Raw genomic sequence first — 57,671 nt, 5'->3', positions numbered from 1 at the left:
ACGAGAACTAGACGCTTGCGTCGTCGTTCTGTTTCCTACATCATTTAGTTTTTCTTTTATTACTTCGACGAGCGAGGAAACGTCGTTTCCTTGTTTCCAACTTCAAACACTCCACTGGAGTATTTGAACTCACATTGCCGTACTAAAGTACTGCCTGCAGCTCGTTGCCTAGTACTAAAAGTAAACTAAAAGACTATATTTTGTCTGTGTCCGCTTAACGCCCTTTATATCTTATATTATGCTTAAAATTACTTTCCCAGATGGTGCTGTTCGTGAGTACCAGGCTGGTGTGACAACTTTTGAAATTGCGGAGAGCATCAGCAAGTCTTTGGCGAAAAAGGCGCTTGCTGGTAAGTTCAATGGTAAATTGATTGATACTACCCGTGCTATTGAAGTGGACGGTACGCTTGAAATTGTAACGCCTGACCACGAGGATGCCTTGGACATCTTGCGTCACTCAGCAGCTCACTTGTTTGCCCAAGCAGCTCGTCGTCTTTTCCCAGACATCAAGTTGGGGGTTGGTCCAGCTATTCAGGATGGTTTCTACTATGATACGGACAATGCTGCTGGTCAGATTTCAAATGAAGACCTGCCACGCATTCAGGAAGAAATGATGAAGATTGTCAAGGAAAACTTCCCTTCTGAACGCCGTGAGGTGACTAAGGAAGAAGCTCTTGAAATCTTCAAAAATGATCCATACAAGTTGGAATTGATTCATGAACATTCTGACGACGAAGGCGGTTTGACCATCTATACTCAGGGCGAATACGTTGACCTCTGCCGTGGCCCACACGTTCCGTCAACAGGTCGTATCCAGATTTTTGAATTGCTCAATGTGGCTGGTGCTTACTGGCGTGGTAAGAGCGAAAATCCAATGATGCAACGTGTCTATGGTACGGCTTGGTTTGACAAGAAAGACCTCAAGGCGTACCTTCAAATGCGTGAAGAGGCAAAAGAACGTGACCACCGTAAACTTGGTAAGGAATTGGATCTCTTCATGATCAGCCAAGAGGTTGGTCAAGGTTTGCCATTCTGGTTGCCAAATGGTGCAACTATCCGTCGTACCTTGGAGCGTTACATCACAGACAAGGAATTGGCTTCTGGTTACCAGCACGTTTATACGCCACCGTTGGCTTCTGTTGAACTCTATAAGACTTCGGGTCACTGGGAGCACTACTCAGAAGATATGTTCCCAACTATGGACATGGGTGACGGTGAGGAGTTTGTGCTTCGTCCAATGAACTGTCCGCACCACATTCAAGTTTACAAAAACCATGTGCGTTCTTACCGTGAATTGCCAGTGCGTATCGCCGAGCTTGGTATGATGCACCGCTATGAAAAATCTGGCGCATTGACTGGTTTGCAACGGGTGCGTGAGATGACCCTCAACGACGGTCATATCTTTGTCACACCTGAGCAAATTCAAGAAGAGTTTAAAAAAGCTCTCCAGTTGATTATCGATGTGTACGCAGATTTCAACCTAAACGACTACCGTTTCCGCCTGTCTTATCGTGATCCAGAGGACAAAGAGAAGTATTACGATAACGCTGAGATGTGGGAAAATGCCCAGCGTATGTTGAAGGGTGCCATGGATGAAATGGGCGTGGACTATTTTGAAGCAGAGGGTGAAGCGGCCTTCTACGGTCCGAAATTGGATATCCAAGTGAAAACTGCCCTTGGTAACGAGGAAACCCTGTCAACCATTCAGTTGGACTTCCTCTTGCCAGAACGCTTTGGTCTGACCTACATTGGTGCTGACGGTGAGGAGCACCGCCCAGTCATGATTCACCGTGGTGTTATCTCGACTATGGAACGCTTCACAGCCATCTTGATTGAAACCTACAAGGGTGCCTTCCCAACCTGGTTGGCTCCAACCCAAGTGACTATGATTCCGATCTCTGTGGAAGCTCACTTGGACTACGCTTGGAAGGTTGCTAAGGAATTGCAAGACCGTGGCGTTCGCGTACACGTGGATGAACGGAACGAGAAGATGCAATACAAGATCCGTCAGAGCCAGACCAGCAAGATTCCATATCAGCTCATCGTCGGTGACAAGGAAATGGAAGACAATGCTGTCAACGTTCGTCGTTACGGAAGCAAGGCAACACAAACTCAATCTGTTACAGAATTTGTAGATTATATCTTAGCAGATATTGCCCGCAAGTCACGACCAGCTGAAGCAGCTGAATAAATAAAGCAAGAAGTCCGAAAGGGCTTCTTTTTGCATGTAAAAAAACCTCCCAACCGACTGGCTGGGAGTGCTAGTATCACTTATTAGTTACTTTTCTTTTTAGGGTAGGAAATCACCTTCCCTTGAAATACTTTATCCAGTATAGGAATTCTTTTGACAATCATCAAGACTAGGGAATTGATGATAAGAAGTAATCCAAAACTTATGAGCAGCAGCAGAGGTGTAGAAAAATCTATAAAATATTTCTTTATGAAAAGAGTAATAATTGTCAGGATGTAGGTATGTACCAGATAGAAGTAAAGTGAATACTGGCCAAACCAAGCTATAATAGAGGGTAATCTTCTTTCCAGAGTGATTATGATAGAAACAATCAGGTAGGTCATAGCTAGTCCGTTTGCATATCGTAGGAAGGTATGAAATGGCAGGTGCTGACTTGGGTAGGTTTGGTAGGACTGTAAATAGATGAGATAGAAGACGGTGACCAGACCGGCTAAACTGTGAAAAACGGTCTGTCTAACCATTTTCTTGTGAATTTCTTTCTTGGCAAAATAAATACCTAAAAAATAAAATAGTGGTAAAGAAGTCAGGTGTTGTAACCCGATTGGTAAGTTGCTAATATTTAAGGGACCACCAAATAGTGTAGCGAATAGCGTAAAAAGACCAATGCAAATCAGTGAAACTGGTTCTGTTAGTTGCAACCGATGGAGAATATGAGTTGCGGAGGCCATAAGGATTAAAAACCAAATATACCACATAGATGTATCTGGCAGGAGAAAATTAGAAACGAGGTGACTAGGTTGTATTTTATCAACAGTGTAACTTGAAAAGAGGATTTTGCTAATTACAATACTACTGCCAAAGACTGCGTATATTTGCAACAGTCGATATATATATATATATATATAAGTATTATTTCTAGGTTTTGGTTTTAGGTAAAAATGATAGAAACTAAAGCCACTGACAAATACAAAAAATGGCATAAGGAAAGAGTGTAGCCAAGCTTCTAGTCGCCAAAGAGGGATATCGGTATATGGAAGAGCGTTTCGAATATAACCGACTGTATGCAGAAATAAGACAGCTAAAATTCCAAAACCTTTCAGCTGGTCAATATAGATGAGTCGTTTCATAAGTTTCTCCTTTATTTAACTCTAAACTATTTGGGAACAGAGGCATTTCCAAAATGGTTTGAGTACATTTTCTTTGATTATATCATAAAACCAGCTTTCTTGAGAAAACTGGTTCAGATTGTTTATTCTATACTGCTCGCCCAAGACTTAGCCACATAACGTGACAGGCTTGAGATGGCGAAGTTGATGCTAAAGTAAATCAAGGCAACCATGAGATAGAGAGCAAAAACTTGCTCCGCCTCAAAGTAGCGTCCCATGAGGATTTGACTCGAACCGAAGAGTTCTTGCAGGGCGATAACGGAGTAGAGGAAACTGGTATCCTTGATAACCGTCACAATCTGCGAGATAATGGCTGGTAGCATCTTACGAATGACCTGTGGCATGATGATATAGACCATGATTTGTACTGGGGTAAAACCCTGTGACAAGCCAGCTTCGGTCTGGCCCGGTCCGATGGCGTTTAGACCACCACGGATAATCTCGGCCATGGCTGCCGTGGTAAAAATAGTAAAAGCAGTAATACCAGCAGGCGTTGACTTCATTTGGAAGACCAAGAAAACGGTGAAAATCCAAAGTAGGTTTGGTACATTTCGCACAAATTCGATATAGATGGTTGCAATCCACTTGAAGAGTGGATTTTTTCCATTTCGCATGATGGCTAAAATCATTCCGAAGAGAACTGAAAGAACCACCGAAATGCTTGAGATATAAAGGGTTAATTTCAATCCGCTCCACAAGAGTTGGAAGGTTGAAGGTTTGAGTAATTCTAAAACATAATTCATCGTTCAACCTCCTTTTAGTGTGAAAAAGCAGACTTATTCTTTTCTTCAATGCGACGTCCCCAGCTTGCAACAGGGAAGCACATGATGAAGTAAAGAAAAGCAGCACCAGCAAAGGCTGGGATGTAGTTGGCATTCATAGCAGACCAAGATTTTGTCATAAACATAATATCAGCTCCAGAGATAATGGCAACAGTAGCCGTATTCTTAATTAAGTTTACTACTTGGTTGGTCAAAGGTGGAAGAATGGTCGGAATGGCCTGTGGTAAAATGATGATTCGCATGGTTTCAGACTGAGTAAATCCTTGTGAAAGTGCGGCTTCAGTTTGCCCAGTAGGCACAGCCTCAATCCCTGCACGAATGACCTCTGCGATATAAGCACCGTGATAGAGTCCGACGCAGATAACAGCTGTCCAGTAGATGGACGGCATGAGAACATAGTTTGAAATCAGTGGAAGTCCATAATAAACAATCATGAACTGAACCAACAGCGGCGTGTTCTGATAGTATTCAACATAGACACGTGCGATGATTTTTAAAACTTTATTTTTACTTGAAGAGAGACTACCAAAGACAATTCCTAAAAACATGGCCATGATAAAGGCACCGACAGAAATGGCTAAGGTAAAGAGAAAACCTTGGAAAAAGGTTGGAAAATCCTTGAAATAACTGACCCAATTCTCCCAAGTGTAAGGACTAGTTGTTAAAACTGTCATATTGTTTCACCTTTCTATTCGTCAGTTTCTGTTACTGGTTCTAGACCATTGGCATCATAGATGCTTTGTAGGCTACCATCGGCAGTCCATTTTTCTACGAGATTATTTAAGTAGTCGTTAAGGTCTTTGTTAGATAATTTAGTAACAATTCCATAGTCAGAAGCTGAGAAGCTAAAGTCCATGAGTTCAGATTTAGAGCTGATATACCCAGAAAGGATAGATTGGTCTACAGAAAATGCGTCTGTACGGTGAGCACGTAGCGAGACAGAGAGTTCTGGATAAGAACCAAGCTCTGCAAAATTGACAGAGATACCATATTTGTCTGCTAGTTCAGAGATGAGGGTGCGTGTAATGGAACCCTGAGCTACACCGATTGTCTTTCCATCCAGGTCGGTAAATGTCTTAATTCCACTATCCTTATTGACCAAGAAGCCAACGGCATCTGTATAGTAAGGAGTTGTGAAATTGTAGAGCAACTTGCGTTCTTCGGTTATGGTGAAGGTTGCGATGACCATATCCACTTGACCGTTATCAAGAAGTGGTCCGCGAGTTTGTGCCGTAACGGGAGTAAATTCGATATCCACCCCTAACTCGTCTGCAATTTTTCGAGCAATGTCAATTTCCATTCCCTCGAATTCACCAGTATCAGGGTTCTTGTAGCCAAAGTTTGGGACGTCCTGTTTCACTCCGACGCGGAGCACGCCTCTATCAATGATAGCTTGAACTTGATCGCTATTGGTAATGGATGCGGGTGTTTCTGTTTGAACTACTGGTTGTTTTGCGAAAACGAGAAGAATAAGTCCAAAGACCAATAATCTAATTGCAAAGAAAATGTTGATTTTTTTCTTATCCATAGACTTCCTCCTAGAGTTTTACTTTGTCAGATTCGTGGTTGATAATCTTACTGAGGAATTGTTGGGCACGAGGCTCTGTCGGATTGTCAAAGAAGCCATTCACATCTGTTGTATCAACTAAAACTTCTCCCTCAGCCATGAAGATGATGCGATCAGCTACTTCACGGGCAAAGCCCATTTCGTGTGTTACGACAATCATGTTCATCCCGTCACGTGCCAATTTTTGCATAACTGCAAGTACATCCCCGATCGTTTCAGGGTCCAAGGCAGATGTTGGTTCATCGAAGAGTAGAAGCTCAGGTTTCATAGCTAAGCCGCGAGCGATGGCGACACGTTGTTTTTGGCCTCCGGATAGCATAGCAGGGTAGGAATCCTTCCGATCCCAGAGGTTGACAAACTCGAGGTATTTTTGAGCGGTTTTTTCAGCCGTAGCCTTATCGATTCCCAAAACCTTAATCGGTGCCAAAGTAACATTTTCTAACACGGTTTTGTGTGGGTAAAGGTTAAAATGCTGGAAAACCATGCCAACTTCTTTGCGGAGTGATACGAGCTCTTTGATAGAAGTAGAGGAAATATCATGTCCATTGACGATGAGCGTTCCTTCATCAATTGCTTCTAAACCGTTAATCGTGCGAATGAGAGTAGATTTTCCGGATCCGGAAGGTCCAAGGAGAACGACAACCTGTCCAGGTTCGAATTCCAAGTTGATATTGCGTAGGGCGTGGTAGTCGCCATAGTATTTGTTGACATCTTTAAATTCTACTAAAGGCATAAAATTCTCCTTGCATAGTGTTTTTTAGGTATTCCCATCTTAGCATTGCCTATATACAATGTCAAGTAAATTCTGACAATTTAATGTATTTTATGTCATAAAATGTGACATAGCTGTGTCAGGTGGTTTTGAAATATGAATTTTTTAGGTAAGTCTGATATAATAGAAGAAATAAAACAAAGGTAAGATACTAATGAAAAAAATATTAATTGTAGATGATGAAAAACCAATCTCAGATATTATTAAGTTTAATATGACGCGCGAGGGATATGAAGTTGTGACAGCTTTCGATGGACGTGAAGCCTTGGAAGTCTTTGAGGCTGAGTTTCCTGACATTGTCATTTTGGACTTGATGCTGCCAGAATTGGACGGACTAGAAGTCGCTCGAACGATTCGTAAGACCAGCAATGTTCCAATCTTGATGTTATCTGCTAAAGATAGCGAATTTGATAAGGTTATCGGGCTTGAAATCGGGGCGGATGATTATGTGACCAAGCCCTTCTCTAATCGTGAATTGCAGGCGCGTGTTAAGGCTCTTCTTCGTCGTAGTGAATTGGCAGAGACGCAGACAAATATTGAGTCAACAGGGACTCCAGAGTTGGTGATTGGCGATTTGGTCATTCTGCCTGATGCGTTTGTCGCTAAGAAGCATGGCAAAGAGCTGGAGCTGACCCATCGTGAGTTTGAATTGCTCCACCATCTGGCCAAACACTTAGGTCAGGTTATGACTCGAGAACATCTATTGGAAACAGTTTGGGGTTATGATTACTTTGGTGATGTCCGCACGGTGGATGTAACGATTCGTCGTCTGCGTGAGAAAATTGAAGATACACCAAGCAGACCAGAATACATTCTTACTCGTCGCGGAGTGGGATATTTTATAAAAGGAAATGATTAATCAATTACGTTATTTAATGACCACGGCAGAATTTTGGTTTGTTGTCATTTTGATTGGCTTTCTAATTGCTCTGACGGTCCTTTTGATTGAAAACTATCGGGATAATAAGCAAATTAAACAACTCAATCAAAAAGTCAACGCCTTAATTGAGGGGAATTATGCAGATGTGTTAGACATGAGGGGAAGTCCTGAAATCACAGACATGGCGAATTCTCTTAATGATCTGTCCGAGGTCATCCGCTTAACTCATGATAATTTAGAACAAGAAAAGACGCGTCTGACTTCCATCTTGTCCTATATGAGTGACGGTGTTATTGCTACAGACCGTATCGGACGGATCATCATGATTAACGATATGGCCCAGAAACAGTTGGGGCTTTCTAGCCAAAAGCAGGAGCAGTATCACCTGCTCGAGGTTTTAGATTTATCAGATCGTTACACATTGAGAGATTTGTTGGCTCAGACACCTGAGATTGTGATTGATCACACCAATGAAAACGAAGAATTTCTGACTTTACGCGCTAATTTTGCCACGATTCGTAGTGAGAGTGGTCTGATTTCTGGCTTGGTTGTCGTCTTACATGATATGACCGAGCAGGCCAAGGAAGAACGGGAACGTAGGCTGTTTGTGTCAAATGTGAGTCATGAATTGCGTACGCCATTGACTTCCGTCAAATCCTATCTAGAGGCTCTGGATGAGGGAGCGCTAACGGAGTCTGTTGCACCGAGTTTTGTTAAGGTATCCTTAGATGAGACCAACCGCATGATGCGGATGATTACAGACCTCCTAAGTTTATCGCGCATTGATAATCAGGTTGGTCAGATAGATGTCGAACTGATAAACTTTACTGCTTTTGTGACCTTTATTCTTAACCGTTTTGACCAAATGAAAAATGCTGATTCTGATAAGGTCTATACGATTGTTCGTGACTATCAAATCAGTCCTATTTGGGTTGAGATTGATACAGATAAGATGACTCAGGTTTTGGATAATATCTTAAATAATGCCATTAAATATTCGCCAGACGGCGGGACAATTACCTTCAGCATGAAGACCACAGATAGTCAGTTGATTGTATCCGTCTCAGACGAAGGTCTGGGGATTCCGAAAGCAGATTTACCTAGAATTTTTGATCGATTCTATCGCGTGGACAAGGCACGATCTCGTGCTCAAGGCGGTACAGGTCTTGGTTTAGCTATTGCAAAAGAAATCGTGAAACAACATAAGGGCTTTATCTGGGCTAAAAGCGAATATGGTCATGGTTCAACGTTTACAATTGTCTTGCCGTACAGCAAGGACATCGCACTAGATGAGTGGGATGATTCAGATGAGGAAGAATAGGAGAATATGATCGGAAAAGGTTTTAATTATAGTATTTTAGCTTCGGGGTCCAGCGGGAATTGTTTTTACTTGGAAACAGATAAAAAGAAAATCTTAGTGGATGCTGGCTTATCAGGGAAAAAGATTACCAGTCTTTTGGCGGAAATTGACCGAAAGCCTGAGGATATTGATGCTATCCTGGTAACGCATGAACATAGTGATCACATCCATGGTATCGGTGTTTTAGCACGTAAGTATGGGATGGACATTTATGCCAATGAATTGACCTGGCAGGCTATGGAGAGCAAATTGGGCAAGATTGATGTGGCTCAAAAACATATCTTCGAATTGGGTGCTATGAAGACTTTTGGCGACCTAGACATTGAGTCCTTTGGAGTTAGTCACGATGCTGCATGTCCGCAATTTTACCGTTTTATGAAGGATGACAAATCCTTTGTTATATTGACGGATACAGGCTATGTCAGTGACCGCATGGTTGGAATTGTAGAAAATGCCGATGCTTATTTGATTGAATCGAACCATGATATTGAAATTTTGCGCTCGGGTTCTTATTCATGGAATTTGAAGCAACGGATTCTATCCGATAAGGGCCATCTTTGTAACGAAGATGGAGCTGACGCCATGATTCGCTCGTTGGGAAATCGGACCAAAAAGATTTACCTAGGGCATTTGTCAAAGGAAAACAATATCAAGGAATTGGCCCACATGACCATGGTTAATCAGTTGGCGCAGGCTGATTTAGGAGTTGGAGTGGATTTCCAAGTCTATGACACATCGCCAGACACAGCGACTCCCTTGACCAAGATTTGACAAATTCATTGAACTTGTTTAGAATAAATATATAAAATACGTGAGGTGAAGTTACATGAATAATTAAGATACTTATTAGTCGTTCTTAAAACTTGTTGAAAATCAATTATTTGATAATTTAGTCTTTTACTTTGCTTTTAGTACTTGCTCCAACAGTCTAGGAATAGACTGTTGGAGGTCGTAAATAGAGCGAATGATGTTCGCACCAAAAGTTGCAGGCTGCTTGTACAGTCGAGTGACTGTACAAGGTTGGAGATAGCACTTGCGAAGCAAGTTACTTCTACATAGTACGGCAAAGCGAGTTCAAACAATCTAGTGGAGTGTTTGAAGTTGGAAATAAGGAAACGATGTTTCCTCTTACGTCGAAGTAATAAAAGATAAACTAAATGACAACACAAGGGATAAGACTGCTCATAAGGGCTTACTATTCGTGTGACTTTTTCCATAGGGAAAGGTCATGTTTTGCATGGCTTTTTTCTTGTGTCATTTTTTGAAGAATAGAAGCCCTTTTTTGAAGAAAAGAGGTCTATATGGAAATGATAAAATGTATTCAATTAGAGAAGGAATTTGCGGGACGTAGTTTGTTTACAATCCAGCAGTTGAGCCTTCAAGCTGGTCAAAAGGTTGGTTTGGTTGGAAATAATGGTGTTGGTAAGTCTACTTTTTTGAAAATCTTACTGGGACTGGATAGGGATTTTGCTGGTCAGATTGAGGTAAAAGCAGACTGGGCCTATGTACCCCAGTTACAGGATAGGAGCTCGCTTTCAGGTGGGGAACAGGTTTGGAAGTCTATTCAAGAGGCTTTTGCACAAAGACCACAGTTGTTAATCATGGACGAACCGACTGCCAATTTGGATCAAGAACACCAGGAAAAGCTAATCAAACAAATCAAACGCTATCGAGGCAGTCTATTGGTTGTTAGTCATGATCGGCATTTTCTCAATCAAATTGCCAGTCACATTTGGCATTTAGAAGAAGGAAAGATTCAGGTTTATATAGGAAATTACGAGGCATTTGTAGAAAGTCGCCGGGCTAGGCGAGAAGGACAGCAGGAGGCCTATGAAGCCTATCAGAAAAAAGTCGCTCAACTAAAAAAAGCCCAACAAGAGCGTCAGGTCAAGGCTCAGAAGATGGGGAAGAGAAAGAAAGGTGTTTCATCGTCTGAGTGGAAGGTTAAAGCCATGATGGGTTCCTATGACAGTCAAGCCAAGTCTATGGCCAAGACTGCCAAGCATTTGGAAAAACGGATGGAGCGTTTGGAAAAGGTTGAACAACCTAGAAAGGAAACGTGGGTAAAGATGGAAGCGAAAGGTGCCTTGGATACTGGTCTTCACAGTCTCTTTCGCTTGCAGGATGGACAGCTGTGGATTGGGGAAAAGTATTTATTTGATTTTCCTCAGCTTGGTATGACTTTTGGGGATAAACTAGCTTTGGTTGGGTCAAATGGTTCTGGCAAAACAAGCTTTGTTCGGAAACTGATTTCAAAAGAATTAGAAGGCTATTACAATCCAAAATTAAAAATTGCTTATTTCTCCCAAGATTTGACAAGTCTCAATGAAGAAGAAACAGCCTTTGTGAATGCTAGCTCGACATCGCTTCAAGATAAGGTAACGGTTCTCAATTTATTGGGCATGTTGGGACTCTCTTACGATAAGGCTCAGCAGAAGGTGGCAAATCTGTCTGGTGGTGAACGTGTTCGGCTTTCCTTGGCCAAGGTCTTGTTATCGGATGCAAATCTTTTGATAGTAGATGAGCCAACAAACTATTTGGACCTTACAGCCATCGAAGCTCTGGAGAAATTTTTGCAGGAATACCAGGGAAGTGTCCTCCTGATTTCCCATGATCAGCGGTTTGTTGAGAGTGTTGTGCACAGAAAATGGCTGGTTGAGAATTGTCAGCTTGTTCAACGTTTATAGAGAAAATATTTTTTGAATCGACAGTTGGGTCTCAAAAATATTTTTCGCCTGTGGTATAATAAGAAGGATATTTCTAGAATGAGGTTTTGAATGAATAAACGAACGAATAAATCTATTGAGCATGATGGAAATTTTATTGCAATTCGACTAAACATTTTGTTTTCAATCGTCATTTTTTTATTTCTGATTCTTATTTTGCGTCTAGCTGATATGCAGATTGTTAATCATGATTTTTACCGCAATAAATTATCAACCGCCAGTCAAAAAATAATCAGTACGGGTTCAGTTCGTGGTCAGATTTATGATGCTAAAGGAACCCCCTTAGTTGAAAACCAAATTCAACAAGTAGTATCCTTTACACGGTCAAATAAAATGACGGCCCAGGAAATGAAGGAAGTAGCAAATAAATTATTGCAATGGGTCACTGTTTCGGATGTCAATATTACTCGTCGGGACAAGGCAGATTATTATTTGGCTGATACTGAAGTTTATCAACAGGTAGTCGAGAATTTGCCAAAAGATAAGCGATATGACTCAGACGGGAATTATTTAGAAGAGTCAACGATTTATTCGAACGCAGTAGACAGTCTCACAGATGATTTATTACAATATTCAGATGAAGAAAGTAAGGCCATCGAATTATTTAAGCAGATGAATGGAGCTACTTATTTTTCAACAGTAAATTTAGTAACGGATGCCTTATCTGCTGAACAAGTTGCTTATATTGTTGCCAATGAGGATCAACTCCCTGGGATTTCTACAACTAACAACTGGCAACGGACGATTTTACCAACTTCTCTCAGCTCTATTATTGGTACAGTAACGAGTGAACAGGCTGGTTTGCCTGCTGAAGATGCGGAATACTATCTCTCCAAGGGCTACTCATCAAATGACCGTGTGGGAACTGCCTACCTCGAGAAACAATATGAAGAAGTATTGCAAGGTCAACGTGAGAAAAAACAAATCAACCTTGATAGAAACGGAAATGTCGAAAGTATTGAGACAATCCAAGAAGGGCAGCAAGGAAATAATATTAAACTGACTATTGATTTAGCCTTTCAAGATGGGGTCAATGCTATTTTGAAAAAGCATTTTGAGAGTGAACTTAGTACAGGAAGCGCACTCTATTCAGATGGTGTATATGCTGTAGCTTTAGAACCGACTACTGGTGCAGTGCTGGCCATGTCGGGTTATAAACATGAAAAGGGGACAAGTAGTATTACCGAGGATGCTCTTGGAACTATCACAAGCGTCTTTACTCCAGGTTCCATCGTCAAAGGAGCGACAATCAGCTCTGGTTGGGAAAATGGAGTTATCAGTGGCAATCAAGTGCAGTTAGACGAACCAATCTATTTTGCAGGTTCAGCACCACTTACATCTTGGTGGGCCTATGGTAGTTTTAATATTGATGCGACAGAGGCTCTAGAATATTCTTCTAACGCCTACATGGTTAAGATTGCTTTGGGACTACTTGGTCAGACCTACTCAGCTAACATGTATTTGAATGATGGCGATACATTGACAAATGCCATGACTAAGCTTCGTTCGACTTTTGCAGAGTATGGTTTAGGTGCGTCAACAGGTATTGACCTTCCACTCGAATCTATAGGATTTTTACCGGAAGAGTACTCAACTGCAAACTTTATTATGAATGCATTTGGACAGTTTGATAACTATACACCGATGCAGATGGCTCAATATGTAGCGACAGTAGCAAATAATGGAAAAAGGATTTCTCCTCATCTTGTAGAAGGTATCTATGGAAATAATCCCCAAGGTGGATTGGGAGATTTGATTGAAACAGTTTCTGGTAAAGAGATGAATCAAGTCAATATTTCAGCTGATGAAATGGCTCTCCTTCGTCAAGGTTTCTACCAAGTTGTCAATGGTAGTGGGCGCTTTAATACAGGTAGTGCTATCGGTCGTGGTGCGGCCGTGACCATCAGTGCCAAGACTGGTAGAGCCGAAACCTATACAACGACAGCTTCTGGTGATGTGGTTACTGCGGTCAATACCAACGTTGTTGCTTATGCGCCTAGTGACAATCCTCAAATTGCAGTAGCAGTTATTTTTCCTGATTTGACAAACTTGAGTTCAACAACCACTAAGTCTATTACGAATGAAATAATAAATTTATACAATTCACTTTATCCAATGAATTAAGGAGGCTTATGCTCTACCCAACTCCCATAGCTAAATTGATTGACAGTTATTCAAAATTACCTGGTATTGGTATCAAAACAGCAACACGTTTAGCTTTTTATACCATCGGTATGGAAGATGACGTAGTCAACGAATTTGCTAAAAATCTCCTGGCTGCCAAGAGAGATTTGACCTATTGTTCCATTTGTGGCAACTTGACAGACCAGGACCCTTGTGGTATTTGTCAAGACACCAGTCGTGATCAGACCACCATTTTAATAGTCGAGGATAGTCGAGATGTGACAGCCTTGGAAAATATTCAAGAATATCACGGTCTCTACCATGTCTTGCATGGCTTGATTTCCCCGATGAATGGCATTGGACCAGACGATATTAACTTAAAGACCTTGTTAACTCGTCTAATGGAAAATGAAGTGACAGAAGTCATTGTAGCGACAAATGCAACAGCAGATGGTGAAGCGACATCCATGTACATCTCACGTGTCCTAAAGCCAGCGGGAATTAAGGTTACTCGCTTGGCGCGAGGATTGGCAGTCGGAAGTGACATTGAATACGCAGATGAAGTGACCCTGTTGAGGGCTATTGAAAATCGTACAGAGCTATAGCAGTTCTGTAGTTAGAGATGTTCCTAATTTTAAGATAGGATAGATATGATTTGTTAAATTATGCTATACTAAGAGTAATAGCGTTGGTACAGGAAGGAAAATACATGTCAAAAGAAACCTTGATTTTACTATATGGTGGGCGTTCTGCAGAGCGTGAGGTGTCTGTTCTGTCTGCCGAAAGCGTCATGCGTGCCATCAACTATGATAAATTTTTTGTCAAAACCTATTTCATCACGCAAACTGGTGACTTTGTAAAGACGCAAGAGTTTTCTCAAACACCGTCTGCCGATGAAAAACTCATGACAAACGCGACGATTGTTGAAGAGCAAAAAATCCGTCCGAGCGATATTTATGAAGAAAAGGCGGTTGTTTTCCCTGTTCTTCATGGCCCAATGGGAGAAGACGGATCTATTCAAGGCTTCTTGGAAGTGCTTCGTATGCCGTATGTTGGTACCAATATCTTGTCTTCCAGCGTTGCCATGGACAAAATCACTACCAAGCGTGTTCTTGAATCAGCAGGAATCTCCCAAGTACCTTATGTGGCAGTTATCGAGGGTGAAAATATCGACGATAAGATTGCAGAGATTGAAGAAAAATTGACTTATCCGGTCTTTGTAAAACCAGCTAATATGGGATCAAGTGTCGGTATCTCAAAAGCCGAGGATTTAGCTGGCTTGCGTAAGGCGCTTGATTTGGCCTTCAAGTATGACAGCCGTGTCCTCGTTGAGCAGGGGGTTAATGCGCGTGAGATTGAGGTTGGTCTTTTGGGAAATGCTGACGTGAAAACGACACTTCCTGGCGAAGTAGTCAAAGACGTTGCTTTTTATGACTACGATGCCAAATACATCGACAACAAAATCACCATGGAAATCCCAGCTAAGATTGATGAGTCTATCATGGACACCATGCGGGACAATGCTGCCAAGGCCTTCCGTGCTATCGGTGGTTGTGGCCTTTCTCGCTGTGATTTCTTCCTGGCTGAAGACGGAGACATCTTCCTCAATGAGCTCAACACCATGCCAGGCTTTACTCAGTGGTCTATGTATCCACTCCTTTGGGATAATATGGGCTTGGCTTACCCAGACTTGATTGAAGAGCTTGTTCGTTTGGCCAAGGAAATGTTTGAAAAACGTGAAAGTCACCTCATTTAATTATTATCAAGATTGGAATCATTCCAATCTTTTTTCTTGCAAAGGTTTGCAAAAAGGAATAAAATGGAACAAGTTCTGGAGGTGTTTATGTATCAAACGACAGTAAAAGGGGAAGGTCTGTTTCAGGCTCTTTCTCAAGGTTATGGCGAACCGGTTCGTACCTTTGGGGTAACGGAGAAGGGTGAGACTCCGGTTAGTCTAGTTAATATTGGCTTAGCTGCCTGTATCACCATGTGTGTGCAGGGCTACTATGCCAGCCAAGAAGGCAATAAAACCATGCCTGTTCAGGTGGAGAGTCGCTTGGACAATCAGCGTTTTGAGGTGTTGATTGGAATTGGTGAGTCGGTTTCGGAGCAGAAGCAGAAAGAGATTCTTGCTTATGTGGAAAAGAAATGTAAAGTCAAAGCTCTTTTGAGGGAAGACTTGCAGTTTGAGACAAGTTTTTATGTCTTAGAAAGTGTGGAGTAAGATGTTTTTAGCAATTGAAGAAATGCGACAAAATAAGCTGCGTTATGGCTTGATTTTAGGATTATTAATCCTGATTTCTTACTTGGTCTTTTTCCTGACTGGTTTGGCTTACGGACTCATGCAGGAAAATAGAACAGCAGTTGATAAATGGCAGGCAGATTATGTCTTGCTTAATTCAGAAAGCAATCGTTTGATTACAGCATCCAAAATTGATACAGCCTTGCTTGACCAAGTAGATGCTAGTGACAAGGCCTTGATTCGCCAACAAGCTGGAGTTGCCTATGTGGATGAAAATGCCACCTCAGGCGAAAAAGAAAAGGTAAACATCTTTGCTGTTGAATCAGATAGTTTTATCGTGCCGAATATTGTAGAAGGTCGTTTGTATGAAAAAACTGGAGAAGTCCTTGTAGACAAAACCTTGTCAGAGGTAGAAGGTTTTGGGCTAGGTGATGAAGTCTATCTGTCGGGTACTGACGAAAAAGTGACCATTGTAGGTTATACAGACAATGCTTATTTTGGTGTGGCACCTGTTGTATATATGGACTTTACGGCATTTGCAGAATTGATGCAGGCTGATAAACAACAAGCTGCAACGAGTAATCTTGCCAGTGCCATTGTCGTTCGTGGAGATGTCGCTTCTGTACCAGATGAGCTGGAAAAAGTTGCTATTGCAGACTTTATTGAAAATCTGCCAGGATATAAGGCACAAAATATGACCTTTGGCTTTATGATAGGATTCTTGATTGTCATCTCAGCCATTGTTATTGGTATTTTTATCTTTGTGTTGACAACACAGAAATCACCGATTTTTGGCCTGATGAAAATTCAAGGTCTTTCAAATGGCTATATTTCAGGCTCTGTATTGGCTCAAACCTTCCTACTGGCTGGTTTGGGAGCCGTCCTTGGATTGGCTGGAACTTATTTGTCATCCCTTGTCTTGCCAAGCGCTGTTCCATTTGAGAATAACTGGACCTTCTATATTGCAATCGGCCTAGCACTAGTTGTATTTGCCCTATTGGGTGCTAGTTTCTCTGTAGGTTCTATCTTTAAGGTAGATCCATTACGAAATCTATCTTAGGAGGTTGTTATGAAAACACTTATTTTTGAAAATATTAGTAAGACCTTCCAAGATGGCAGTCAAACCATTACGGCTCTTAAACCAACAAATTTTAGCATTGAAGAAGGCGAATTTGTTGCCATCATTGGACCATCTGGGTCTGGGAAGTCAACATTTTTGACCTTGGCAGGTGGTTTACAAACACCGACAACTGGTCGTGTTTTAATCAATCAATCGGACTATTCTGATTTACCTGAGAAAAAACGTGCCAAATTGCGCTATAAGGACATTGGTTTTGTCTTGCAGGCTTCCAATTTGATTCCATTTTTAACAGTCGAAAAACAATTAACCTTGGTTGATAAGGTCAATAAGAAAGCTGAACCGAGCAAGCGAAACGAACTCCTATCTGAATTGGGTGTGGACCATCTCAAAAACAAGTTCCCTAAGGATTTGTCAGGCGGAGAACGGCAGCGTGTAGCAATTGCACGTGCACTCTACAATGATCCAGCTTTGATTCTAGCTGATGAACCAACAGCCAGTCTAGACAGTAATCGCGCTTTTGAAGTGGTTGAGTTATTAGCTAAGGAAGCCAAAGAACGGAACAAATCCATCATCATGGTAACACATGACCAACGCATGATTGAAAAATGCGACAAGGTATATGAGATGAAAGATGGTGTCCTCACTCAAGTTCGATAAAAAGTGGTATAATAGAAAGAGCGAAAGCTCTTTTTTAGTTTATTGGAGAAAACAATGAAATTAACCCTACACGAAGTCGCTCAGGTCTTGGGCGCAAAAAATGATATTAGTCTTTATCCCGATAGAGCCCTTAACAAGGTGGAGTTCGACAGTCGCCTGATTACAGAAGGGGATCTTTTTGTTCCCCTCAAAGGTGCGCGTGATGGTCATGACTTCATTCCTGTTGCTTTTGAAAATGGCTGCGCAGTAACCCTGTCTGAAGTCAGCCTTGATGTTCCTCACATTCTAGTAAATGATTGCTTGGCTGCGCTTCAACAATTAGCGGCCTACTACCTAGAGAAAACAGGGGTAGAAGTCATTGCTGTGACGGGATCAAATGGTAAAACAACCACCAAGGATATGATTCACGATGTTCTGGCAACGACTTACAAGACTTACAAGACTCAGGGCAACTATAACAACGAAATCGGTCTGCCATACACCGTCCTCCACATGCCTGATGATACAGAAAAACTGGTCTTGGAAATGGGCCAAGACCACTTGGGAGACATTCATCTTCTATCCGAAATTGCCAAACCAAGTCTGTCAGTAATTACTCTATTTGGCGAAGCGCATCTGGAATTTTTCGGCTCACGAGCAGAGATTGCCAAAGGAAAATTACAAATTGCAGATGGAATGGAGCCAGGTAGTAAACTCTTGATTCCAGCAGATCCGATTGCGGATGGCTTTTTGCCAAGTCATGTAGAACTCATTCGCTTCGGTGAGCAGGCTGATTTGCAGGTGACCAGTCTGGTCGAGTCAAAAGATAGCCTGACCTTCACCGTCAATTTTATGGACGGCGACATTTTCCTCCCAGTAACGGGTAAGTACAATGCCACCAATGCCATGGTAGCAAGCTACGTAGGTAAGACCTTGGGTGTGCCTGATGAGGCCATCAAGTCAGCCCTAGCCAGTCTTAACTTGACCCGCAACCGCACCGAGTGGAAGAAGGCAGCAAACGGAGCAGATATTCTCAGCGATGTCTACAACGCCAACCCAACGGCCATGCGATTGATTTTAGAAACCTTCTCTAGCATTCCAGCCAATGAAGGTGGCAAGAAAATCGCCGTTTTGGCAGACATGAAAGAGCTGGGTAGCCAGTCCGTTGACCTCCATAATCAGATGATTCTGAGTCTGTCGCCTGATGTGCTAGACACCGTCATTTTCTACGGTCAGGATATTGAAGGTCTGGCCCAGTTGGCTAGTCAGATGTTCCCAATAGGAAAAGTCTATTTCTTTAGGAAAAATGCAGAGCAGGACCAATTTGAAGACTTAGTCAAACAAGTCAAGGAAGTTCTTGGCGGCCAAGACCAAATCCTCTTTAAAGGGTCTAATTCCATGAATCTTGGGAAAGTGGTGGAAGCAATAGAAAAGTAGAGAGGCAAGACCTCTCTTTTTTAGCAAGTCTTGTCAAAACATCGAAAAGTTGATATACTAACTTTTGGGGAAAGAGAGGAATTTAATAAGATGAGTGATTTTTTTAGCAATCAGATTTCTGAAGCACCGAACCTGAACGTATTGGAACACCTGTTTCTCATGATTATTTGGTTTTTCATGCTCTATCTTTGTTTTCGTTGTTATCAAAAAAGATGGTTTCATATTGTTTTTTGGTGGCTTCAATTTATACAGATTGTCTCCCTTTATACTTGGTATATCGTAGCTGATTTTCCTCTTTCTGAGAGTCTTCCTTTTTATCATTGTCGCTTGGCCATGCTCTTTATTCTTTGGGCGAAGCCTGGACCTTTGAAACGTTATTTTGCCTATCTGGGTCTTTTTGGATCGCTTGCGGCCTTTATTCATCCAGTATTTGACCCATTTGCATTTCCACATCTGACCTTCTTTACTTTTGTTATTGGTCACTACGCCTTGACGGTTAATTGTATGTTGTACCTGTTATCTGATTTAGAGGGGGAGATGTTGAAGGGGAAAGAGGTAGTGAAATATACGCTTATTATGAATATGCTGATTCTAGGAGTAGCTCTTTTAACTGGCGGAAATTATGGATTTTTGAGACAGACACCTTTAGTGAACAGTACCAATCTTCCTTTGAATTTCTTCTTGGTAACTTGCCTACTCTGCTTCTCTATTTTGAGTATACAAGCTATGTTAATTGCCTATTTGAAAAAAGAAAGCAAACAAATGAATTCGCAGATATTGAAAAAATAAGACTTGAAATTAGTTTTTCAAGTCTCAGATTGCAGACAAACATCGTTTTGGTGTTTGTCTTTTTACTGTTTTTAGAGAAAAATGGCTGTTTTAATGCTGAAACCACCCCATCTGGACAAAATAAAAAGGCCTTCTTGCCATCCTTTTAGCTAGTTTTTTGAGATTTAAGCACGCCAAAGTCAGTCCAATCTTATCCTCCATTTTGGACTTGCCTTTTTCTCTCGTGTAGCGCAGATTATGGTATTCCTTGGCTGTGCCAAATAGCCGTTCAATCGTCTCTTTCCGATGTTGATAGAGTTCCTTCATCCCTCTTTGATGACGAATATCCTCGCACTGTTCCAAATACTCCTTCCAAATATGCCGCGTGACAACTTTTTGATGGTTCTTACTGGTCGTACATACTGATAATAGGGGACAGTTGGCACAAATTGCTGGATCACTTTTGTATTCTTGGTAGCCTTCTCGGGTAGTCGTGCGATAGGTCAAGGCCTGATGTTCAGGACACAGGACACAATCGAAGTGTTCGTCATAGACAAAATCTTTAGGACGAAGTTGACCCTTCTTCCCACGGGGACGGGTGTAGGGAAGGACAGGAGTGATTTCCTTATCAATTAGAAACTTGGCAATACTGGGAGTTTTATAGCCCGAATCCGCAATGATATACTCTGGTTTCAAGGGTTCAAGCTTGGCAAAAAGTGCAGGAAAAGCCTGGCTGTCATGGATATTGCCAGCCTCAACACTATAAGCAAGTGCCCAGCCATACTTATCACAGGCAACTTGGGCAGAATAAGCGAAAACTTCCTTATGATCACCTTTATGGAACCAGCCACTTTCTGGGTCGGTTGTGGAGATTTTCTTAGCGATGGGCTCTGGCTCTTTGGCGGGCCCGAGCGGCTTTTTTCCGTGCTTTACCCGATCTTGATTAATTTCGATTTCCAGCTGTTCACTCATGAATTTGGCCTGCTTTTCCACCTCTTGGTTGATAAACTTACGATTATTAGCCGCAGCCTTAATATGAGTTCCGTCTATGAAAATCTCCGTCGGGTCAATTAGGCCTGCATTGATACACAGCCCAAGAATATGCGTGAAAATGGACTCAATCAACCCTTTCTCTTGAAAGCGACGGGAATAATTTTTGCCGTATGTCGTGAAGTGAGGCACCTTGTCATCTAGGGTTAAACCAAGAAACCAGCGATAGGCAGTATTCACTTCAATATCCTTGATGGTCTGACGCATGGAACGAATACCATAAAAGCACTGAATCAGAGGAATTTTAACTAACATGACAGGGTCAAGACTAGGACGACCATTATCAGACGAATAGGTATCTTCTACTAGATCATAAATGAAGTCGAAGTCAATCACAGCTTCCACTTGGCGCAGGAAATGATCTGCAGGCACAAGCTGGTCAAGGGTATAGAAACCGTACTGATTGCGGTTATAGTCAGGTTTTTCTTTGTGTAACATAGGAGAACCTCACAAGTCCTTTTTCTTATATTATACTCCTAAATACGAAGAAAAGCCCTTAGAAAATCAATTCTAAGGACTTTGTCTTCAGTCTGAGACTTGAAATTAGTTTTTCAAGTCTTATTTTTAGTTATGTGACTTTTAGTCCGTCACGCTCCGTAAGGTGCGTGACAAATAAACCACCCGCTATGCGGGTGCGCGACGAAGGTTATACCAAAAAAACTCCAAACGCGATACAATAAAGGTGTTCAAGCCTATTGTAAAGCGAAAGGAGAAAAATATGGCGCAAAAGGCACATAGTTTATCACATACAAAGTGGTTGTGTAAATACCACATTGTCTTCACCCCTAAGTATAGACGAAAAATTATCTATAATCAATATCGAAGTAGTCTTGGAGAGATATTTCGACGATTGTGTAGTTATAAAGGTGTTGAAATTATCGAAGGTCATCTGATGCCAGACCATGTTCACATGTTAGTCAATATTCCCCCGCGATTAAGTGTATCAAGCTTTATGGGCTATTTAAAAGGTAAGAGTGCTCTAATGATGTTTGATAAACACGCCAATCTCTCTATAAATTTGGTAATCGTCATTTCTGGGCAGAGAGCTTCAACAATTTGGGGAATTGTTGAAGAGTGTAAGTTGGACTTAATGAAGCCACAATTAAGAAATATATACAAGAATAAAGAAATTATCCAGTGGATGATTTCTTCACGAGCTTAAAATCTAGAAAGCGAGTTAAACATGATATAGCACTTGATAAGTTAAGTGTAAAAGAGTATGAAGATCCCTTTAGGGATAATGGCAAGTAGTACGAATGCCTCTTTAAGAGGCTAGTGACGAGTCAAAAGCAGTGAGGCTTGAACAAAGTGAAAGTCAGCGTCTTTAGGCGCTGGCTGGTGATGTGGGCTTATAGCCCCTGTTCAAACCACCCGTTTGACGGGTGGTCATGATTTTTAAATGCGCCTTGTTTGTAGCTAATCCAGAAAAAGACAGGGATAAAAATGAGCATTAATCCAGAATAGATTGGCAATGTGTGACTGTTTAGGGGGTGGATTTCAATCAGACCATGTAGGAAATGGGAGCTGATGAAGAAACCGAAAACGGAATAAATAATAAGAGCCAGTCGAGCTTTTGTCAGTGGCAAACAGGCACGAATGACAGCCAGTAGACCTGTTGAACCAAGAACATAATAAGAGAGGGTTTGCATGTCATGCAAGTTTAAGTATCCAAATACTTGCATTAAATGGAAAATAAGGACACTGAGAACAACCATGAGAGCATTTGGTAGGGCTAAGAGAAGAGATTTTCTGAGAAAATGTTTTTCTACAGGGCGGATATTTCGTTCAAAAGTTAGGATAAAAGGAGGAAAACCTTCGACAAATTGACCAATGAGGGTCATTTGTACTTGAATAAATGGGAAAACTAACAAATATTCTGCTTTACCTAGGGCAATACTAGCGATACAGATAAGGCCAAGTAAGAAAGAGTAGATTGTTTTGATAAGAAAGATGGGAGCAATGTGGGAGATGTTATTAACAACGCGTCGTCCCTCAAAGAGAATCTCAGGAATATCGCGAAATTCAGAATCTAGGAGGACTAGATTAGCGATTTGTCTGGTAGCGGGATCACCTTCTGCCATGACAATGGAACAATCAGCTTCGCGTAGTGCAAGAATATCATTGACCCCATCACCGGTCATTGCAGTAGTATGTCCCTGTGCTTTGAGGGTTTGGATGAGCAATTTTTTCTGATGTGGGGATACGCGACCGAAAATGGCGGTTGTTTCAGCTCTGGCAATTAGTTCTTCGTCGTCAACTTTGGAACAATCGATATAGCTATCGTAGTCAGCAAATCCAGCTTCCCTGGCAATGTGTGAGACCGTCACAGGATTGTCACCAGAGATTATTTTTAGAGTCACTTCTTGCGAGCGAAGATAGGCCAGTGTTTCTGCGGCGTCTTCTCGGATTGGGTCGGCAATTTCTAATAGAGCTAGAGGTTCAATATTCTTAGGTAGCTGATTTTGAAAAGAAGGAAGGGACTGTTGGCTAAGCGCAAGAATCAGGACACGGGAACCATGAGCCTGTGCCTCAGAAACAGAAGGAGGATTTTGTGTTAGTAACATTTCTGGTGCCCCTAGAAAAATGCGACCAATGTTTTCTATTGTCATTGCCCCCCATTTTCTATCACTAGAAAATGGGATGATGTGACTAGCTTTATAGTGGTGCTCTAAATCACCATATTCTTTTCGAATGGCCTGAGCTGTTGAATTAGTATCCTCACTTGTCTGGATATAGGTAGCGAGTATCTGTTGGATAGTGTCAAGTGAATAATGGTTGGTTAAGGGGAGCAGGTTTTCGACGGTCATTTTCCCCTGAGTAATCGTTCCGGTCTTATCCAAACAAAGAACATCAACTCGGGCAAGTGTTTCGACGGAATACATTTCTTGTACGAGGACATTTTTCATTCCCAGTTTGATAACGGCAGTTAAGAGAGAAGTGATGGTCAGCAGAGCGATTCCCTTTGGTAACATACCTAGTAGGGCAGTAGAGCTGGTAATAACTGAGTCTTTTAAGGGAAGAAGTTTGATGAAAAAGGCTTCTAGAAAAAGAGCAAGTCCGAATGGAATGATAATTTTTCCTGTAAATTTAGCAATTTTATCCATATTGTAAAGAATACGAGAGACGATAGGTTTGTGAGTTTTCGCCTCAAGCATGAGCTTATTGGCATAGTTTTCTGCGCCAACATGGATGACTTTTGCATAAATCTGTCCGCTAACTAGATAGCTACCAGACAATAATTCAGACCCAGTATTTTTCACAATCAAGTCGCTTTCACCGGTTAACATGGCCTCGTTTGCCTCGGCTATACCTTCTAAAACAATAGCATCACTAGGAACTTGTTCGCCAGCAGACAGCAAGAGAACATCATCTAAGACAATATCTTCTGGTGCAATAGAGATTGTCTCGCTGTCGCGAACAACTCGGATAAAATCCTTGTTCATCAGGTTGAGTTTGTCAATCATTCGTCGTGCTCGCCATTCTGTCAGCATTCCTGAAACAGCGTTGAGGACAATAACTCCGAAGAAGAAAAGGTTGGACCATGCCTGTACAGCTAGTAAGGCTAAGAAAATGGCAAAATTGAGTGCGTTAAAAGATGTAAACACATTTCGTCTGAAGATTTCCCAATTACTGGCACTGGTCTTTGTCTTAAAATGATTGGTTTGCTAGTTTTGAATACGTTCTTGTACTTCCTTGGTTGATAAACCTTTTATTTGTTTGTTCATTATTTTATCTTTCTTTTTCTAGTATATAGAATACATCTCATACTTATTGTAACATATTTATAATACAACAGTATAGGTCTGTAGACCTATTCTTCAATAGTTTGAAAAATTCCCTTATTTCCGATATAATAAGAGAGTTGTCTAGTAAAGAATAAGGATGAATCCAATGTAAATCGAATAGGATAAGAGCTCAGCTCTGCTATGAATCAAAATACAAAAAAATGAAAAGGAAACATTATGTCACTACAAGAAGAAATCAAGAAACGCCGCACCTTTGCGATTATCTCTCACCCGGACGCGGGTAAAACCACTATTACCGAGCAGTTGCTCTACTTTGGGGGTGAGATTCGTGAAGCAGGTACGGTCAAGGGGAAAAAGACTGGTAACTTTGCTAAGTCTGACTGGATGGATATTGAGAAACAACGTGGTATCTCTGTTACCTCATCTGTCATGCAGTTTGACTATGCAGGCAAGCGGGTCAATATCCTAGATACACCAGGACACGAGGACTTCTCAGAAGACACTTATCGGACCTTGATGGCGGTCGATGCGGCTGTCATGGTGGTGGACTCTGCCAAGGGTATCGAGGCCCAGACCAAAAAGCTCTTTGAGGTTGTTAAGCACCGCAACATCCCTGTTTTCACCTTTATCAACAAGTTGGACCGTGACGGTCGTGAGCCACTTGATTTGTTGCAGGAGTTGGAAGAAGTCTTGGGCATTGCCAGCTATCCGATGAACTGGCCAATCGGTATGGGGAAATCTTTCGAGGGTCTCTATGACCTCCATAACAAACGTTTAGAACTCTACCGTGGTGACGAGCGGTTTGCCAACTTGGACGAGGGTGACAAGCTCTTTGGTTCTAACCCCTTTTATGCACAAGTTCTGGATGATATTGAACTTCTGGCGGAAGCTGGGAATGAATTTTCAGAGCAGGCGATTTTGGACGGCGATTTGACACCTGTTTTCTTCGGCTCAGCCCTGACAAACTTTGGTGTGCAGACCTTCCTTGACACCTTCTTGGAATTTGCTCCAGAGCCACATGGTCACAAGACAACGACAGGTGATGTCATTGACCCGCTCAACAAAGATTTTTCAGGTTTTGTCTTTAAGATTCAGGCCAATATGGACCCTCGTCACCGTGACCGCATTGCCTTTGTGCGCGTGGTTTCGGGCGAATTTGAACGCGGGATGGCAGTCAACTTACCTCGTACAGGTAAGGGAGCCAAGTTGTCCAACGTGACGCAGTTTATGGCCGAGTCCCGTGAGAATGTGGAAAATGCAGTGGCGGGTGACATTATCGGGGTTTACGATACAGGAACCTATCAGGTAGGCGATACCTTGACCGTAGGCAAAAACAAGTTTGAATTCGAACCACTGCCGACCTTCACCCCTGAAATTTTCATGAAAGTTTCCGCTAAAAATGTTATGAAACAAAAATCCTTCCACAAGGGAATCGAGCAACTGGTACAAGAAGGGGCTATCCAGCTCTACAAGAACTACCAGACAGGCGAGTATATGCTGGGGGCCGTTGGTCAGCTCCAGTTTGAAGTCTTCAAACACCGCATGGAAGGCGAGTACAATGCTGAGGTAGTCATGACCCCAATGGGCAAAAAGACTGTCCGTTGGATCAAGCCAGAAGACCTGGATGAACGCATGTCATCAAGCCGCAACATCCTAGCCAAAGACCGCTTTGACCAACCTGTTTTCCTCTTTGAAAACGACTTCGCCCTCCGCTGGTTTGCGGACAAGTATCCGGATGTGGCGTTGGAAGAGAAGATGTAGCAAACATCTGGGAGATGTTTGCTATCGGGAGATGGGAACTGACGGTAGTCAGTTTACCAATGCCTAAGGTTCAGTGGAGTGAAACAGTTCGGGGAACTGTTTCAGCCTGAGCCTAGAGATGTCAAGCGAGGTGAAAGGTGGGAGATGGGAGCTGATGGTATCAGCTTACAGCTGTTCAGCTTTGAAAATCAAGCTAAAACTTCGTTAAGTTGCTTCGATGAACCTCTAGTTCAATCTTCAGCTCCTTGCCTAGTTTTATTCTTGAGTTTCTTTGCGTAAAGTCAGTAATCAGCTTTGAAAATCAAGCTAAAACTTCGTTAAGTTGCTTCGATGAACCTTAAGTTCAATCTTCATCTAACCCAATTAACTCTATAATAAGTCAGGCAAGTCCTGGCTTTTTTTAATTTTGTTATCATTGCAAAAAAAGTATTATTATAATATACTATAGTAGTATAAACGGAAACGCATTGGAGGTATGTCCCATGTTTTACTACCTTAGAAAGTGCAAGTCGGAGGTGCTGGCCTATGTCTTGGTATCTCTTGTCTATGCTCTGATTTTGGCAGCAACAGGTTTTGTCTATGCTAGGGTTTCAGAGGCGGCTCTGTCCGGTGACCAAAAGGCATTTGTGACCAGTTCACTCATAGCGGTGGGCTTTTTCATCTGCGATACCTACTTTGACTACCTGCCTCGTTATCTCAAGGCCAAGTTAGTAAATCGTATCATGGAAAGGACTCGCAATCAGCTGGTGGCTGTCTACGCAGCTGGCGATGATTCAGGAAATGATGACAAAAAGAGTGCTGACAAGATTCACATTTTGGTCAACCACATGGATGTCTTGGAAAATGGTTATCTAACACCGCTCTTGTCTATGTTGACCAGTCTTCTTGTCTTTACCTTTTCACTAATTGGTGCCCTTTATTTGCAAGGGACCATGACGCTGATTATGCTGGCTTTGTGCTTCATTCCTTTCCTAGCACCCCTGATCAATAATCGTATCCTTGCTCATGCCACTCAAGATACTCAGTCGGAGAAGAATGCCTACCTCAAGCTCTTTAGTGAGTTTGTTCATTCTCTGACCTTTATCCGAATCAGCACCATTACGCCGATTTTTGAAGAGAAACTCCAAGCATCCAGTCAGGAATATGCTAGGCGAGCCAACCATTTTTCCAAAAAACAATCTCAGACCTACGCCGTGTCCTATGGTTTGAGTAGTGTGGTTTATTCGGGTTCCTGGATTATTGGTGGTATCTTTGTCTTTCAAGGCCTGCTGAAGATTTCAGACTTGATTGCCATGACCACCCTCATGGGAACGGTGGCTGGCCCTATCCAAACCATGTCTGGACTGGTAACGGATTACCTGGCTAGTCGGACTGTTGTGGCAGATTTGACGACGATTTTGCAGGGGCAATTCCAGGAAAATGAAGCCAAGGAAGAACTGACTGAAACCATTGACAGCATCAGCTTGGAAACGATTACCTATGAGCAGAATAATCACCGACTCTTTGATAGGTTTTCCTATCGTTTTCTTGCTAATAGAAAATATGCCATTCTAGGAAAAAGCGGGAGTGGGAAGACGACCTTGCTCCGCCTCTTGCTGGGGATTCAGAAGCCAGAAGCTGGAAGAGTCCTGGTCAACCAGAGGAATCTGGCGGACCTAGAACAGACCTCGTTTTTTGGAAAAATCTATTATCTTCCTCAAAAAACGGCTATTTTCTCAGCTAGTATTGGGGAAAATCTGAGCCTGTTTGGTCCCTTGGATCAGAGAAAGGCTCTGACTTGCTTGAGCAGGGTTGGTCTGCTAGACTGGTTTGAACGACAGGAAAATGGTTTCGCTACCCTGCTATCCTCTGCCCAGCAATTATCGGGAGGGGAGGAGCGGCGGTTTGATATAGCTAGAGCCCTCTATCGTGATGCGGAAGTCTTGTTATTTGATGAGCCAACGACGGGCTTAGATACTAGAAATGAAAGTTTAATTGCGGAAACCTTGTCCAAGATTGAGGATAAGTTGGTCACCGTCGTCACCCATTCGCAGAATGAAGAATTTCTAGGCTTGTTTGACGAGAGGCTTGTATTATAGGCTGGTTTTTACTTTGTTTCCTGTAAGTTTTTCGGTAAAATATGGAAAAGTAAAAAAGGAGTAAACACATGGGTTTGTTTTCAGGTTTGATGGGCAATGCCTCGCAGATGAATAATGACAAGGTAGAGCAGGAGCTAGGGAATATTTTATTGGCTAATGAACAAGTAGAGATGGCCTTTAGTTTGGTCCGCGACCTGATTGTCTTTACCGAGTATCGCTTGATTTTAGTGGATAAGCAAGGGATTTCTGGTAAGAAGGTAGCCTATAAGTCTATTCCTTACCAGTCCATTTCACGTTTTACGGTCGAAACTTCTGGTCATTTTGATTTAGATGCTGAGCTCAAGATTTGGATTTCTTCTGCGGCAGAGCCTGCTGAAACCCTCCAATTCAAGAGTGACAAGAGTGTTATTGCTATCCAAAAAGCTCTGGCTGCGGCTGTTTTGGGAAAATAAATTGTTAGAAAGAATGTTGGAATCTTATCCAGCATTCTTTTTTTATCTAGCAAATGCGATAGCTTGCCAGATATAGTTATTTAGTTTTTTATTTAATATATAATAAAATAGACTTATGACTTACGGAATTGATTTTAGAAAACGCGTTATTGCCTATGTCCAATCAGGACACACAAAAAAGGAAACCTGTGACCTATTTGGTATTGGAACCGATACCTTGTACCGTTGGGAGACACAGCTGAAAAATGAAGGACATCTGAATCGTAAACCACGCTCTCGTAGTCCTCGCAAACTTCCGCTTGACCGCTTGGAAGCCTATGTCAAGGAACATCCAGATGCTTTCCTGAAAGAAATTGCAGAGCATTTTAACTGTAGTATTCCTTCTGTTTGGGCAGCACTCAAAAAAGTGAATATTACTTTAAAAAAAGACAACAACCTATAAAGAACAAGATAGCGAAAAAGTGAGACGCTATCTTGATGTTTTAGCCTGCTTTCCTGACACACCGATTGTTTATATTGATGAGACGGGCATTGATACTTATCTTTATCGTCACAAAGCTAGAGCACCTCGAGGAGAGAAAGTATACGACAAGGTAAGTGGACGCAGATTCGAAAGAATTTCGGTAGTAGCTGGTCAAACTGGTTCTAAAATTATAGCCCCCTTGCTTTATCATGGAACGATGACAGCGGAATTATTTATCAAGTGGTATCAGGAGCAGCTATTGCCATCCTTGACAGAACCCCATGTCATCATTATGGATAATGCAGCTTTTCATCCCAAGAAACAACTAGATGAGCTTGCAGTGGCTAAGGGACACTATTTTCTTCCGCTTCCACCTTATTCCCCTGAACTTAACCCAATTGAACGATTCTGGGCTGGATTGAAAAGAAAAGTGGTTGAGTTATTGAGGAGATTTCAATCGGTTGAGTATTGTTTGGAATGCTATTTTAAAGCTAAATAATTATATTTTAGTTTACTTTTAGTACTGGCTCCAACTATCTGGGAGAGTGAAACAGTTCGGGGAACTGTTTCAGCCCGATCCTAGATACAAAAAAGCGAGAAAAAAGATGCTGGAAATAGGGCGAACCGCATTCGCCTCAAAAGCTGTAGGCAGCTTGTACAGTCTAGCAGACTGTACAAGGCTGGAAATGAGACTTGCGAAAGCAAGTCACTTACGCAAAGTACGGCAAAGCGAGTTAACGAAGTAATTAAAGATAGACTAAATGTCTATAACAGCCTAATGATGCATTTTTTTATTGTTGCTCTCAATGCTTCACTGTGCTATCCTTAGTTCACAACTCCTATAGAATTTTTCATGTCACAATCAATCACTTTTATTTTTCGTGAAAGAAGTAATTTTTTGTTATTGATGATATAGTCTGCTTATCGAAAATTTAGTGGTTGACTATTTTTGACTTGAAACGACAATTAAGATATAAAAAACGAGGAGTCCCCCGTTGGGAATTTCCTCGCTAGTCAGTTGAATATTTTTATGTTGATGGTAAAAGGAATTGGAAGGTTAGGGTGAGAATTAGGTATGTATTGTACGAGATGTTATTTATAGAACAGTATTTTAGCTTAAATACTAAACATGCAAAAATATAGAACGATTAACGGTAATTGCATTGTATAACTTCATTGATAAGACGTTCACCGGGGAAATCTGAAATGATGATTCCTGGTCTACGAATTTGATTGTTTCGTAGATAGTCCGCAACAAGAGTATTGGTTCCTTCAAAGGAAATTGTTGCAAATACACCGAGACGTGCTGTGCGTGGGAAGTCAGGGTAGCGATGCCTAAAACCGGGTTCCGTCAATCCAGTAGAGAGTCGGGAAGCATCAGTTGCTGGACGAACATGTCCACTTGCTACAAAATAAGGGAAAGAACCACCAGAACCACTGAGATAATTCATGAAAATAAAATCAATGCTAGATGTATTTGCCTGATTGATATGGTTCTTTATAGCTTCCCATTTTTTATATAAATCCCAATTTGTATTGAGATGGTATTGATCTTGAGTAATAACAAAACGATAATTTATTCCGTGTTCGATAGACAAGACATCAGGTAAAAGCACAATCTGACCACGAATTTCGCCTAGTGTAGGATTGTATCCGTTTGACGAAGTCATAGGATTCCAGAAAAGAGAGGAATATCGTTGATAATAGGACTCAAAAAGGGTAAACATTTCAGGATCAGAGGCATGAGTATGCTCTTGTTTAATCCGCATTAAGATGGTTTCACTTGGATAACTTATCAAGTAATTTTGAATAGTTGTAAGAACCTCTTCAAATTGGTAGCCCAAGGCGATTGAGCCATGGTAGAGAGCAAAGTGATCTCCCATATATGCGAGACGAATATCTAAATATCGGATTCCAGACTCCAATTGTTGCTGCAAATTCATTGTTTGCGTACGGACAATATCACGAAAAGGAAGATGGTTACTGTGAGCCATGCTATCATGAGTTCCCGGAATGGCAAGCTCTCCTAGAAAACGATTATCAGGAATTGTGGACATCCAGTCTGTATATTGTTCAATATGCGGTGTGGTCACTTGTTCTTCATACCAAAAGGCGCGGTCATAATGAGCGTGGGTAGAAGTAGGGAAGAGCAAAAAAAGACCTAGACAAGCGGTCAGGGCAAAGGATATCTTCTTTTTTGTATTCATATCTATACCTCCTCGTATGTTAATCCTCAATCAGCGCTTGGATAACATAATATAATTAGTGAAATGGTTGGTAATATAATTATAGTAAAAAAACGTTGTTAGTTTCCATCGTGGTTTTTTGATATTGGGACACCAGCGATTAGCTGTGAGAAGTCATCACCTTAATTATATCATAGGGTAAAAATAAAAGCGAAGAGGATAGTCACTAGTCTTGAGAAAGATAGCATTTGTTTACGAAAGCTATTGTTTTGAGTTACCTTTACCTTTATTATTTATATGTCTGAATACAATACCGCATTGGTTGTTCAAACTATGATTCAAATAGTCTTAATTTCTCACTTTCTCACCTTCAAATATTTTTAAGTTTTTTTTGAAAACGTATTATTTTTATTTTCAAGGCAAAAGCCAACCTTTATGCTTAGAATGTGTTATACTAGGTAAGTTGCAAGTCTGATACTGGTTTACTCTGCGAAAATCAAAGCCATCCGTTGTCAACTCGTCTTGGTGAGTGAAAAGCACCAGTGGAGTTTTTCAGCCTGTTACCTACAAACAAGGAAGTAACAGTATTCTACTTCGACTAATTGACACGAACTTAGTTCGTAGGATTTCCCACCTCCAACAGTCTATTCCTAGACTGTTGAAGCTAGGGCTAATTTTGATTTTCATTGAGTAGTAGTTCGCTGCCAGTGGAAATAGTTGTTACAAAAAAAGTGAGATAAGGTAGCTTCGCACTGCCTTGTAAAAGAAAGGAAATGCGTTAGGAAACTAGTTCGGGAAGAGCATTCGAACCCGTGTTAAAAACTTCGTGAAAAAGATAGGGAGTGGGACAGAACTAGAAAGCGATGGAGTTCGTCTTCCCACCCCCGCACAGTTGATTCGGTCAGATTTGGAGTATGTAATACGAACAAATCTGCCAATCAACCACTGCGCTGAGATGTTGACCTATAATAAGAATAGTGCTGTTATTCTTTTCCACTGCGTCAGTCTCCTATTTTCACCTTGTTTTCTTAACGCACTTGGTATCATAATTGAAATTTACTGAATTAAATCTATCAGAAGATATTTTGCTTGCCGTTGAGAAGGCAGGTTTTGAAACGCCGTCACCTATCCAGGAGCAAACAATTCCGCTTGCTCTGGAAGGAAAAGATGTGATTGGTCAAGCCCAAACGGGTACAGGGAAAACAGCAGCCTTTGGTCTGCCAACTCTCAACAAAATTGACACCAACAATCAAGCTGTACAAGCCCTGATTATTGCCCCAACGCGTGAGTTGGCGGTGCAGAGTCAGGAAGAGCTTTTCAAATTTGGTCGTGAAAAGGGTGTGAAAGTCCGCTCTGTTTACGGTGGCTCAAGCATTGAAAAACAAATCAAGGCCCTTCGCTCAGGTGCCCACATCGTTGTTGGTACGCCAGGGCGTTTGTTGGATTTAATCAAACGCAAGGCCCTCAAACTTGACGGCGTTGAAACCCTCATTCTTGACGAGGCTGATGAAATGCTCAACATGGGCTTCTTGGACGACATTGAAGCGATTATTGAGCGTGTGCCAGAAAGTCGCCAGACTCTCCTATTTTCTGCGACCATGCCAGAGCCAATCAAGCGTATTGGTGTCAAATTTATGAAAGAGCCTGAACACGTTAAGATTGCGGCTAAGGAATTGACCAATGTGAACGTGGACCAATACTATGTCCGTGTCAAAGAACATGAAAAATTTGACACCATGACACGCCTCATGGACGTTGACCAGCCTGAATTGTCTATCGTCTTCGGTCGTACTAAGCGCCGTGTCGATGAATTGACTCGTGGTTTGAAACTGCGTGGCTTCCGTGCAGAAGGTATCCACGGAGATTTGGACCAGAACAAACGTCTACGTGTTATTCGTGACTTTAAAAACGATCAGATTGATGTCCTTGTTGCGACGGACGTTGCGGCGCGTGGATTGGATATTTCAGGTGTAACGCATGTCTATAACTACGATATTCCACAGGACCCAGAAAGCTATGTTCACCGTATCGGTCGTACAGGTCGTGCGGGTCAATCAGGTCAGTCTATTACCTTTGTTTCGCCAAACGAGATGGGCTACTTGGCAATCATCGAAGATTTGACCAAGAAACGTATGAAAGGTCTCAAACCAGCAACTGCTCAGGAAGCATTCGAAGCTAAGAAGAAAGTTGCCTTGAAAAAGATTGAGCGTGAAATGGCGGATGAGACCATCCGTAGCAATTTTGATAAATTCAAGAAAGATGCTATTCAGTTAGCAGCTGAATTTACGCCTGAAGAGCTTGCTCTCTACGTACTTAGTCTGACCGTACAGGATCCAGATAGTTTGCCAGAAGTGGAAATCGCACGTGAAAAACCACTGCCATTCAAGTTTGCACCTGGTCAAGCCAAGGGCAAGGGTGGACGTGGTGGCCGTCGTGACGGTGACCGCAACCGAGACCGTGGAGGACGCCGTGGCGACCGCAATGACCGAAACCGTCGCGATGACAAGTTCAAACGTGACAACCGCCGTCAGGACAACAAAAAACCGCATCAACGCACATCAAGTGAAAAGAAAACAGGCTTTGTGATTCGCAATAAGGGTGAGAGATAAGCCGTATTTGACAGACCATAAAGAGTGGTCTGTTTTTTTGAAATCTATTTAGAAAATAATCGAAATAGTTCTTGACAAATAATGAAAACAGAGTATAATTCTATTTAGAAATATTTCTAAATAGATGGACAAGGAGGCTTATTATGGGATTGTCTGAAACCTTGAAGGCAATTTCTGCTCCTATTCGTAGGCAAATTCTAGATAGTCTTAAGTCGGGGCCGAAGTCTGCTGGGGAAATTGTAGAACAATTTCAATTAACAGGAGCAACAGTTTCTCATCATTTATCCACTTTGAAAAAAGCTGGATTAATTTTGGAGGAAAAGCAGAAAAATTTTATTTATTATCGTCTAAACTATACGGTCTTTGAAGAAGTCTTGGTTTGGATTGCAAGTTTTGGAGGGCAACAAGATGAAGAAAATTGACATAAAAACATTATTAGCAACTTCTAGTATATTTCTACTAATAGCTGTATTGATGATTTATTACTATAAAGCATTGCCAGACACCATGGTGACACATTTTGGCGTAAATGGTGAGCCAAATGGCTCTATGGCCAAGTATATGATGATTTTGACACCGCTATCATTCTTTTGTGTTCACCTATTCATTAGTGTACTTTATGATGTGAAAGGGATAGGGAAAACACCAGTCATTCGAGTGGTCAAATGGTTTTTTCCGCTACTGGCTCTCATCATTCAAGTTTCTTTACTCTGGTATAATTTAGGAGGAGAATTGGATTACCGTAGGCTTGTCATTGGACTGCTGTCTGTCTATTATATGGTGATAGGAAATTATTTACCCAAGGAGGAATTGGACAGCAAGACCAATGAAATAGAACGAAAAGGAAGAAAGTATGTTGGCTATTTCTTGATGATTGGTGGGGTGTTGCAGTTAGTAAGTTTGTTGGGTTCACCAACCCTATCTATCCTTGTGATGATTTTGGTTGGTATTTCTGTTGTAAGTCTTAGCATCTACTATGCTTATCTGCATTTTAAAACCGCTTCATAATTGGAGCGGTTTTTGTTATACTAGAAGTAGCAAAACAGGAGGTAAGACTATGGGCATTTTGACAATGGATAAAGCCTTTGTATTCTAAAAAACAATACAAAGGAGAAAGACATGATTACTTACAAACATAATCCTCAACTTGATTTTCAAGCTGTCCTTGACCTCTATGATTCTGTGGACTGGACAGGATATACTAGCCGTCCAGAAATGCTAGAGAAGGCCTTGGAACATAGTCTGCTCGTTCTTGCTGCCTTTGACGGTGACCGTCTAGTGGGTCTTTTGCGGGCAGTTGGCGACGGGCATTCAATCGTTTTTATTCAGGACATCTTGGTCCTGCCACCCTATCAGCGACAAGGGATTGGGCGTCATCTTTTGGAGCAGGCCGTTACCCACTTTCCGGGTATTTATCAGCTTCATCTCTTGACGGACAATACTGAGAAAACACGGTCTTTTTATGAGGAACTTGGCTTTACAGCTGTTGAAAGCTTGGACTGTGTTGCTTATACTTATTTAAAATAAGGAACAATTTAGAAATGGAGAGGCTGGGAGACCAGCCTCTTGCTTTGAGCAGATGATTTGAATTATAAATCAAAAATAGTATAATACAACTATCAATAACTAGTGATAAAAGGAGCAAAACAATGGAAACTGTATTAATTGTAAAGGCTCACCCCCTCGACGCACAAAAGTCCTACGCCTTGCGGGCCTTGGAAGAGTTTCAAACTCGTTACGCCAGTTTGCACCCAGAGGATAAGATAGAAGTAGTGGATGTCTTTGAAGACCAGATTCCAGCTTTGGATAAGCCTTTGTTAGAATCTATGGGAGCGGTTAAAAAAGGTATAGAAATCAGTCCTGAACAAGCGGAGCAGTTGGACCGCTATAATGCCTTGACCCAGCAATTTCTGGCAGCAGATAAGATTGTCGTCGTCAATCCTCTTTGGAACCTCAATGTGCCAAGTCAATTAGTGTCATGGATTAATACCATTAACGTTGCAGGACTGACATTCAAGTATGGACCTGAGGGCTCTATCGGTCTGGTCAAGGGCAAAAAATTGTTGCACATCCAGTCCAATGGTGGCGTTTATGCAGGTCAAGATCCTGCAGCCCAATACATCAAGTCTATCTTTGAGTTTCTGGGCTTTGAAGACATCCATCAGGTCTTTATCGAAGGACAATCGGCCGATCCAAGCCGGGCTGAAGCTATCTATGCTGAGGCAATGACCAAGATTGATACGATTTTGGAGACATTTTAAGTCAAAACCTCGCCCTATGTGGAGCGAGGTTTTTCGGTCATTTCTGCGATATAATCTAACTTACTCTGCCGACTGCGTTTCTTAAACAAAGCCTCGGCAGACATGGCTTCCTGCTTACTAGCAAAGGCTTCTTGATAGACCAGGCTGACAGGCAAGCGTGCGCGGGTGTACTTGGCCCCTTTCCCACGATTATGGGTAGCAAGCCGCTTCTCCACATCAGTCGTATAGCCAGTATAAAGACTCCCGTCGGCACATTCCAAGACATAAAAGTAGGCCTTATTTTCCATAATAAATCTCACGAATGGCAGGAGTATAGTCGCCGTTTTCTTCATGGACAACCAGAGGTGGCAGGATGTGCAGCCCATCCACCGAGCCGTCCTTGATCGCCTCAATCAGCAACATATTGGCCTCCTTGCTGGCCTTGGGATAGACAAACTGGATCCGTTTGGGAGCCAGCTTGTAGGTCCTCAGTGTGTCTAAAATATCTAAAAATCGGTCGGGCCTGTGGACCATGGCCAAGCGACCATTGGATTTGAGCACCTGTTGGGCCACCTGGCAAATGCTGTCTAGGTTGGTTGCAATCTCATGTCTGGCAAGAAGATAATGCTCGCTTTCATTGAGGTTTGAACCCTCGTCTACCTTGAAGTAGGGAGGATTGCAGAGCATCAAATCAACCTTGGACCGCAAATCATACTGGGGCAGGTTTGCCAAGTCGTCATTGATGACCGAGACCTGTTCCTCCAGACCATTGAGGGCGATGGAGCGGCGGTTCATGTCCGCCAACCGTTCCTGCAACTCGACCTGAATAATCTGAGCCTTGGTGCGTGTGGAGGCAAAGAGGCCCACCGCCCCATTTCCACTACAAAGGTCGACAATCAGCCCCTTCTGAGCAGGCATTTTTGGAAAACGTGAAAGGAGGACACTGTCGATCGAGTAGCTAAAAACCTCTCGATTTTGAATAATCTGAACATCTGTCGAGAAGAGCTGGTCAATCCGCTCCCCGTCTAATAACTCAATTTTTTGCATGGTTTTATTATACCATCTTTAGCAGAAAATCTCAGTCCATTTTGGAAGAAAAAAGGAACGCATTCTACGCTCCTTTCAATCTAACTAAAAAATTCAATCCAAGCTCCGACCAGCAAGAAGGCGATACAGAGATAGATTTGCCAATTTGCTTTCAAGGTCCATTCTTTAGACCAAAAGGCACTACGGGCAGTACCGACCGTAGCAAAGAGCAAGAGTGCAAGCCAGAAGGTTGGTCCCTTATTTAGCCATTCTCCTATACTCCCCAGCAATAACATTATCATCAAATAAAAATTCAAACTCCGATAAAATTCTTTATTAAATTCCTTAAACATATAAAATCCTCACAATACAAAGAAGGAAATGATTGTCCAACTAGCAATCAATCCAATCGTCAAATAAATCTGCCATGTTTTTTTAATCCAACTACGTGGTTTAAAGAAGGCCAGATAGCCGACATAAAGTCCCAAGGCAAACTGGATAAAATCGAACACACCAAAGACTCCCTTTGTAATTACGAAACTAAAGGTCACTAAACAAAGTAGGGAAAAGTAAAATTCCCAAGTCCGATAAAATGCTGTATTGAAGTTTTTAAACATAGTGGGCTCCAATCTACTTTCCCAAAATAAATTTCAGATAAACAATTAGCAGAATCATTCCGATATAGAAGATATGCCACATACGAGTGAGCTCCTTTTCTTCCTTGAAGAAAAAGGTTCGAATGGCATGGATTAAAATAATCATAGAGGCCAATAGGCTATACCATGCAGGAGATTGGGAAGAGTCTAGCAAAATGTCTGACAGAAAAAAACAAGTCCAAAAAATCATAGAATAGAAGGCACTATAACGATAGAAATGCTTGTTAAACTGGAATTTCATATTCACTCACCTCTTTTTCTTTTATTATATCAAATAAATTATAGGTTTAAAAGTATTTATCGGTAAATCCAGTATGGTTATTGTTATAAAGAAAAACTATAACAAAGCTTGCTATTTTTCTATAAGCATTTTTGGATATTTTTCACACCAAATCTCCTATTTCATGCTAGACTATATTGTAAGTTAGATTGGAGTAGATGTTATGACAGATTATAAGATTGATACGATTTTAGCGCATACGGGCATCAATAGCGATGAGAGAACAGGTGCCTTGATTTCCCCTATCCACCTTTCGACGACCTATCAACACCCTGAGTTTGGTCAATCGACAGGTTATGACTACACGAGAACAAAAAATCCGACACGTGCCAGTCTAGAGACGACTTTGGCAGCTATCGAAAAGGCCGACTATGCCCTAGCAACGAGCTCGGGAATGGCTGCTCTGGTCTTACTTTTTAATGGTTTTCCTGTAGGGAGTCAAGTGGTAGCGGCGCGTGATTTGTACGGTGGTTCCTTCCGCTGGTTCAATGAGCAAGAGAGTATCGGTAGATTTCAATTTACCTATGCAAACACCGAGGAGGAGCTGATTGCAGCCATCACCGAAGAGACAGACTATGTTTATCTGGAGACACCGACTAACCCACTCATGGTGGAGTTTGACATCGCTAAGGTTTCGGCTATCGCCCATGCCAAAGGTGCTAAGGTTATTGTCGATAACACTTTTTACAGCCCTATTTATCAAACTCCACTTGTTCTAGGAGCGGATGTTGTCCTACATTCAGCAACCAAGTATCTGTCAGGGCATAATGATGTACTAGCTGGCGCTTTGATGACCAATGATCAAGCCCTATATGATAAGCTCTTTTATGACCAAAATACATCGGGGCCAACCCTATCTCCACTGGATTCTTACTTACTCATGCGTGGACTCAAAACCCTCTCGCTTCGAATGGAGCGGGCGACACAAAATGCTCAGAAAATTGTTGCCTATTTGGAGAAGAGTCCAGCAGTCAAGCAAGTTTATTACACAGGAAAAGGTGGGATGATTTCGGTTAAGGTGGTAGATGAAAGTCGGATTCCCCATATTCTCAACACCCTGAAAGTCTTTACCTTTGCTGAAAGTCTGGGTGGAGTAGAGAGTCTGATTACCTATCCAGCCACTCAGACCCACGCAGACATTCCAGCTGAAATCCGTCATTCTTATGGATTGACAGATGACCTGCTTCGCTTGTCTATCGGTATTGAGGATGCGGAAGACTTGATTGCAGATTTAAAAATAGCCTTGGAGGGATAAGATATGACACAGTATAATTTTATAGATAGTCCGAATCGTCTATCCCAGCATGCGGAAAAATGGAGAAAAGTAGAGACGGATAAAGAACTCTTACCCTTGTGGATAGCAGATATGGACTTTGAGCCTCTACCAGAAATTCGCCAAGTTATCCGTGACTACGCAGATCATCATGTTTTTGGTTATCCTTATGCTAGTGACAGCCTCTATCAGTCTATTATTGACTGGGAAGATAGACAGCATGGCTACAAGATTGAAAGAGAGTCCATCCTGCTCATCGAAGGAGTTGTTCCTGCCTTATCTGTGGCTATTCAATCTTTGACAGAAGAAGGGGATGCAGTCCTAATTAACACGCCAGTCTATCCACCCTTTGCGCGGACTGTTAAATTAAACAATCGCCAGCTTGTTACCAATTCACTTGTTGAAGTGGATGGTGTTTTTAGGATTGATTTTGCCCAGCTTGAAAAGGATATTGTAGAGAATCAAGTGAAACTCTATATTTTCTGTAATCCCCACAACCCAGGTGGTAGAGTTTGGACAAGAGAGGAAGTGTTGGCCATTGGACGTCTTTGTCAGAAACATGGTGTTATCCTTGTCTCAGATGAAATACATCAAGATTTGACCTTGTATGGTCACAAGCATTATTCCTTTAACACGGTGGATAAAAATTTCAAAGATTTTTCAATTATCTTATCATCTGCGACCAAGACCTTCAATATCGCTGGTACAAAAAATAGCTTTGCAATCATTGAAAATCCAAGCATTCGCAAGACTTTCGCTAAGCGTCAATTGATAAATAATCAGCACGAGATTCCAACGATTGGCTTGTTAACCACAGAAGCTGCTTTCACTTATGGAGATGAGTGGTTGAAGGAGTTGAAGGTTATTTTGGAGAGAAATGTAGACTTTGTTGAGGAGTATTTGGCAACCCATACAAGGATCAAGGTCATGAAGCCCCAGGGAACCTACCTCATCTGGCTTGATTTTTCTGCCTATGAATTAGAGCATGCGGAACTCTTTGATATTCTTCATTGTAAAGCGAAGTTGATTTTGAATGATGGTTTGACCTTTGGTAAGGAAGGTAAGCATCATGCACGTCTGAATGTAGCAGCACCATTCAACATGATTGAAGAAGCCTGTCATCGACTTGGTAAGGTTTTTGGATAAAGAAATAAGGACTAGGTGTGACTAAACTCACCTAATCCTTATTTTTTTGTGTATTTCTAAAATCTGTTGGGCTCATATGGAAATAGTTTTTGAAGGCCGCACTGAAGGTGAGAGGGTCTTGGTATCCGACAGAATAGGCGATTTCAGTGATACTCCGAGAAGCATCTTCTAATAGTTGACAAGAACGATTCATTTTTACTTGTAAAATATAATCTTTGATAGAATAGCCAGTTTCCTGCTTAAAAATTTTATAGAGATAGCTTCGGCTTAAAGCTAGAAAATCTGCTATTTCAGAAACTTTAATTGGATGGGCATAGTGGTTATGAATCATCTTGATGGCTTGCTGAACATAGTGCTTGGTTTGTGTTTCAGGCTTAATTAATGTTTCACTGGGAAATTCCTCGATGAGTGCTGCTAAGAGTTGATTGAGATAGCCAATTAAGACTAGTTCTGTGATAGAGGGGATGGGATGCATCTGAACATGGTTAATCTGATGCATGTAGCCTAGAATTGGTGACTCTAGATTGGAGTGGAGGTAGTAGTTTTCTAGCAGTTGACTTTGATTAAGTAGGTCTTTTGCTCGTGAACCGCTGAAACCAACCCATATATAGGTCCACGGGTCTATATCATCAGCTTGATAGAAAATGGAAACATCCTTTGGAAGAATAAACAAATCGCCTGCAGCAAGGTAGCTTGTTTTTCCGTCAACAAGAATTTTTCCTCTTCCTTTTGTAATAAAATGCAGGACAAAATTATCACGGATAGTAGGACCGAAGGAATAGCCCTTGTCACATTGTTCGGCACCGTAATGGTCTACATTTAGGTCAAAATTATGACTATCCAATTCATTATAGATATTTAGAATATTCATTTCAATCCTCCTAGGAAACATTATAACATGTTTTAAATACAAAAGACTATTAAGTAAAGCGTTTTCATTTTGTAAAATAATAGCATAAAGAAGAGATGGGAGAGATGAATGTGATTGAGATTTATAATGAAAAACAGATTTTTCACCTGAAAACAAGAGAATTCTCTTATATCATCCAAGTGTTGGAAACAGGCGATCTGGTTCATCGTTATTTTGGGAAAAAAATCGAAAAATTTAGCGATGGAAACAAAATAACATATTTAGATCGATCGTTTTCTCCGAGTCCAATTACTGGGGATAGGACATACTCATTGGATGTCCTCCCACTCGAATATTCCAGCAATGGTCTGGGAGATTTTAGAACCTCAGCATTAGATGTTCGGAACGAATTTGGAGTCACTCTTGACCTAAAATACAAAGAGTATCGATTATACAAGGGGAAAAAAGAACTGAGGGGATTACCAGCAAGTTTTGGAAATCAAGAAGAGGTAGAGAGTCTTGAAATTGATCTTTACGATCAGTTGACAGATATTACCGTAACACTTCAGTATTCTGTTTTTGAAGAAGCTTCCTATCTCGCACGGTCAGCTACAATTCAAACTGGCAAATATCCATGCAAACTAGAGAAGGTCTTGTCTGCAACGCTTGATTTTCCACATCAAGATTTCATTGTTCACAGCTTGGCAGGACGTTATGCCTATGAAAAAGAGTGGACACAGACCCCATTGACAAAAGGTCAGTATTCGATTGGTAGCATTCGAGGTGCTTCAAGTCACTCAAGAACACCCTTCTTAGCACTAGCTTCACCCGATGCAAGTGAGGACAAGGGCGATGTTTATGCGGCCCACCTTGTCTATAGTGGCAACTTTACAGCATTTGTCGAAACGACAGCCATGGAAACCAGTCGATTGGGACTAGGATTGGAAAGTCACTATTTCTCATGGCAATTGGATAAGGATGACCGGTTTCAAACTCCAGAAGTTCTCTTATCATACACTGATAAAGGATTTACTGGCATGACACAAAATAGTCATCACTTTATCACAAAACACCTCATTCGATCATCGTTTGTAAACAAACCAAGACCCATTTTAATCAACAACTGGGAAGCGACCTATTTTGAATTTACAGAAGAAAAGATTTTACAGTTAGCTCAGGTTGCAAGTCGAGCTGGTATTGAATTGTTTGTTCTGGATGATGGTTGGTTTGGTAAACGAAACAATGATGAAAGTTCATTGGGCGATTGGAAAGTCAATTTGGATAAGTTGCCAAATGGTTTGAATGGTTTAGCAGAGCGAATAAATGAGCTTGGTATGAAATTCGGACTGTGGTTTGAACCAGAGATGATTTCTATTGATAGCGATCTTTATCGTGAACATCCTGATTGGGTAATTCGCACAGAAGGACGCTTACCAATCTACAGCCGAGAACAATTAGTTTTGGATTTGACCAAGCAGGAAGTCTGTGACTACATCATTGATAGCGTCTCTTCCATATTAGAATCAGCCAATATTTCTTATGTAAAATGGGATATGAACCGTAATATCACCAATATCCCTGAAGGTTTAGCAAATGACCAGCGCTTTGAGTTCCACCATCGTTACATGCTAGGTCTCTACCGTGTATTAGACCACCTTACAAAGCGGTTCCCGGATATTCTTTTCGAATCCTGTGCAGGCGGTGGAGGTCGTAATGATTTGGGAATCATGTATTACATGCCACAAGCATGGGCAAGTGATGATACAGATGCGATTGAGCGCTTATCTATTCAAGAAGGTACTAGTTTGATTTATCCCCCTTCCTCAATTGGTGCACACGTTTCTGCAGTTCCAAACCATCAGGTTGGTCGGATCACACCTCTTGCTACACGAGGCAATGTGGCTATGATGGGAGGAGCATTTGGTTACGAGCTGGATTTAACGAAACTTTCAGAAAAGGAATTGGATGAAATCAGTCAGCAAATCGAAACCTATCACTCCATTCGTGAAACTATACAATTCGGTCAGCTCTACCGTCTGAAAAAGACGAGCAATACCTGGGCTGCCAATTATGTTAGTCAAGATAAGAATCAAGCGGTCTTTACATTTGTAAAAATTCTTGCCAAGCCAGAAGCGCCTTTGCTTCATGTTCGGTTGAAGGGGCTAGACCCAGATGCCTTGTATGAATGCCCACAATTAGGAGAAACATTCTACGGGGATGAATTAATGAACATCGGACTCACCATGCCCCATGTTCAAAAAGATTATTTTAGTGTACAATATATTTTTAACAAAATCTAGGAGGATTTTATATATGAAAATGAAAACATTTTTAAAATGTGCATCGGTTTGTGCTTTTGCCAGCTTTTTGGTTGCTTGTGGGAATGCAAGTAGTAGCGATAAGGTGGAAATAGAATATTTCTCACAAAAACCAGAAATGCAGGCTACTCTTCAGGAAATTATTAATGATTTCGAAAAGGAAAATCCTACGATTGATGTTAAATTTTCAAATGTACCAGATGCAGGAACTGTTCTGAAAACCCGTATGGCAAATAACGAAGCGCCAGATGTCATCAATATTTATCCACAAAATGCGGACTTCAAAGCATACGCAGCGGATGGTCGTTTCCTAGAAATTGGTGATGATGCAGGTCTCAGCCATCTAAAAGATGGTGCTGTAATGCCATATCTTGTTAATGAAAAAAATTACACCCTTCCTTTGACAGCAAATGCCTATGGTATTTACTATAATAAGGATAAGTTCAAAGAATTGGGGCTCGAAGTTCCAACTACCTATGCAGAATTTGTGGCTTTGGTAGACAAAATCAAGGCTGATGGCAGTGCAGCACCGTTTGCTCTTTCATTGAACGATGCTTGGTCATTGAACGGCTACCATCAGTTAGCTTGGGTAACTGTTACAGGTGGATTTGATGGCGCAGAAGATATTCTAATCCGTAGTGCCAAAGGCGCAATTCAAGATGATGCTACAACAAAAGCAGTGTTAGAACGCTTGCAATTGTTGAAAGACAATGGACAAAAAGGGGCGACAGGCGCGCTCTATGCAGATGCGGTGGCAGCCTTTGCAGCAGGTGATGCTCTCATGCTTCCACAAGGTACATGGGCAGCTACAGCTGTAAACCAACAAGAACCAGAATTTGAATATGGTATGTTTACCTTCCCTGGCGATAAAGAAGGTGGCGACTATACCATCGGTGCAGCTGACCTTGCTCTATCTATTTCAGCAGATACAGAGCACCCAGAAGAGTCTAAAAAATTCCTAGAATACCTTTCTCGTCCAGAAGTTATCCAGAAATACTATGATGTAGATGGCTCACCAACTTCAGTTGAAGGTGTAGATACAGAAGGTAAGTTTGAAGAAACTGCTGGAGTGACACAATATGCCTTCACTGACAAACACGTAGTTTGGTTGCAATCTGAATGGGAATCAGAAGATGAGTTCTGGAATATCACTGTTGAAATGGTTAAAAATCCAAACTCAGCAGAATTAGTGAAAAAACTGAATGCATTCTTTGATCCGATGAAAAAATAATTCAAGAAAACTATAAGGAGGGCTAGAACAGCCTAGCTCTTCTTTATAGTTGCTTAGGGTCAGTTTGAATCCCCCCTAACCACTCCATTCAAACTGTCCCTAAGCAACTATACATTATAGAAAAAAGGAGTATCGTGATGAATCAAAAAGGTTTTATTGCCAAATATTGGCCCTATCTATTTGTTGCCATACCAATTGGTCTACAGTTAATCTTTTTCTTCTATCCCTTATTAACGGGAATCTATTATAGTCTGACGGATTGGAATGGATTGACATCAGATTTCAGCTTGATTGGCGTTCAAAACTATCTAGATATCTTGAAGAATCCTGATTTTTATACGTCTATGACTTTTACCATTATCTTCACCATTGGTTTGGTCATCGGAGAAATTGTTATAGGGATTTGGTTGGCTAGTCTCCTTAATCGTAAGATTAAAGCTGTTGGTTTCTTTAGAACCTGGTATTTCTTCCCTGCAGTTCTTTCAACCGTTACTTTAGGCTTGATTTTTGTCCAATTGTTCAACTATGGTTTTACACAGATTGGAGAATTACTACATATTGATTGGTTGATGGAAAACTTATTGGTACAAGAAAATACTGTTATTCCAGCCGTACTCTTTGTGGCTCTCTGGCAAGGGCTGGCGATGCCAGTCATCATCTTCTTATCTGGTTTACAAAGTATTCCAGAAGATGTGAAAGAAGCAGCAGCGATTGATGGTGCAACACGCTCTCAACAATTCTTCAATATTGAACTTCCATTCTTATTACCATCTATCAGTATGGTTTTCATCTTGGCAATGAAATCAGGTTTGACAGCATTTGACCTTATCTTTGCACTGACAAGTGGTGGCCCAGACGGCAAGACAGAATCACTTGGTTTATTAGTCTATAACTATGCCTTTGTAGACAATAAATTCTCTTATGCCAATGCTTTGGCTGTAGTACTCTTCATCTTCATTATTGTCATCTCATTGATTCAGATGAGAATTTCGAAGAAATTTGAAATTTAGGAGGACAGACATGAATACTCAAAAACAGAAAAATTGGTGGGTCTATCTCGTGCTCTTCAGCGGTATTCTCTTCATGTTTATTCCGCTACTTGTGACGATTATAAGTTCATTCAAACCAACCAAGGAAATCACGAGCAACTTCTTTGGTCTTCCTGAAAATTTCACCTTAAATAACTACGAACGCCTGTTTAATGATGGGATTGTACAATATTTTGGCAATTCTGCCTTGATTACAATTGTAGCTGTTGGCTTGATTCTACTTGTTATTCCAATGGCAGCTTTCGCAGTAGCCCGTCAAATGAAACGCCAGACAGTGTTTAACTTTATCTACTTTTTCTTGATTATTGGGATTTTTGTACCTTTCCAAGTGATTATGCTCCCAATGACCAAATTAATGTCAAGCCTTGGTTTGAACAATATTGTCGGTTTGATTATTCTATATTTGACCTATGCAGTTCCTCAGGCCCTCTTCCTCTACGTCGGTTATATTAAGACCATTGTTCCTGAAGAAATGGATGAGGCTGCAGCTATTGATGGCTGTGATAAATTTACTATGTACTGGAAAATCATTTTCCCGCTCATGAAACCCATGCACGCAACCGTTTTGATTATCAATGCCCTCTGGGTCTGGAATGATTTTCTCTTACCGCTCTTGGTTTTGAATCGTGATCAAAGCATGTGGACGTTACCTCTTTTCCAATACAATTACCAAGGCATGTATTTCAGTGATTATGGACCATCATTTGCTTCATATGTTGTGGGAATTATCCCAATCCTACTTGTCTACCTCATCTTCCAAAAACATATTATTTCAGGTATGACAAGTGGTTCTGTCAAATAATTACAAAGGTTGACTTGTTCAACCTTTTCTAAAAAATAAAAAAGAAAAGGCTTACAAAGGAGAATGTCGATGAAAATTAAAAACCAAGCTATGTTGATTACCTATTCTGATAGTTTAGGCAAGAATCTCAAGGATTTGAAAAAAGTTCTTGAGGGACCATTAAAGGATGTTGTGGGAGGTATTCACATTCTACCATTCTTCCCATCATCAGGTGACCGTGGGTTTGCACCAATGGATTATACAAAGGTAGACCCTGCATTTGGAGACTGGTCAGATATTGAAGCATTGAGTAAGGACTACTATCTGATGTTCGATTTTATGATTAATCATATCTCGGCAAAATCTCCTTATTTCCTTGATTTCCTTGAAAAGAAAGATGAATCAGCTTATGCGGATTTGTTTATTCGCTATAAAAACTTTTGGCCAAATGGTGAGCCAACGCAAGAAGATGTTGATTTAATCTATAAGCGTAAACCTCGTGCGCCATATCGTATTGCAACATTTGCTGATGGTAGTGAAGAGAAGGTGTGGTGTACTTTTGATGAACAGCAGATTGATTTGGATGTGACTACAGAGACAACACGCCGTTTCATCCAAGAAAATCTGGAACAATTGGCAGAACATGGTGCTTCGATCATTCGTTTGGATGCCTTTGCTTATGCCAATAAAAAACTCGGAACCAATTGTTTCTTTGTGGAGCCTGATATCTGGGAAATGCTACATTTTCCACGTCAGTTATTGGCGCCAAAAGATGTGGAAATCTTACCAGAAATTCATGAACACTATACCATTCAGCAGAAAATTGCCGAGCAAGATTATTATGTTTATGACTTTGCCTTGCCAATGCTGGTTCTCCACGCTTTGTATTCTGGTCATGTCAATCGCCTGGTTCACTGGATGGAGATTTGCCCTCGCAAGCAATTTACAACTCTTGATACACATGATGGAATCGGTGTTGTGGACGTTAAGGATTTGCTGACGGATGAGGAGACAGAGGAGACCCGTGAAGCCTTGTATGCACAAGGTGCAAATGTCAAGAAAATTTATAGCACTGAAGCTTACAATAATTTGGATATTTATCAGATTAACTGTACTTATTATTCTGCCCTTGGCAATAACGATCAAGCTTACCTGTTGGCGCGTGTTCTCCAATGTTTTGCACCAGGTATTCCACAGATATACTATGTTGGTTTACTTGCAGGTGAAAATGATATTGAGCTTTTGGAATCAAGCAAGGAAGGCCGCAATATCAATCGCCATTACTATGATTTGGAAGAAATTGAGCAGGAAGTGCAACGGCCAGTTGTACAATCCTTGTTCAAACTCCTTAAATTCCGCAATACAAGTCCAGCTTTCGATGGGGAGTTCTCCGTTAAGATGCTGGATGAAACAAGTATGGAAATTTTCTGGGATAATCAAGATGCAGGGGTGTCTGCTCGCCTAACAGCAAATCTAAAAGAAAAAACCTTTGAAATTGTTGAAATTGAAGAGGGAAAAATTACCACAATTGAGTTATAATATGATTATATAGAAAGAGGGGGATACCTCTTTTTCTTGCCTAAATAAGATTGTGCAGAAAGGATCAATCAAATGCCAGAAATACAAAAGACAGATTGGTGGAAGAAGTCCGTCATTTACCAAATTTATCCTCGTAGTTTTCAAGATTCAAATGGAGATGGAATTGGAGATATTCGAGGGATTATCAGCAGATTAGATTATCTTTACGAACTAGGTATTGATGCAATTTGGCTCAGTCCTGTTTATCAGTCCCCCATGGATGACAATGGTTACGACATCAGTGACTACCAAGGAATTGCTCCAGAATTTGGGACAATGGAAGATATGGAAGAGTTGATTGCAGAAGGCCATAAGCGCAATATCAAAATAATCATGGATTTGGTGCTCAATCATACCTCGGATGAACATTTCTGGTTTCAAGAAGCCCTCAAAGGACCAGATAATCCTTATTATGACTATTATGTTTGGGCTGATGAGCCGAATGAATTACGCTCGACCTTCTCAGGCTCTGCTTGGGAATACGTTCCACATCTGAACAAATACTACCTCCACCAATTCTCTGTTAAGCAACCGGATTTGAACTGGAAAAATCCTGCTCTGAAACAAGAAATCTGGGATATGATCAATTTTTGGATTGAAAAAGGTGTCGGTGGTTTCAGGCTAGATGTAATTGATTTGATTGGAAAAGAACCGGAAAAATTAATTACAGCTGATGGACCGACTCTCCATCCTCTTATTCAGGAATTAAATGAGAAGACCTTTGGTGCTTACGACTTAGTGACTGTTGGGGAAACCTGGAGTGCCAATCCAGAAAATGCTCAGTTATATTCGCATCCTGATAGAAAAGAATTTTCGATGATTTTCCAATTTGAACATGTCGGACTTGATCAGCAGGAAGGGAAAGAAAAGTGGGATTTGGCACCGCTTGATCCAGCACGTTTGCATACCGTTCTATCCAAATGGCAGACTGAACTGGTTGGTAAAGGCTGGAACTCGCTTTTCTGGAATAACCACGATTTACCTCGTGCCATTTCTCGCTTCGGTGATGATCGACCTGCATTTCGTGAGCTAAGTGGTAAAATGTTGGCTATTTATCTTCACTTTATGTCAGGGACACCTTATATCTACCAAGGTGAGGAAATCGGTATGATCAATACTCCGATTACAGATATTAGCCAAGCGGACGATATTGAAACACGTCGCATGTATGCGGAACGGATTGAAAATGGCTTTACCAAGGAGGAATTGATTACTTCTATAAATGCCAAAGGTCGTGATAATGCTCGCCGTCCAATGCAATGGACAGAGGCAGAAGGAGCGGGCTTCAGTACAGGTCAAGCCTGGCTGGCTTTGGGAGATACTGTCAAAGACATCAACGTTGAAAAAGCACTTGCAGACAAACAATCGCTTTTCTATACCTATCAAAAATTGATCGCTCTTCGGAAAGAGTATCCTTGTATGTCTGAAGGAAAATATGAAGTGATGGAGACTGGAAATAGCTTGGTAATGGCCTACCGTAAATATGATGATCAGGATGATTTCCTCATTCTGGTAAATTTCACCAGTGATGAGCAAGCATTTGACGTATCAAGCGAAGGGTATTCATTGTTTATGCATAATTACGATGAAGCTACATTTTTGGATAGACAATTATTAAGACCGTATGAGGCAATCGTTCTCAAAAAATAAATTCCTTTTCTTTTCCCATGCTTTTTTCATGAATTTTTGGTAAAATAGAAAAAACAAAAAAGAGAGGTTTTATCATCATGGGGAAATTCCAAGTCATTTCACACCCACTCATTCAGCATAAGTTGTCTATCCTTCGTCGTACATCTACTTCAACAAAGGATTTTCGTGAGTTGGTTAATGAAATCGCGATGCTAATGGGTTACGAAGTTTTGCGTGACTTGCCACTTGAAGATGTGGAGATTGAAACACCAATCACTAAAACAGTTCAGAAACAAATTGCAGGTAAAAAATTAGCTATCGTACCAATTCTTCGTGCAGGTGTTGGTATGGTTGATGGTTTGCTAAGCTTGGTACCAGCAGCTAAAGTTGGTCACATCGGTATGTACCGCGATGAAGAAACCCTTCAACCCGTTGAGTATCTTGTGAAATTACCAGAAGATATTGATCAACGTCATATTTTTGTAGTTGACCCAATGCTTGCGACTGGCGGTTCAGCTATCTTAGCTGTTGAATCCTTGAAAAAGCGTGGCGCTTCAAATATTAAATTTGTTGCTCTTGTTTCAGCTCCAGAAGGTGTAAAAGCTCTTCAAGATGCACATCCAGACATTGATATTTACACAGCAGCTTTGGATGAAAAACTCAATGAAAAAGGCTACATCGTACCAGGTTTGGGAGATGCAGGTGACCGACTGTTCGGTACAAAATAATTAAGAAATCAGCTCTGCTGGTTTCTTTTTCATTTCATGAAATCGTGTTTTTTATTTGACCAATTTTGACTAATTCTATATAATGGGTTCATACTTGTTATTGAAATAAAGGAGGATTCGTATGATTCCAGTAGTTATTGAACAAACTAGCCGTGGTGAGCGTTCTTATGATATTTACTCACGCCTTTTGAAAGACCGCATTATCATGTTGACAGGACCAGTTGAGGACAACATGGCAAACTCTATCATTGCCCAATTGCTTTTCCTTGATGCCCAAGACCCTACAAAGGATATTTACCTCTATGTTAATACGCCAGGAGGATCGGTGTCAGCAGGTCTTGCCATTGTAGACACGATGAATTTCATTAAAGCTGATGTTCAAACCATCGTTATGGGAACAGCTGCGAGCATGGGAACCATCATTGCATCAAGCGGTGCCAAGGGCAAACGTTTCATGTTGCCAAATGCGGAATACATGATTCACCAGCCAATGGGTGGAACTGGTGGCGGTACTCAGCAAACGGATATGGCCATTGCTGCAGAACACCTATTAAAAACACGTAATAAGCTAGAAAAAATCTTGGCAGACAACTCAGGTAAGACAGTGAAACAAATCCATAAGGATGCGGAACGCGATTACTGGATGTCAGCTGAAGAAACCTTGGCTTACGGATTTATTGACCAGATTATGGACAATACAAAAGTCAAATAAGCAGTGACAAATATGTAATAGCACTGACTATTCCTATTAGCTCCAACTCTTTTACAGGTAGTTGGAGCTTTTCATTTATCATTGAAAACGGTATAATATAGAAAGAGAATTTTTAGAGGAGAAGACATGTTTGAGAAGAAAAATCGCACTTGCTTAACTGTCTATTTACACTACAATCGTGATGCACGTAAACTCAGCCAATATGGAGATATTGTTTACCATTCCAAACGCTTGCGATATGTTTTGGTGTATATGGACCAAGAACTAGTAGAAGCTACCATATTAAAATTGAAAAAGGAACGTTTTGTAAAAAAAGTGGTTCCTTCATACATTAAGGAATTAGACCAAAACTTTGTAGGTAATCTATGGAGAGATGAAGAACCATCAGTCGTAGGATAGTCGGAATTAGCAGGTATGTATTCCCTGCTAATTTTTTATTTTAAAATTTTTTTCTTTTTTTGTTGACAATTTTCAGATAATTCAGTATATTGGATACATCGTAAAATTTAAGAAAGATTTAAGGAGTTTTCATGAAAACAAGAAAATTTGCAGTAGCGCTTGCTACATTTGCCTCTGCAGCTCTACTCGCTGCATGTGGTAATGTTTCGACAACCAATACTTCAGCCGCAGGTTCTTCTGTAGGTGATACATTTAAAATCGGCTACAACTTGGAGTTATCAGGTGCTGTTTCATCTTATGGTCAAACAGAGGAAAAAGGTGCCAACCTTGCCGTGAAAGAAATCAATGCTGCGGGTGGTATTGACGGCAAAAAAATCGAAGTGATCACAAAAGACAACAAGTCTGAAACAGCAGAGGCAGCTACTGTTGCGACAAGCTTGGCAAGTGAAGGGGCAAACGTTGTGATTGGCCCAGCTACATCAGGAGCTTCAGCAGCCTCTATTCCAGCATTGACATCTGCTGGTGTTCCTATGATTACTCCTTCAGGAACTCAAACAAACTTGGTTGTGAACGATAAAGGTGAGGTCCAAGAATATTTCTTCCGTACAACCTTTACAGATGGGTATCAAGGTCAAATTATGGCTAAATACGCTACTGAGAACTTGTCAGCTAAGAAAGTTGTTCTTTACTTTGACAACTCTTCTGATTATGGTAAGGGTGTAGCAGAGGCGTTCAAGAAAGCATACACAGGAGAAATCGTTTCAGAAATCACATTTGCTTCTGGCGATAAAGATTTCCAAGCTGCTTTGACAAAATTGAAAGATAAGGAATTTGATGCTATCATCATGCCTGGTTACTACAATGAAACAGGTACAATTGTGAAGCAAGCTCGTGGACTTGGCTTGAATCAACCAATTCTTGGTTCAGATGGTTTTGACTCACCACAATTTACTGAATTGGCAACTGCATCAGCAGCATCAAATGTTTACTACCTTTCTGCATTTGTAACATCAGCAAGTGAAAAAGCCAAAGCATTCTATGATGCATATAAGAAAGAATACAATGAAGAGCCATCAATGTTCTCAGCTCTAGCTTACGACTCAGTTTACATGGCAGCAGAAGCAGCAAAAGGTGCAGCTGATTCAGCAGCAGTGAAGGCTAATCTTGCAGCTCTGAAAGACTTTGAAGGTGTGACTGGTACAATGTCTGTTGACAAAGAGCACAATGTCGTTAAATCAGTTTATGTTGTTGGTTTAACAAACGGAGAAGAATCATCTGTAGATACTATCTCTATTGACTAATAGTGGATGAAAAGAGGGACTTCCCTCTTTTTCACTTGTCAGAATGTATAGAATAGTAGACATGCGGATATAAAATTTGGTTAAAATTTCTGTAATATTAATGATTAAACTCCCTATCTAACTTGCTTATTTTCAGAAAATTTTGTATAATGTAACAATGCTATTGAGCTCGAAAAATATTTAGAAAGATTGGTGAACCTATGCTTCAACAACTTGTCAATGGTTTGATTCTTGGTTCTGTTTATGCCCTTTTGGCCCTTGGTTATACCATGGTGTACGGAATTATCAAACTCATTAACTTCGCCCATGGTGATTTGTATATGATGGGTGCTTTTATGGGGTACTTCCTATTAAACAATTTAACTTTTATTGCAGATGGTGGAACGCGTTTCTTTGTTGCTCTCATTCTAGCGATGGTAGGGACGGCTATTCTCGGTGTCGTTATAGAGTTTTTAGCCTATCGTCCTTTGCGTAATTCAACGCGTATAGCAGCTTTGATTACGGCTATCGGTGTATCCTTCTTCTTGGAATACACTATGGTCAAATTCTTTACAGCAGACGTAAAAGCCTTTCCACAAGCAATCGAAGCTGTGACTTTTAACCTTGGTCCAGTTTCTGTTACCAATATCCAGTTGATTATTCTTGGTGTATCGCTTGTGTTGATGGTCGCTCTTCAATTAATTGTCAAACGTACAAAAATGGGGAAAGCCATGCGTGCGGTCTCTGTAGATAGCGATGCGGCTCAGTTGATGGGGATTAACGTAAACCGTACAATCAGCTTTACTTTTGCTCTTGGGTCAGCTCTTGCGGGTGCTGCGGGTGTTCTCCTAGGTCTCTACTATAACCAGATAGAGCCTTTGATGGGGATGACGCCAGGTCTGAAAGCCTTTGTTGCGGCAGTATTGGGCGGTATCGGTATTATTCCAGGTGCAGCACTTGGTGGATTTGTTATCGGTATTATTGAAACATTTACCTATGTGATTGAATTCGATACTTTCCGCGATGCGATTGTTTATGCTGTATTGATCATCATCCTCCTTGTTCGTCCAAGTGGTATTCTTGGTAAAAATGTGAAAGAGAAGGTGTAACCATGAAGCAAAATTTAAAAGTTAATGCAATTTGGTTGGCTATCTTATTGGCTGGTTTTGGACTTATTCAAGGTCTTGTATCAGCAGGGATTCTGAATTTTTACTACATCCAGATTGTTCAGCAAATCGGTATTCAAATTATCTTGGCAGTTGGTTTAAACTTGATTGTTGGTTTCTCAGGTCAATTTTCACTTGGCCATGCTGGTTTTATGGCTATTGGTGCCTATGCAGTAGGTATTCTTGGGAAAATGATGCCAACTTATGGTGGTTTTGCTATTGCTTTGATTGTTGGGATGTTAATCTCAGGTACAGTGGCTCTTTTAGTCGGTATTCCAACCCTTCGTTTGAAAGGTGACTACCTTGCCATTGCGACCCTTGGTGTTGCAGAGATTATTCGTATTTTAATTATTAATGGTGGTAGTGTAACGAATGGTGCAGCAGGTATTATGTCTATTCCACTCTTTACAAGCTGGCCTTTAGTTTATATTTTTGTAATCATCACAACCTTGGTAACAGTTAACTTCCTACGTAGTCCAATGGGACGTGCTACAATTTCTGTTCGTGAGGATGAAATTGCGGCAGAATCTGTAGGTGTCAATCCAACATTTGTTAAAGTTTCAGCCTTTGTATTTGGTGCTATGACGGCAGCCATTGCAGGTGGTCTCCATGCAGGATACGTTGGGACAATTGTTCCGAAAGACTTTGCCTTTATGACCTCCGTTAACGTTTTGATTATCATTGTATTGGGTGGTTTGGGCTCTATCACAGGTACCTTTGTAGCAGCCATTGTACTTGGTATTTTGAACGTATTCCTCAAGAGTTACTCTGATATTTCAATGATTATCTATTCATTAGCTCTTATTCTCTTGATGATTTTCCGTCCTGGAGGTCTTTTGGGAACTAAGGAATTCAGTGTAGCGGCTCTACTCAAGAAGAAGGAGGTTAAGTAATGGCATTACTTGAAGTAAAAGATTTAACCAAGAACTTCGGTGGCCTGACTGCCGTTGGTGACGTGACCATGGAACTTCATGAAGGAGAATTGGTTGGTCTTATCGGTCCAAATGGTGCTGGTAAAACGACTCTTTTCAACCTCTTAACAGGTGTTTATGAGCCAAGCGAGGGGACAATTTCTCTTGCAGGGACTATTTTGAACGGTAAAGCACCATCAAAAATTGCTTCGCTTGGTCTTGGTCGTACTTTCCAGAATATTCGTTTGTTCAAAAATATGACCGTTTTGGAAAATGTTTTGATTGGTCTTGGCAACCATGGTAAATCAGAAGTATTTGCAAGTTTCTTCCGTCTTCCAGCCTTCTACAAAAATGAAGAAGAATTAAAAGCAAAAGCAATTGATCTCTTGAAGATTTTTGATTTGGATGGCGATGCAGATACATTAGCTAAAAATCTTCCTTACGGTCAACAACGACGTTTGGAAATCGTTCGTGCCCTTGCGACTGAACCAAAAATTCTTTTCTTGGATGAGCCAGCGGCTGGTATGAACCCACAAGAAACGGCAGAATTGACCCAACTCATCCGTAAAATCAAAGAAGAATTTGGCATTACTATCATCTTGATCGAACACGATATGAGCTTGGTTATGGAAGTGACGGAGCGGATATACGTATTGGAGTACGGTCGTTTGATTGCCCATGGTACACCAGAAGAAATTCGTAATAATAAGCGTGTAATTGAAGCCTACCTTGGAGGTGAAGCTTAATGGCAATGTTAGAAGTAAAAAATCTTTCCGTTAACTACGGTGTTATCGAAGCTGTTAAAGATGTTAGCTTTGAGGTTAATGAAGGTGAAGTTGTAACACTTATCGGCGCTAATGGTGCTGGTAAAACCTCTATCCTTCGTACTATTTCAGGACTTGTTCGTCCATCAGCTGGAACGATCTCTTTCCTTGGAAATGAGATTCAAAAAGTTCCTGCTCGTAAAATCGTAGCGGACGGTTTGTCACAAGTTCCAGAAGGTCGACATGTCTTTGCAGGCTTGACCGTTATGGAAAACTTGGAAATGGGTGCTTTTCTTCGCAACAATCGTGAAGAAAACCAAGCAAACTTGAAAAAAATCTTTGCGCGCTTCCCACGTTTGGAGGAGCGTAAGAACCAAGATGCCGCTACCCTTTCAGGTGGTGAGCAACAGATGTTGGCCATGGGACGTGCCCTAATGAGTCAACCAAAACTCTTGCTCCTTGACGAGCCGTCAATGGGCTTGGCTCCAATCTTCATTCAAGAAATTTTTGATATCATCCAAGATATTCAAAAACAAGGAACAACTGTCCTCTTGATTGAGCAAAATGCCAACAAAGCCCTTGCTATCGCAGATCGTGGCTATGTTCTAGAAACAGGAAAAGTTGTCCTCTCAGGAACAGGAAAAGAACTCCTCGCCTCAGAAGAAGTCAAAAAAGCATATCTGGGTGGTTAAAACGTGGGTAACCCCACGTTTTAAGTTGGAAATGGGAAACGCCGGCAGGCGTTTTTCTTTATTTCAAGGTCCGGGGGACCTTTTTAGGTTGGAAATGAGAACCGCCGGCAGGCGTTTTTCTTTATATCAAGGTCCGGGGGACCTTTTTAGGTGGAAATGGGGAGTGTTCTCTCATGTTATTGCTATCTATGCAGTGGTCTTCAAATATAGTATAATGAATGTATATTTGGAGGTTTGTATGATTAAAGTTGAAGAGATTTTATCGACTCTATCACCGAATCAAAAGGTTAACTATGATAAAGTGTTTCAAAAAATGGCAAGCACGTGGCAGGAAGCTGGGCTTCGACCGAACATTCTCATGCATGTCTGTTGTGCCCCATGCTCGACCTATACATTGGAGTACTTGACTCAATATGCAGATGTAACCATCTATTTTGCGAATTCCAATATTCATCCAAAGGCGGAGTACCAGCGGCGGGCAGCCGTGACGGCCCAGTTTGTCAAAGAATTTAATCAGAAAACTGGACAGTCGGTAGGCTACCTAGAAGCTGACTATAGCCCTCAGGAATTTTTCAAGAAAACTCAGCATCTTGCCAATGAGCCAGAGGGAGGAGATCGGTGTAAGGTTTGCTATGATTATCGGTTGGATAAGACTGCGGAGAAGGCAGTTGAGCTTGGTTTTGACTATTTTGGTTCGGCTTTGACAATCAGTCCACATAAGAATTCGCAGACCATCAATGCTGTTGGGATTGAGGTGCAGAAATTATACGATACCCAGTATCTTCCGAGTGACTTTAAGAAAAATGGAGGCTATCAGCGTTCAGTTCAAATGTGTGAAGAGTATGACATTTATCGCCAGTGCTATTGTGGCTGTGTCTATGGAGC

General features: G+C 41.2%; 52 protein-coding genes and 3 pseudogenes (1 of these 55 only partly in view). 41 read left to right on the top strand and 14 right to left on the bottom strand.

The genetic code is table 11. The features are described from left to right. Positions 1-238 precede the first annotated feature (238 nt). Complete coding sequence (thrS, locus tag PHA78_RS07425; RefSeq protein ID WP_272157912.1) at positions 239-2,191, top strand: threonine--tRNA ligase; 1,953 nt, start codon at positions 239-241, stop codon at positions 2,189-2,191. An 83-nt stretch (positions 2,192-2,274) separates the two neighbouring features. Here thrS and PHA78_RS07420 read toward each other — a convergent pair whose 3' ends face one another. The 5 genes from PHA78_RS07420 to PHA78_RS07400 form a co-directional block, all read right to left on the bottom strand. Further along, the gene (locus tag PHA78_RS07420) at positions 2,275-3,318 is read right to left on the bottom strand and encodes an acyltransferase family protein (protein ID WP_272157911.1); all 1,044 of its coding nucleotides are present in this window, start codon (positions 3,316-3,318) and stop codon (positions 2,275-2,277) included. A gap of 122 nt (positions 3,319-3,440) precedes the next feature. Further along, positions 3,441-4,100 carry an amino acid ABC transporter permease gene (locus tag PHA78_RS07415; RefSeq protein WP_029185562.1) on the bottom strand — a complete coding sequence of 220 codons (660 nt, stop codon included), beginning with the start codon at positions 4,098-4,100 and terminating at the stop codon, positions 3,441-3,443. 14 nt (positions 4,101-4,114) lie between these two features. Next, complete coding sequence (locus PHA78_RS07410; protein ID WP_029185563.1) at positions 4,115-4,813, bottom strand: amino acid ABC transporter permease; 699 nt, start codon at positions 4,811-4,813, stop codon at positions 4,115-4,117. A 14-nt stretch (positions 4,814-4,827) separates the two neighbouring features. Beyond that, positions 4,828-5,667, bottom strand: a complete 840-nt coding sequence (locus PHA78_RS07405; RefSeq protein ID WP_029175933.1) for a transporter substrate-binding domain-containing protein — start codon at positions 5,665-5,667, stop codon at positions 4,828-4,830. 10 nt (positions 5,668-5,677) lie between these two features. Further along, the gene (locus PHA78_RS07400) at positions 5,678-6,439 is read right to left on the bottom strand and encodes an amino acid ABC transporter ATP-binding protein (protein WP_004298852.1); all 762 of its coding nucleotides are present in this window, start codon (positions 6,437-6,439) and stop codon (positions 5,678-5,680) included. A 193-nt stretch (positions 6,440-6,632) separates the two neighbouring features. Here PHA78_RS07400 and yycF point away from each other — a divergent pair, with 193 nt between their 5' ends. The 12 genes from yycF (at position 6,633) to PHA78_RS07340 (ending at position 19,753) form a co-directional block, all read left to right on the top strand. After that, positions 6,633-7,337: a response regulator YycF gene (gene yycF, locus PHA78_RS07395; protein WP_004298854.1), complete on the top strand. Its 705-nt coding sequence runs from the start codon at positions 6,633-6,635 to the stop codon at positions 7,335-7,337. Then, the gene (gene vicK / locus PHA78_RS07390; RefSeq protein ID WP_002935841.1) at positions 7,330-8,679 is read left to right on the top strand and encodes a cell wall metabolism sensor histidine kinase VicK; all 1,350 of its coding nucleotides are present in this window, start codon (positions 7,330-7,332) and stop codon (positions 8,677-8,679) included. Before yycF ends, vicK begins: the two co-directional genes overlap by 8 nt. 6 nt (positions 8,680-8,685) lie before the next feature. Then, complete coding sequence (locus PHA78_RS07385; protein WP_024376691.1) at positions 8,686-9,489, top strand: MBL fold metallo-hydrolase; 804 nt, start codon at positions 8,686-8,688, stop codon at positions 9,487-9,489. A gap of 530 nt (positions 9,490-10,019) precedes the next feature. Beyond that, positions 10,020-11,405 carry an ABC-F type ribosomal protection protein Vga(F) gene (vga(F), locus tag PHA78_RS07380; RefSeq protein ID WP_032500526.1) on the top strand — a complete coding sequence of 462 codons (1,386 nt, stop codon included), beginning with the start codon at positions 10,020-10,022 and terminating at the stop codon, positions 11,403-11,405. Positions 11,406-11,495: 90 nt separating this feature from the next. Beyond that, positions 11,496-13,568 carry a penicillin-binding protein PBP2B gene (gene pbp2b / locus PHA78_RS07375; protein ID WP_272157910.1) on the top strand — a complete coding sequence of 691 codons (2,073 nt, stop codon included), beginning with the start codon at positions 11,496-11,498 and terminating at the stop codon, positions 13,566-13,568. Positions 13,569-13,576: 8 nt separating this feature from the next. Further along, positions 13,577-14,173: a recombination mediator RecR gene (gene recR, locus PHA78_RS07370; RefSeq protein ID WP_105128095.1), complete on the top strand. Its 597-nt coding sequence runs from the start codon at positions 13,577-13,579 to the stop codon at positions 14,171-14,173. A gap of 104 nt (positions 14,174-14,277) precedes the next feature. Beyond that, the gene (locus tag PHA78_RS07365) at positions 14,278-15,324 is read left to right on the top strand and encodes a D-alanine--D-alanine ligase (protein ID WP_024378373.1); all 1,047 of its coding nucleotides are present in this window, start codon (positions 14,278-14,280) and stop codon (positions 15,322-15,324) included. Between the two features lie 87 nt (positions 15,325-15,411). After that, a complete protein-coding gene (locus tag PHA78_RS07360; protein WP_099807347.1) occupies positions 15,412-15,792 on the top strand; it encodes an OsmC family protein in 381 nt (126 codons plus the stop codon). Position 15,793: 1 nt separating this feature from the next. After that, a complete protein-coding gene (locus PHA78_RS07355; RefSeq protein WP_099807348.1) occupies positions 15,794-16,870 on the top strand; it encodes an ABC transporter permease in 1,077 nt (358 codons plus the stop codon). 9 nt (positions 16,871-16,879) lie between these two features. Then, positions 16,880-17,548 (top strand): ABC transporter ATP-binding protein, encoded by a 669-nt coding sequence (locus PHA78_RS07350; protein ID WP_004298871.1) that lies wholly within the window; start codon positions 16,880-16,882, stop codon positions 17,546-17,548. Positions 17,549-17,602: 54 nt separating this feature from the next. Next, a complete protein-coding gene (locus PHA78_RS07345) occupies positions 17,603-18,964 on the top strand; it encodes a UDP-N-acetylmuramoyl-tripeptide--D-alanyl-D-alanine ligase (protein WP_105147328.1) in 1,362 nt (453 codons plus the stop codon). Positions 18,965-19,054: 90 nt separating this feature from the next. Further along, the gene (locus PHA78_RS07340) at positions 19,055-19,753 is read left to right on the top strand and encodes a YwaF family protein (RefSeq protein ID WP_105212809.1); all 699 of its coding nucleotides are present in this window, start codon (positions 19,055-19,057) and stop codon (positions 19,751-19,753) included. Here PHA78_RS07340 and PHA78_RS07335 read toward each other — a convergent pair. After that, positions 19,689-21,220, bottom strand: a pseudogene (locus PHA78_RS07335) (IS1182 family transposase). The gene PHA78_RS07340 and the pseudogene PHA78_RS07335 sit on opposite strands and share 65 nt — an antisense overlap. A gap of 280 nt (positions 21,221-21,500) precedes the next feature. On the opposite strand from PHA78_RS07335, the pseudogene tnpA reads away from it, so the two are divergent. Beyond that, positions 21,501-22,033: pseudogene (gene tnpA / locus PHA78_RS07330) on the top strand (IS200/IS605 family transposase). A 98-nt stretch (positions 22,034-22,131) separates the two neighbouring features. Here tnpA and PHA78_RS07325 read toward each other — a convergent pair. After that, a pseudogene (locus PHA78_RS07325) lies at positions 22,132-24,507 on the bottom strand (cation-translocating P-type ATPase). 237 nt (positions 24,508-24,744) lie between these two features. Here PHA78_RS07325 and PHA78_RS07320 point away from each other — a divergent pair. The 5 genes from PHA78_RS07320 to PHA78_RS07300 all read left to right on the top strand — a co-directional run bounded on the left by PHA78_RS07320 (position 24,745) and on the right by PHA78_RS07300 (position 29,781). Then, entirely contained in the window at positions 24,745-26,289 is a 1,545-nt protein-coding gene (locus PHA78_RS07320) for a peptide chain release factor 3 (protein WP_029175935.1), read from the top strand. A gap of 482 nt (positions 26,290-26,771) precedes the next feature. Continuing rightward, complete coding sequence (locus tag PHA78_RS07315; RefSeq protein ID WP_272157908.1) at positions 26,772-28,367, top strand: ATP-binding cassette domain-containing protein; 1,596 nt, start codon at positions 26,772-26,774, stop codon at positions 28,365-28,367. 68 nt (positions 28,368-28,435) lie between these two features. Then, positions 28,436-28,819 (top strand): PH domain-containing protein, encoded by a 384-nt coding sequence (locus PHA78_RS07310; RefSeq protein ID WP_004298882.1) that lies wholly within the window; start codon positions 28,436-28,438, stop codon positions 28,817-28,819. Between the two features lie 115 nt (positions 28,820-28,934). Then, positions 28,935-29,261, top strand: coding sequence for an IS630 transposase-related protein (locus tag PHA78_RS07305; protein WP_004298883.1), 327 nt, complete (start codon positions 28,935-28,937; stop codon positions 29,259-29,261). A 19-nt stretch (positions 29,262-29,280) separates the two neighbouring features. Further along, positions 29,281-29,781 carry an IS630 family transposase gene (locus PHA78_RS07300; RefSeq protein WP_004298885.1) on the top strand — a complete coding sequence of 167 codons (501 nt, stop codon included), beginning with the start codon at positions 29,281-29,283 and terminating at the stop codon, positions 29,779-29,781. Positions 29,782-30,430: 649 nt separating this feature from the next. Here the strand turns inward: PHA78_RS07300 and PHA78_RS07295 are convergent. Further along, on the bottom strand, positions 30,431-31,489 hold the full coding sequence (locus tag PHA78_RS07295) for a phosphatidylinositol-specific phospholipase C (protein WP_004298887.1): 1,059 nt from the start codon (positions 31,487-31,489) through the stop codon (positions 30,431-30,433). 1,028 nt (positions 31,490-32,517) lie between these two features. Here PHA78_RS07295 and PHA78_RS07290 point away from each other — a divergent pair. The 5 genes from PHA78_RS07290 (at position 32,518) to PHA78_RS07270 (ending at position 36,338) form a co-directional block, all read left to right on the top strand. Next, on the top strand, positions 32,518-34,077 hold the full coding sequence (locus PHA78_RS07290) for a DEAD/DEAH box helicase (protein WP_024378378.1): 1,560 nt from the start codon (positions 32,518-32,520) through the stop codon (positions 34,075-34,077). A gap of 143 nt (positions 34,078-34,220) precedes the next feature. Continuing rightward, complete coding sequence (locus tag PHA78_RS07285) at positions 34,221-34,499, top strand: autorepressor SdpR family transcription factor (protein WP_002936205.1); 279 nt, start codon at positions 34,221-34,223, stop codon at positions 34,497-34,499. Further along, entirely contained in the window at positions 34,486-35,085 is a 600-nt protein-coding gene (locus tag PHA78_RS07280; RefSeq protein ID WP_029944417.1) for a DUF1648 domain-containing protein, read from the top strand. Before PHA78_RS07285 ends, PHA78_RS07280 begins: the two co-directional genes overlap by 14 nt. A 111-nt stretch (positions 35,086-35,196) precedes the next feature. Next, on the top strand, positions 35,197-35,604 hold the full coding sequence (locus tag PHA78_RS07275) for a GNAT family N-acetyltransferase (protein ID WP_100881567.1): 408 nt from the start codon (positions 35,197-35,199) through the stop codon (positions 35,602-35,604). A gap of 122 nt (positions 35,605-35,726) precedes the next feature. Continuing rightward, positions 35,727-36,338 carry an FMN-dependent NADH-azoreductase gene (locus PHA78_RS07270; RefSeq protein WP_100881566.1) on the top strand — a complete coding sequence of 204 codons (612 nt, stop codon included), beginning with the start codon at positions 35,727-35,729 and terminating at the stop codon, positions 36,336-36,338. Positions 36,339-36,352: 14 nt separating this feature from the next. On the opposite strand, the gene PHA78_RS07265 is transcribed toward PHA78_RS07270, so the two are convergent. The 5 genes from PHA78_RS07265 to PHA78_RS07245 form a co-directional block, all read right to left on the bottom strand. Continuing rightward, entirely contained in the window at positions 36,353-36,625 is a 273-nt protein-coding gene (locus tag PHA78_RS07265) for a GIY-YIG nuclease family protein (protein WP_029944420.1), read from the bottom strand. Further along, positions 36,615-37,364 carry a tRNA1(Val) (adenine(37)-N6)-methyltransferase gene (locus tag PHA78_RS07260; protein ID WP_099778786.1) on the bottom strand — a complete coding sequence of 250 codons (750 nt, stop codon included), beginning with the start codon at positions 37,362-37,364 and terminating at the stop codon, positions 36,615-36,617. The genes PHA78_RS07265 and PHA78_RS07260 overlap by 11 nt, the downstream gene beginning before the upstream one ends. Before the next feature lie 80 nt (positions 37,365-37,444). Next, entirely contained in the window at positions 37,445-37,696 is a 252-nt protein-coding gene (locus PHA78_RS07255) for a hypothetical protein (protein WP_029175943.1), read from the bottom strand. A 9-nt stretch (positions 37,697-37,705) separates the two neighbouring features. Continuing rightward, positions 37,706-37,855: a hypothetical protein gene (locus PHA78_RS07250; RefSeq protein ID WP_233486239.1), complete on the bottom strand. Its 150-nt coding sequence runs from the start codon at positions 37,853-37,855 to the stop codon at positions 37,706-37,708. A gap of 118 nt (positions 37,856-37,973) precedes the next feature. Then, a complete protein-coding gene (locus PHA78_RS07245; RefSeq protein WP_272157907.1) occupies positions 37,974-38,105 on the bottom strand; it encodes a hypothetical protein in 132 nt (43 codons plus the stop codon). 337 nt (positions 38,106-38,442) lie between these two features. Here PHA78_RS07245 and PHA78_RS07240 point away from each other — a divergent pair, with 337 nt between their 5' ends. Then, entirely contained in the window at positions 38,443-39,534 is a 1,092-nt protein-coding gene (locus PHA78_RS07240) for a cystathionine gamma-synthase (RefSeq protein WP_272157906.1), read from the top strand. Positions 39,535-39,537: 3 nt separating this feature from the next. After that, a complete protein-coding gene (locus tag PHA78_RS07235; RefSeq protein WP_272157905.1) occupies positions 39,538-40,698 on the top strand; it encodes a MalY/PatB family protein in 1,161 nt (386 codons plus the stop codon). 31 nt (positions 40,699-40,729) lie between these two features. On the opposite strand, the gene PHA78_RS07230 is transcribed toward PHA78_RS07235, so the two are convergent. Then, positions 40,730-41,569, bottom strand: a complete 840-nt coding sequence (locus PHA78_RS07230; protein ID WP_272157904.1) for an AraC family transcriptional regulator — start codon at positions 41,567-41,569, stop codon at positions 40,730-40,732. Positions 41,570-41,673: 104 nt separating this feature from the next. Here PHA78_RS07230 and PHA78_RS07225 point away from each other — a divergent pair, with 104 nt between their 5' ends. From PHA78_RS07225 to PHA78_RS07155, 15 genes are all read left to right on the top strand, one after another. Then, positions 41,674-43,848 carry an alpha-galactosidase gene (locus tag PHA78_RS07225; protein ID WP_272157903.1) on the top strand — a complete coding sequence of 725 codons (2,175 nt, stop codon included), beginning with the start codon at positions 41,674-41,676 and terminating at the stop codon, positions 43,846-43,848. A gap of 13 nt (positions 43,849-43,861) precedes the next feature. After that, positions 43,862-45,097: an extracellular solute-binding protein gene (locus PHA78_RS07220; protein WP_272157902.1), complete on the top strand. Its 1,236-nt coding sequence runs from the start codon at positions 43,862-43,864 to the stop codon at positions 45,095-45,097. A gap of 137 nt (positions 45,098-45,234) precedes the next feature. Next, the gene (locus PHA78_RS07215) at positions 45,235-46,107 is read left to right on the top strand and encodes a carbohydrate ABC transporter permease (RefSeq protein ID WP_024379701.1); all 873 of its coding nucleotides are present in this window, start codon (positions 45,235-45,237) and stop codon (positions 46,105-46,107) included. Positions 46,108-46,117: 10 nt separating this feature from the next. After that, complete coding sequence (locus tag PHA78_RS07210; RefSeq protein ID WP_002937312.1) at positions 46,118-46,948, top strand: carbohydrate ABC transporter permease; 831 nt, start codon at positions 46,118-46,120, stop codon at positions 46,946-46,948. 69 nt (positions 46,949-47,017) lie between these two features. After that, the gene (gene gtfA, locus PHA78_RS07205) at positions 47,018-48,466 is read left to right on the top strand and encodes a sucrose phosphorylase (RefSeq protein ID WP_272157901.1); all 1,449 of its coding nucleotides are present in this window, start codon (positions 47,018-47,020) and stop codon (positions 48,464-48,466) included. A gap of 72 nt (positions 48,467-48,538) precedes the next feature. After that, positions 48,539-50,155 (top strand): glycoside hydrolase family 13 protein, encoded by a 1,617-nt coding sequence (locus PHA78_RS07200; protein WP_105101034.1) that lies wholly within the window; start codon positions 48,539-48,541, stop codon positions 50,153-50,155. 77 nt (positions 50,156-50,232) lie between these two features. Next, complete coding sequence (gene upp / locus PHA78_RS07195) at positions 50,233-50,862, top strand: uracil phosphoribosyltransferase (protein WP_099779813.1); 630 nt, start codon at positions 50,233-50,235, stop codon at positions 50,860-50,862. Between the two features lie 121 nt (positions 50,863-50,983). After that, positions 50,984-51,574 carry an ATP-dependent Clp protease proteolytic subunit gene (locus tag PHA78_RS07190; protein WP_002937303.1) on the top strand — a complete coding sequence of 197 codons (591 nt, stop codon included), beginning with the start codon at positions 50,984-50,986 and terminating at the stop codon, positions 51,572-51,574. Between the two features lie 126 nt (positions 51,575-51,700). Continuing rightward, positions 51,701-51,973 (top strand): YlbG family protein, encoded by a 273-nt coding sequence (locus PHA78_RS07185; protein ID WP_002937299.1) that lies wholly within the window; start codon positions 51,701-51,703, stop codon positions 51,971-51,973. A gap of 131 nt (positions 51,974-52,104) precedes the next feature. Then, positions 52,105-53,274 carry an ABC transporter substrate-binding protein gene (locus PHA78_RS07180; RefSeq protein WP_004298924.1) on the top strand — a complete coding sequence of 390 codons (1,170 nt, stop codon included), beginning with the start codon at positions 52,105-52,107 and terminating at the stop codon, positions 53,272-53,274. 200 nt (positions 53,275-53,474) lie between these two features. Next, entirely contained in the window at positions 53,475-54,362 is an 888-nt protein-coding gene (locus PHA78_RS07175) for a branched-chain amino acid ABC transporter permease (protein ID WP_024376795.1), read from the top strand. A 2-nt stretch (positions 54,363-54,364) separates the two neighbouring features. Further along, positions 54,365-55,312 (top strand): branched-chain amino acid ABC transporter permease, encoded by a 948-nt coding sequence (locus PHA78_RS07170; RefSeq protein ID WP_099779814.1) that lies wholly within the window; start codon positions 54,365-54,367, stop codon positions 55,310-55,312. Beyond that, complete coding sequence (locus tag PHA78_RS07165) at positions 55,312-56,076, top strand: ABC transporter ATP-binding protein (protein WP_024376797.1); 765 nt, start codon at positions 55,312-55,314, stop codon at positions 56,074-56,076. Before PHA78_RS07170 ends, PHA78_RS07165 begins: the two co-directional genes overlap by 1 nt. Next, entirely contained in the window at positions 56,076-56,786 is a 711-nt protein-coding gene (locus tag PHA78_RS07160) for an ABC transporter ATP-binding protein (protein ID WP_002937288.1), read from the top strand. The genes PHA78_RS07165 and PHA78_RS07160 overlap by 1 nt, the downstream gene beginning before the upstream one ends. Positions 56,787-57,024: 238 nt before the next feature. Continuing rightward, a protein-coding gene (locus tag PHA78_RS07155) for an epoxyqueuosine reductase QueH (RefSeq protein WP_024376798.1) crosses the window boundary here: on the top strand, positions 57,025-57,671 show its 5' portion. The gene runs 109 nt beyond the window's last position; the window shows 647 of its 756 coding nt (coding positions 1-647); it begins with the start codon at positions 57,025-57,027; its stop codon lies beyond the right edge, outside the window.

It is taken from the genome of Streptococcus sp. HN38, assembly GCF_028335765.1.
Classification (GTDB): Bacteria; Bacillota; Bacilli; order Lactobacillales; family Streptococcaceae; genus Streptococcus; species Streptococcus suis_P.
The sequence above is the reverse complement of the archived record's forward strand: the minus strand, read 5'-3'. Positions and strand labels throughout refer to the sequence as shown.

Bases quoted from the DNA above. Each gene is read 5' to 3' on its own strand.
- thrS (WP_272157912.1), top strand. From the start codon at position 239: ATGCTTAAAATTACTTTCCCAGATGGTGCTGTTCGTGAGTACCAGGCT.
- PHA78_RS07420 (WP_272157911.1), bottom strand. From the start codon at position 3,318: ATGAAACGACTCATCTATATTGACCAGCTGAAAGGTTTTGGAATTTTA.
- PHA78_RS07415 (WP_029185562.1), bottom strand. From the start codon at position 4,100: ATGAATTATGTTTTAGAATTACTCAAACCTTCAACCTTCCAACTCTTG.
- PHA78_RS07410 (WP_029185563.1), bottom strand. From the start codon at position 4,813: ATGACAGTTTTAACAACTAGTCCTTACACTTGGGAGAATTGGGTCAGT.
- PHA78_RS07405 (WP_029175933.1), bottom strand. From the start codon at position 5,667: ATGGATAAGAAAAAAATCAACATTTTCTTTGCAATTAGATTATTGGTC.
- PHA78_RS07400 (WP_004298852.1), bottom strand. From the start codon at position 6,439: ATGCCTTTAGTAGAATTTAAAGATGTCAACAAATACTATGGCGACTAC.
- yycF (WP_004298854.1), top strand. From the start codon at position 6,633: ATGAAAAAAATATTAATTGTAGATGATGAAAAACCAATCTCAGATATT.
- vicK (WP_002935841.1), top strand. From the start codon at position 7,330: ATGATTAATCAATTACGTTATTTAATGACCACGGCAGAATTTTGGTTT.
- PHA78_RS07385 (WP_024376691.1), top strand. From the start codon at position 8,686: ATGATCGGAAAAGGTTTTAATTATAGTATTTTAGCTTCGGGGTCCAGC.
- pbp2b (WP_272157910.1), top strand. From the start codon at position 11,496: ATGAATAAACGAACGAATAAATCTATTGAGCATGATGGAAATTTTATT.
- recR (WP_105128095.1), top strand. From the start codon at position 13,577: ATGCTCTACCCAACTCCCATAGCTAAATTGATTGACAGTTATTCAAAA.
- PHA78_RS07365 (WP_024378373.1), top strand. From the start codon at position 14,278: ATGTCAAAAGAAACCTTGATTTTACTATATGGTGGGCGTTCTGCAGAG.
- PHA78_RS07360 (WP_099807347.1), top strand. From the start codon at position 15,412: ATGTATCAAACGACAGTAAAAGGGGAAGGTCTGTTTCAGGCTCTTTCT.
- PHA78_RS07355 (WP_099807348.1), top strand. From the start codon at position 15,794: ATGTTTTTAGCAATTGAAGAAATGCGACAAAATAAGCTGCGTTATGGC.
- PHA78_RS07350 (WP_004298871.1), top strand. From the start codon at position 16,880: ATGAAAACACTTATTTTTGAAAATATTAGTAAGACCTTCCAAGATGGC.
- PHA78_RS07345 (WP_105147328.1), top strand. From the start codon at position 17,603: ATGAAATTAACCCTACACGAAGTCGCTCAGGTCTTGGGCGCAAAAAAT.
- PHA78_RS07340 (WP_105212809.1), top strand. From the start codon at position 19,055: ATGAGTGATTTTTTTAGCAATCAGATTTCTGAAGCACCGAACCTGAAC.
- PHA78_RS07320 (WP_029175935.1), top strand. From the start codon at position 24,745: ATGTCACTACAAGAAGAAATCAAGAAACGCCGCACCTTTGCGATTATC.
- PHA78_RS07315 (WP_272157908.1), top strand. From the start codon at position 26,772: ATGTTTTACTACCTTAGAAAGTGCAAGTCGGAGGTGCTGGCCTATGTC.
- PHA78_RS07310 (WP_004298882.1), top strand. From the start codon at position 28,436: ATGGGTTTGTTTTCAGGTTTGATGGGCAATGCCTCGCAGATGAATAAT.
- PHA78_RS07305 (WP_004298883.1), top strand. From the start codon at position 28,935: ATGACTTACGGAATTGATTTTAGAAAACGCGTTATTGCCTATGTCCAA.
- PHA78_RS07295 (WP_004298887.1), bottom strand. From the start codon at position 31,489: ATGAATACAAAAAAGAAGATATCCTTTGCCCTGACCGCTTGTCTAGGT.
- PHA78_RS07285 (WP_002936205.1), top strand. From the start codon at position 34,221: ATGGGATTGTCTGAAACCTTGAAGGCAATTTCTGCTCCTATTCGTAGG.
- PHA78_RS07280 (WP_029944417.1), top strand. From the start codon at position 34,486: ATGAAGAAAATTGACATAAAAACATTATTAGCAACTTCTAGTATATTT.
- PHA78_RS07275 (WP_100881567.1), top strand. From the start codon at position 35,197: ATGATTACTTACAAACATAATCCTCAACTTGATTTTCAAGCTGTCCTT.
- PHA78_RS07270 (WP_100881566.1), top strand. From the start codon at position 35,727: ATGGAAACTGTATTAATTGTAAAGGCTCACCCCCTCGACGCACAAAAG.
- PHA78_RS07265 (WP_029944420.1), bottom strand. From the start codon at position 36,625: ATGGAAAATAAGGCCTACTTTTATGTCTTGGAATGTGCCGACGGGAGT.
- PHA78_RS07260 (WP_099778786.1), bottom strand. From the start codon at position 37,364: ATGCAAAAAATTGAGTTATTAGACGGGGAGCGGATTGACCAGCTCTTC.
- PHA78_RS07255 (WP_029175943.1), bottom strand. From the start codon at position 37,696: ATGTTTAAGGAATTTAATAAAGAATTTTATCGGAGTTTGAATTTTTAT.
- PHA78_RS07245 (WP_272157907.1), bottom strand. From the start codon at position 38,105: ATGATTATTTTAATCCATGCCATTCGAACCTTTTTCTTCAAGGAAGAA.
- PHA78_RS07240 (WP_272157906.1), top strand. From the start codon at position 38,443: ATGACAGATTATAAGATTGATACGATTTTAGCGCATACGGGCATCAAT.
- PHA78_RS07235 (WP_272157905.1), top strand. From the start codon at position 39,538: ATGACACAGTATAATTTTATAGATAGTCCGAATCGTCTATCCCAGCAT.
- PHA78_RS07230 (WP_272157904.1), bottom strand. From the start codon at position 41,569: ATGAATATTCTAAATATCTATAATGAATTGGATAGTCATAATTTTGAC.
- PHA78_RS07225 (WP_272157903.1), top strand. From the start codon at position 41,674: ATGAATGTGATTGAGATTTATAATGAAAAACAGATTTTTCACCTGAAA.
- PHA78_RS07220 (WP_272157902.1), top strand. From the start codon at position 43,862: ATGAAAATGAAAACATTTTTAAAATGTGCATCGGTTTGTGCTTTTGCC.
- PHA78_RS07215 (WP_024379701.1), top strand. From the start codon at position 45,235: ATGAATCAAAAAGGTTTTATTGCCAAATATTGGCCCTATCTATTTGTT.
- PHA78_RS07210 (WP_002937312.1), top strand. From the start codon at position 46,118: ATGAATACTCAAAAACAGAAAAATTGGTGGGTCTATCTCGTGCTCTTC.
- gtfA (WP_272157901.1), top strand. From the start codon at position 47,018: ATGAAAATTAAAAACCAAGCTATGTTGATTACCTATTCTGATAGTTTA.
- PHA78_RS07200 (WP_105101034.1), top strand. From the start codon at position 48,539: ATGCCAGAAATACAAAAGACAGATTGGTGGAAGAAGTCCGTCATTTAC.
- upp (WP_099779813.1), top strand. From the start codon at position 50,233: ATGGGGAAATTCCAAGTCATTTCACACCCACTCATTCAGCATAAGTTG.
- PHA78_RS07190 (WP_002937303.1), top strand. From the start codon at position 50,984: ATGATTCCAGTAGTTATTGAACAAACTAGCCGTGGTGAGCGTTCTTAT.
- PHA78_RS07185 (WP_002937299.1), top strand. From the start codon at position 51,701: ATGTTTGAGAAGAAAAATCGCACTTGCTTAACTGTCTATTTACACTAC.
- PHA78_RS07180 (WP_004298924.1), top strand. From the start codon at position 52,105: ATGAAAACAAGAAAATTTGCAGTAGCGCTTGCTACATTTGCCTCTGCA.
- PHA78_RS07175 (WP_024376795.1), top strand. From the start codon at position 53,475: ATGCTTCAACAACTTGTCAATGGTTTGATTCTTGGTTCTGTTTATGCC.
- PHA78_RS07170 (WP_099779814.1), top strand. From the start codon at position 54,365: ATGAAGCAAAATTTAAAAGTTAATGCAATTTGGTTGGCTATCTTATTG.
- PHA78_RS07165 (WP_024376797.1), top strand. From the start codon at position 55,312: ATGGCATTACTTGAAGTAAAAGATTTAACCAAGAACTTCGGTGGCCTG.
- PHA78_RS07160 (WP_002937288.1), top strand. From the start codon at position 56,076: ATGGCAATGTTAGAAGTAAAAAATCTTTCCGTTAACTACGGTGTTATC.